Here is a 57671-nt window from a genome sequence, read left to right as displayed (position 1 = left end):
TTCAATATGAAGAATCTGTGGACAATAAAGCTTTATGGATCGTGGGTAACTATGGCTCAGGTAAATCGCATTTGATGTCAGTCATATCTGCAGTTGCAGAGTTTCCTGATCTTGCCAGTCATATTACTAACCCAACTGTGCAGAAAGCAGCAGACAAGATAGCAGGTAAGTTCAAGGTTATTCGATTTGAAATTGGAGCGTCTCAAATGGCGTTAACCGATATTATTACTAAAAACTTAACCGATGGCTTAGCTGCGATGGGAGTCGATTATGAATTCCCACCAATGACGCAAATCACTTCGAATCATAAGCCGTATTTCGAAGAAATGATGGCTGTGTTTGACCAGAAATACCCACAGATGGGACTATTACTGGTGTGTGATGAGATGCTCGACTACTTCAGATCTCGCAATGAACAACAATTACCATTAGATATCGCCATCTTGCGAGTCATAGGTGAAGTGATAGACGGAACCCGCTTTAGATTTATTGCCGGTGTTCAGGAAGCGATATTTGACAGCACCCAACTTGAGTTTTTGTCTAAAGAAGTTAAGCGTATTCGTGACCGAGCAGAGCAAGTCGTAATCGCTCGTGAAGATATCAAGTTTGTAGTACAAGAGCGTCTATTAAGAAAAAGTGCTCAGCAACAAGCTTGGATACGTGAATATTTACAAAAATTCACTCCTTATTATGACAAAATGAACGAACGATTAGACGAGTTCGTGCGCATGTTTCCGGTTCATCCTGATTATATTAATACCTTTGAACGTGTTCGAATGGCTGGTTTAGAAAATCGTCAAGTGCTAAAAAGTCTTTCTCGTCAGATGAAAGAGCTAATGGATAAAGAGATCCCTATGGATCTACCAGGAGTATTTTCATACGACACATACTGGGAAGAGCTAAGTAGCGAGCCCAGCATGAAAACCAATCCAGAAGTCGGTCAGGTAATCGAAACCGGTGAAACATTGCTTGAGCGTATAGAACAAGCATACCCTACAGCTAGCGAAAAAGACTTTGCTAAACGCCTCGTAGCAGGCCTGGCGATTCATCGTATGGCTGTGGGTGACATTTATGCTGAAATGGGGGCTACAGCCGCAGAATTAAGAGACTCCTTATGTCTGTATCTTACAAACATTGAGTCCATGCCGGGTGAAAAGAGCAAAAACCTCGAAACACATATAGTCACTGTTCTAGGTAAAATTCGCCGTACTGTAAATGGGCAGTTTTTTTCTAAAAATAAAACCAATGATCAGTTCTATATAGATTTAAAAAAGACTGAAGACTTTGATGCGCATATTGAAGCCAGGGCATTAACCCTGTCTGAAGACAGTATTAACAGTGCCTATCGCGCCGCTATGTTGGAAATTTTAGAACAAACCGACACTCAACAATCCCATACTGCAATGTGGCAGCACGAGCTTAAATGGCTAGATAAAAATGTTAGTCGTCCTGGTTGGCTATTTTTAGGATCGCCAAACCAACGTGAAACGGCTAAACCACAGCTTGATTACTATATGTACTTTGTGCAGCCAGAAAACCCACCGAAACAGAAAAAGGAATTTATCCGAGAGGATGAGGTTCAATTCATATTAAAAAATCGCAGTGAAGAATTTAACCGCTATCTTAAATATTATGCCGCTTCGATTTCTCTTCGCGGTCAAGCTACTGGTGGGGCTAAAACGACCTACAAGCTTAAAGCAGACGCCTATTTACTGGACATGATCAAATGGATTAAAGCCAATTTAAAAGATGCTTATGAGGTCCATTACAACGGCCAAGGAAAGCCTATGATGGATTGGATTAAAGGCTCAAGTGTTCGCGATATATCGGGCATTGCAGATAGTGATCACGGCAGTGTAAAGGATATCTTTGAAGCGATAGCCAGTTTTATATTCAAGAGCTACTTTCATTCTTTGGCCCCTGAGTACCCCAAGTTTTCGCAACGTATTACTGGTGATACCATTGCTGTCGCCGCTAAAGATGTACTCAGCTACCTTGCTGGTGGCGCAGCAACTAAGCGCGCCATAGCGGTGCTCGATGCCTTAGAGTTATTAGAGGGCGACAAATTAAAGCCTACGCAATCGCGTTATGCTAAAGCCATTATGGCAATATTAGCTGCCAAAGGTCATGGTCAAGTCGTAAATCAAAGTGAATTACTAGAACAAATTCATGCACGGCTTTATTTCAAACCCTATAGCTATCGCTTAGAACCTGAATGGTTACTGGTTATTTTAGCCAGTTTAGTCCATGCCGGTGAACTAGAGCTCTCTGTCGTGGGTAAGGTTATCACCGCCAGCGATGTCGATGCTTTTAAGGGCATAGATTTTAATACCTTGGTTGAGTTTAAACATATCCAAGCACCTAAAGACTTTAATATGTCAGCCATTAAAGCTGTATTGCAGCTCTTAGACATGAACGAAGGTTTGGCGACTTCTATTCAGCAGGGTGATGACAATGTCGTTCGTGACATGGGGCAAAAGATTGAAGCGACGGTTAAAGCCTTAGTTCAAGGACAGCAAGTGATTAAACAAAGATTATCACTCTGGGGCCAGTTTGTTTTATCTGAAGCTGAAGCACAAACCTTAGCGGATAATCTCAATCAAGCGAAAATATTTTTAGAGTCGTTGCAGCGTTTTAATACGCCAGGTAAGCTTAAAAACTTTAAGTCAACTACAGCGGAAATTGCTGAGCAAGCACAACACTTAATGGCTTGGGAGTCGTTTAATAAATTGGCTGCTACGGTTGGCTACTTCTCTGATATAACCCAATATCTTAGCCAAGCTCAGTTAGTGCTACCAGAAACTGACCCATGGCAACTAGAGGTTAAAGCGGCTTCACTAGCTTTACGACAAGGGTTTGAAGATGAGCAATTACGTTTAGAACCTAGCTTTAAGCAATTACATCTAGCGACGTTACAAACCCTAAAGCAAGGCTATGGTAAGCGTTTTGTAGAGCTATACCAAAAGTCACGTTTGACACTGGTTGAAGATAAGCAAAAGGCCAAACTGATAAGTGATGATAGGCTACAAACTTTAGAAGCCTTGTCTGGTATAAGTTTATTGCCAGCAGAGCAAGTGAAAACTTGGCGAACAGAATGGGCAGAGCTCTTAGTGGCCGATTCTATTGATCCTAAACAGTTAGAGGTCAATCCTAGGCCTGTAACGTTTAACCCAAGAGCCGAGGCGATAAAAGCACCAGCCAATCAAAGATTAACAAAACTGGATGACCAGTTGGATTCCATGCTGACAGATTGGACCCTTAGTTTAAAAGCGACTTTAGAAGATCCCTTTATTCAGCTTGACTTGCTGCACCTTGAGCAAAAAACTGAAATTGATTTTTTTGTAAAAACAGGTGAATTACCTGTGCCATTAGACAAGTCTTTTATTGAAGCAGTAAATCAAGTGTTATCAGGATTAGAAGAAGTCCGGATCAGCACTGTTGAATTGGTCGCAAGTCTAGGTCAAGGTACGCCACAAACCTTAGCTGAAATAAAACGCCGTTTTGAGCAATTACTAAAAGAGTATTGCCAGGGTAAGGATACCGATAAAGTTCGTATTGTTATTGATTAGGTAAACTATGCCTGTTGTTAAAGCGAGTGACTTATCAGTCACTCGCTTTGTGACCTTTTTAAGTGCAGAGCTCCTTTTTAAATAGATTGAACATGAGCCGCTGTAAGTACCGGCTAATTGAGAAAATAATGAAACAAGAAAGCTTATTAAAAGACGAAAGCCCAAAAGTGGCAGTTGGTCCAGTAGAGTGTTTAGGTCAAACCTTCACTAACGATGAAGCTCGTCGAGCACATTTTACCGAGTTATTGCGCCAAAAGTTGCAAGATCCAGAATTTAGAGCAATTGAGGGTTTTCCTATCGGTACAGATGAGGCTATTTTAGAGCTTTCGGACCCACCTTATTATACTTCTTGCCCTAATCCTTGGTTAAATGATTTTGTTGAGCTGTGGGAATCGCAGAAAGTAGATTTAGATGACGAATATCATCGAGAACCGTTCGCAGCTGACGTAAGTGAAGGGAAAAGTGATCCTATCTATAATGCCCACTCTTATCATACAAAAGTGCCTCATAAGGCGATTATGCGATACATCCTTCATTACACGAATCCAGGAGATATTATTTTTGATGGTTTTTGTGGTTCAGGTATGACAGGTGTTGCGAGCCAATTATGTGGCGATATAAATGTGATTGAATCCCTTGGCTTTTTTGTGGATAAAGATGGGGGAATATTTGATTCACCATCATTTAATCCAAGTAATAAAATTGGAAAATTAGGTGTAAGAAAAACGATATTGAATGATCTTTCTCCATCAGCAACATTTATCTCATCTAATAATGTTCAAAGCGTTAATATCAATGAACTAAATAGTAGAATAAAGTCTGTTATAGAACTCGCGTCTACAAAGTTCAGTTTTATGTATCAAACAAACCATAATAATTCCGGTTTAAAAGGCAATATTAATTATACTATTTGGAGTGATGTATATTGCTGCCCAGAGTGTACAGAAGAAGTGATTTTTTGGAGTTCAGCTATTGATGTTAAAAATGCTGTAGTTCTAGATAGTTTTCATTGTCAACATTGTGATTCCATTTTGACTAAGAGAAATGCAGAGAGAGTTTGGATAACTGGCTATTGTGATAAAAATAAAGTCAGTACTAAAATTGCCAAGCAGGTTCCTGTTTTAATTATATACTCAGTTGATGGGGAGTCTGGAAGGTTTAGCAAAATTCCTGATGAAGATGATATAAAGTTAATTTCACAGATAGATCTTATGGATGTGAACACATGGTATCCATCAATGAAGATACAAGATGGATATAACACACGTCAACCAGTAAGATCACATGGTTTAAGTTATGTTTCAGACTTTTATACTAAAAGAAATCTGATAGCTTTAAGTTATATCTACTCATTATTATCAAATAATCGCGAAAAATTTTTGTTTACAGGATTTGTAAATGGTGCGACCAAGCTTAATCAATTCCATTTAAAAAATTACGTTTTTGGTGGCGGTGGTTTTAGTCCAGGACCAAGAAAAGGAACGTTATACGCACCGTCAATTTCAATGGAGGCATCTCCATTCGCCCTTATAAAAGACCGTTTAAGAACACAAAATAGAGCTTATAAAAAATATTCAAATTTTAAAAAGTCTGATGTTGTAATAGGCTGTAGTTCTACCACTGAGGTTTTAAGTGAAAAGCTAGAAAATTCAGTTGATTACATCTTTATTGACCCTCCGTTTGGCGCAAATCTAAATTATTCTGAACTTAGTTTGTTTTGGGAGGGATGGCTATCTGTCGTTACAGATAATAAACCAGAAGCTATTGAAAACAGTGTGCAAAAAAAAGGTGGTTTCGAGTATAGAGGTATAATGACCGAATGTTTTAAGGCGGCTTATAAAGTGTTAAAGCCAGATCATTGGATGACTATTGAGTTTTCTAATACAAAAGCTTCAGTATGGAATAATATTCAGTCTTCTCTAACCGATGCAGGCTTTATTATCGCTAACGTATCTGCTTTAGATAAAAAACAAGGTGGAATAAATTCTAATGTTAGTAAAACCGCTGTTAGACAAGATCTAGCTATCTCTGCTTATAAACCTACTCATGAATTGGACAGAAATGAACTAAATTCTATTGGGGTAAATGGTGTTTGGAAATTTATTGATAATTATTTAGCGCATTTGACAGTCGTCAGAATGGCAGAAAATAAAATTTTACCTGTGAGAGAAAGAGATCCTAGAATATTATTTGATAAAGTTATTACTTATTTTGTTCGGAATAACATTAGTATTCCAATATCTAGTAATGAGTTTCTGAAAGGTTTGGAAAGTAAATATATCTATAGGGATGGGATGTATTTTTTACCTGAGCAAGTTACTGAATATGATAAGCAAAGAGCTATGTCTGCTCAAATTCAACAATTATCAATATTCGTAGATGATGAAGCATCTGCAATTGAGTGGATGAGACAAGAACTCAAAACCAAACCAAGAACTTACTCAGAGATTCACCCTTTGTTCCTCAACGAGCTATCAGGTTGGAAAAAGAGTGAATTATCACTAGAGCTCTCAACACTGCTAGAACAAAATTTCATTAAATATGCTGGCGAAGATGATGTGCCTTCGCAAATCCATACTTACTTATCTACAAATTTTAAAGATATGCGCGGTTTGGATAAAGATGATGTCCGCTTAGTTGCTAAAGCCAAAGATCGTTGGTATGTGCCCGATCCAAACAAGGCTGAAGATTTAGATAAGGTGCGGTTACGAGCGCTGCTGCGTGAGTTTGAAACATATAAAACCCAAAAGAAAGTCAAATTACCTCGTGCAGAAGCACTGCGCGCAGGTTTTAAAACAGCTTGGGAAATACAAGACTTTCAAACCATTTTAGATATAGCGGAAAAAATCCCGACAGACGTCTTACAAGAAGATGAAAAGCTGTTGATGTTCTATGACAATGCTCTGACATTAACGTCTACCGAAGAAGACGAGTGGTAATGGCATCGAGTGCATCTCTAAATGTTGGCGAATGGGCTTGGAGTTTGGCTCATCAACAGCATGTTAAAGTGATCGAAAACTCTGGTCTTTGGGGCCAGAATTTTTATCGCGTATGGCTGCAACAGCAAGATAGCGTGGTTAAAGTGCCAGGCGATGATTTGCTCTCATCGCGTTATGGCCGAAATGTCGATGCCCATTTTATTTCTTATATGGCTGTAGCAGCAAAAATTGCCAATGCACAGCAAGACGATGTATTACTGGCGCCAATCGAGTCCAATGTTATTCCGCTGCCTCACCAATTAAAAGCCCTTGATAAAGCCATGTCGCGCAAGCAGATCAGGTATTTATTTGCCGATGAAGTTGGACTTGGTAAAACCATTGAAGCAGGGCTTGTTATCCGTGAGTTAAAGCTTAGGGGTATGGCTAAAAGGATATTGGTGTGCGCCCCTAAAGGGTTAGTGAGTCAGTGGGTGAGTGAAATGAGTACTCATTTTAATGAGAGCTTTCACCTTTTTTTACCTAGTGAGCAAAAACCGCTGGATGATAACGAGAATGTCTGGCTGCGCCATGACCAAGTAATATGCCCTGTTGATAGTATTAAGCCCATTGAAAGCCGTAAAGGCTGGTCACTCAAACAAATTCATGAATATAACAAGCACAGATATGATGACTTACTTGCTGCTGGTTGGGATTTAATTGTAGTTGACGAGGCCCATCGTTTAGGTGGCAGTACAGAGTTTGTTGCGAGATATAAATTAGGACAAGGTTTAGCTGAAGCATCACCTTATTTATTGTTGTTATCGGCTACGCCTCATCAGGGTAAAAGTGATGCCTTTCATCGATTAATGGCGTTACTTGATAGAGAAGCTTTTCCCGATTTAAGCAGTGTGACTAAAGAGCGAGTTCAGCCTTTTGTTGTGCGGACCGAAAAACGCATTTCGATTAATGGTGAAGGAAAGCCGTTATTTAAGCCCCGAAAAACTGAGTTAGTGCCTGTGGCTTGGCAGACAAAGCATGCACTTCAACGCCATCTCTATGAAGAAGTGACGGAATACATTAAAGAAGGCTACAACCAAGCTAAAGCTAAAAAACAAAATGCTATTGGTTTTTTGATGATTTTAATGCAGCGCTTAGTCAGTTCAAGCAGTGCCGCAATTGCGACTACATTAGCGCGCCGCTTGGTGGCGCTTAACAATACGATTGTAGAAGAAGAGTTACCGTTAGCCTTTGCCGAGGATTGGGCTGAATTAGATGGTCAGACCCAGTTGGATCAGTTAATTTCAAACTGTCAGCAAGCCTTAGCCAATGAAAAGGCTGAAGTCCAACGTTTACTTGATATTGCTGAAAAGTGTGTTGCTAATGAGTGTGATACTAAAGCGGAAGCCCTAGTTGACTGGCTTTATAAACTGCAGCAAGAAGAGCAAGATCCTAATTTAAAAATGCTGGTTTTTACAGAGTTTGTTCCCACGCAAAAGATGCTGAGTAAATTTTTCACGGACCGAGGGATCAGTGTTGTTTGCTTGAATGGTTCGATGGATATGCATGAGCGAAAAAAAGTACAAGCTGCATTTGCGGGCGATAGTAGGCTACTTATTTCAACTGATGCTGGTGGTGAAGGTCTCAATCTGCAGTTTTGTCATCTTATCGTTAATTATGATATTCCATGGAATCCTATGCGAATGGAGCAGAGAATTGGTAGAGTAGATCGTATTGGCCAGCCTCATGTTGTTCGCGCGCTAAACCTTGTGCTTGAGGATACTGTAGAACATAGGGTTCGTGATGTGTTGGAAAGTAAACTGCAAATTATTCTTGAAGAATTTGGCGTTGATAAAACCAGCGATGTTTTAGATTCTGCAGACGCAAATCACTTATTTGATGAGTTGTTTATTGAGTCGTTGACTAATCCAGATATGATGGACCAAGAACTCGCTAAAGCGCTGCAAACAATTCGCGAAGGTGCCAGTGATAAAAAAGCTCAAGATAGTTTATTTGCGTCAGGTGAAGAATTAGATTCAGAAGCCTTTGACAAAATAGCCAACCATCCGTTACCGCATTGGGTTGGTTTTATGGTTGAACAATATCTCAAGTGGCAGAAGAATTTAGGATATAAAGCGGAATTCTCTAAGTTGGCGAATGGTGGTCATTCGGTTAACTGGCCTGATGGTGCTAGCTGGAAAAATATTACGTTTATTGGAAAAGATGCACAATTGAATGCTGACTTAACCCACATAACATTGGAAAACCCTAAAATTCGTGGTTTATGCAGCCAACTTCCTATTTGGAGTGAAGCGCAAAAAATACCTGCAGTGACAATTAATTCATTACCTAGTGGTGCCACAGGTTATTGGTCGCTATGGAGCATCCGTTTTACAGGTGCTGATGAACGGCAAATGAAGTATCTACCGATTTATATTAGTACTAGTGGCCAGTATTTTGGTCCGTCATCGAATCGCATTTGGGATGCAATTAGTGCAGGTGACATCAACATGAGTGCCATTTCTACTCTCGTGACAGATGAAAAAATGCAGAGTGTATATAGCCAATTACGAGTTGTGGCCGAGAGCCAAAGTAAACAGATATTTGATGGTATGTTGTCCAATTATCTTGATAGCCTAGCGACAGATACTGAAAAAGGGGAGTTCTCATTTGCTGCTAGGAAAAGGGCAATCGAACGAATTGGCTTACCTGAAGTGAAACAGTATAGATTGAAGCAAATCGATGAAGAGTATCATCACTGGGAACGACAACTTGCAGCTAAACACTGTGTTTATCCTGAACTTAATCTACACGCAATATTTGAGATAAAGGGGTAAGTGGTGCGTTGGCAGGATAGACTACTTAATAAATTAGTGCTTGATAGTCATTTTTGCTATGTCATTAATGACCCTGATAACTTATGTTTCGAACCATACATAGCACAGCATTTTGAGCGTACTGGTACAGTGATTGTCAGTGAAGATGATCCTATTGTATTACGTTTGATTTATGAACAATGGCTTGAAGAGCAAGAAACGATTCCGTTGGTTATTCGCTTGTCTCAAGATAGTGGCTTGATTATTCCTCATGATATTGAAGTTCACGCAAAATCGTTAGACTTTCACATTAATGAAGTGATCCCAGAACTTGATTCTGCTGTACTGCGTTATATTGACCCAAGTTGCTATCAGTTGCTTATAAGCGCTGTGAGTAATTATAAGGTTGGTAAGTTAAGCAAGGTAGACAGTTTAGATTTTGTGCTACGACATGTTTACAAAATTGCTCCTGAGATCATTCAGACTGAAGTAGATTTGGTGCGTTTACTTATTAGGAAGCACTATATTAACCCTGATATGCCAACACTCGTTGAGCAAAGGTTAATCCAATTACTATCGTTTAATCCTGTCTTTTCTGCCTGGAAGTTTGAGCAAATTATCCCAAATAAAAACGAATTTTTTGCTTTCTTACAGTCACAGTGGGATATGTATTTAGAAAGTCAGGTAGCGATCAATCAAGTTAAAGAAAATGCTTGGCCAGTTGCTAGTTTGATTGTGCCATTTAATGATCAAGACATTAAAGTATACATAGACAATTTATTTGCTGATGGGTTACTGCAACCTGTTCATTTTGAAGGGTTAGAGAAAGATCATTGGGCTTGGATTGGTATTCAGACAGAAGGTAGCGAAACTGAACTCATTCGATATACACGTTTATTGGAATCATTAACACAAAAGTTTGCAGAGATTGAAGATAGTAAATTTACGATTGATTTTTGGGGAGATGTAGCCCATAACCTCGGAAGATTAAATGCGTATACATTTCAACTTGGCGATGTAATTACCAAGAGTGATAAAAGTAGACATAAAGCGCTCAATATTAAAATTGATCAGCTCTTTGAGGGCTGGTTAGTTAATAATTACGGCAGCCTTATCACCCAACCCTCTATTCGTTATCCCAATATGCTGCATAAAATTCCAGATTGGTTAGATAACACGGCATTGAATCAAGATAAAAAAGTGTGTTTGCTGGTCATGGATGGTATGGGGTTTCAGCAATGGTCGGTTATACGAGATAAGCTGCTTACGTGCAGTAATCTTGTTATAGATGAACATTATTGCTTTGCTTGGGTTCCGACTATTACCTCAATATCCCGACAAGCTCTTTTTTCTGGAAAGAGACCTCAGTTATTTGCAGACTCTTTGCTTTCGACGTCTAAAGAAGAAGCACTTTGGAGAGCGTATTGGGAAGATAAAGGGTTACAACGCAACCAAGTATTATTTAAGAAAAAGATCGAAAATATTAAAGTTCGAGAAGAATTTGTTGATCTATTCTATCCTCCGTCATTAAAAGTTGCTGGTCTGGTGGTGAATTTTATCGACGAGCAGATGCACGGAATGGTTGCTGGTATGGCGGGATTAAACGCTGTTGTACAAGTATGGTTAGATGAATGGCAGTTCACAGACAAAATTGCAACCATACTCGATGCAGGCTTCGAAATTGTAATCACTGCGGATCATGGTAATCAAGAAGGTGTTGGATGCGGATGGCCTAATGAAGGTGTAAAGGCTGAAACTAAAGGGGAGCGAGTGCGTATGTACAAAAGCTCTGAGTCGGCCTCAAGTTCAGCTGAGATTTCTGATGATGAAGTGGTAGAATGGCCCGCTAAGAAATTTGGTTTACCAGCAGATTTTTATCCACTAGTAAGTAAAGGAACACATGCCTTTGTTCAGAAAGGCAAAAAGATTGTTGGCCATGGAGGGATCAGCTTACATGAAGTGGTTGTTCCGCTGGTAACAATTAAGAGAAGTTATTAATAATGTCAAAGAAAGTGAGTTTTAGCCGTCATCTAGAAAAACATTGGCTTGATCAAACCGCTTTGTGGGTAGCTCAAGATTTAGATGCTAAAGCACTGTCTGAAAAGATTGATCGATTGGTGTCATCTAGCATTAATTGTAAAGTTAATCTTGGTAAAACGAGAAATATGCTTACTAATGTCTGGTGTGTTAAGCCAAAGCATGTGAGCGAACAATTTCAACGGTTTGCTGTGGATCAGGTGACGCATGACTGTGACATCCCCCTTTCACTCCATTGGGGGGTGTTGATAGCAAAGAATAAGTTTTTTGCTGATGTAGCAAGATTTATTGGACGAAATTCCAAGTTAAATGCATCTTTTACGTATGGGCAAGCTCAGAAACGAATTGTTGAATTATACGGCGATACAGAAACAGTTAAGCGTCATTTACGTTCGGTATTAAAGACGTTAGTTGAGTTTGGAGTGATTGTTCGAGGAAATAAACGGGATTATTCAGTTGTTAACGAAAAATTAACCATACCAACAACAATGAATAACTGGTTGCTTACCGCATTGTTAAATAGTGAGGATGTAAATAGTCGCTCATTATCTGATTTGCTTGATGATGCAGTTTGGTTTCCTTTCCATTTTAATGTTCAATTTAATGATATTAGTACCCAGTGGTTCGAATTACATCAACAGGGTAATGATCTTATTCTATTTAAAAAACAAAGAGAATAATGTGAAAGTATCGATAGGGTTTAATCGTCATTTAGAGCCGGATTGGCTTGCACAAACGGCTTCTTGGGTAGCAAATGGAATTATTGGTGATGAACTGAAATCAAGAATCGATTCCATGTTATCTCCTGTGTTTGATAGCCAAGTTGCCAAGGATAAAACCCGTAATCTTTTGTTTGGTATTTGGGCTAAATTGCCTAAACGCATTCCTGGTCAATTCCAGGCTGATGGTGCTCGTCTCATGATGGAATATAGTGAGTATCATTTGGCATTTCATTGGGGAATGATGTTAGCCAAGTATCCTTTTTTTGTTTTTGTCGTGTCTCAAATTGGCCGATTAACAAAGTTGAATGATACATTTATGTATTCTCAGCTAGAGCAAAGGGTTACTGAAAATTATGGTGATACATCAACGATTAAAAGAAGCATGCAATTTGTAGTTCGAACATTGATGAATTTGGGCGTTTTAGCTAACCCTAAACAAGGTGTTTATCAGCTTCAAAAACCGATAAAAATAGATGTTCCGAATGTAAAAGCATGGCTGGTAGAAGCAAATGTGTTATCTGAGCAACTCTCTAGTAGAAGTCTAAATGTGATTAATGACGATCCTGTGTGGTTCCCATTTGAACTAAGTTTTCAAGCCCATGAACTCACTAGTAATCAACGCCTAGAACTTTATCATCAGTCATCTGGTGTGGTTGTTTTTTTATAATGCTATAGCCAATGTTCCGGTATTTCGAGCTCAAACATGGGCGCGACATACTTGAGCATGGTGATAATTTCCTGATGTTTGTCTGCATCATATGTTTGACCATTTTTCCGCATTTCCACAATCTGCTGTAGTAATGGCAAGTTAAACATACCCAGTCGAAAGAAATTCCCCCAGGTCGGTTGACCAAAAAGATTGTAGATCACCTCAGTGCTATCACGCTCACTAGCCAAGCGTTTCTCGCCTGTTATCTTGGTTAAAGCAACTTCCGCTTCATCACGGTCTTCATAGGTGTTGAGTAGTTTCATCGTTTGAGTCTTCTGTTTTTCATATTAGCGTTAGCGATCTTACCTTATGTGGTATGACTATTACAGTTAGTAGCTATTTTGTAATTTCATTTTAAGTGAAAAACGACGAAAAATTAATGAATTATAGGTTTATCACTCACAATCACAGATTTTCACAAAACAATCACAGCCCTATCACTTCCTACTTTTTGAAGCTCAATTTATGCTTTATCTCGAATTAATCAATGGAGATAAACATGAGTAATAACAATCATAAAGCTAACCAATCAAATAGTAATAAAGGGACTTCAGGTACTAATCCTGCTTATCAGCAAACTCAGAATAATCGCAGTAATCAACTGAATCCTAACAATCCTAGTTACCAAGGTAAAAAATAAAGGAGAACATTGTTATGCCTAATAGTTCAGACATGTCACAAGATGAGTTAGATGTTTGGTCAGATATCAATAACCCGAATAATGATGCAGATATGGATTATTGGTCTGACGCCCATAATCCGAACAATGATGATTATTTAGGGGATGACTAATCTTTAAAGCTGGTGGACAATAAACCCACCAGCATCGATTTAAAGTAACTGTTATGACCGAAAAGCAAGTTGATAGGAAGTATAAATACACCAAGCAATTGGTTCGTATGGCTATTGAGCATGGAATGACTAACAAGGAAATTGCTAAGAAAGCAGGGCTAAGTGATAAGTCTGTAGCTCAGGTTACTAGATGGAGAAATGGCGATAGTCTTGCGACAGAGCGTCAAATGCGATTCTTCATTAATGAATTTGGTGATTTGTTGAAACGGAAGATGGAGCATTTGTTTTGTTATAAAGACGACGGTGTTATTAAGCATTTTAAGCTTTCAGGAGATATTATCCTGAGGCATGCGTATAAAGAAAAAGTACGTATTGATAGAAAAGATCTTTATGTTGGGATATTAAGGATCGTAATGATTAAGCATAGTGAAAAATTCACATTGCTTAGTCAATATCGAATGGGTTTAGAAGAGCGAGACCGCGGACAAAGTTTATCTGGTTCAGACATTGGGAAATTAGTTCAAAGCAGTTCAGAAGGTGCAAATTGGATTTGCTATAAAGCTGATAAGTTTCTCAACGCTAAAGAAATGGTAGAAGCTACCGATGCATATGCAAAAAGCTTCCTAGATGGTAGTAACTATATGCGTATTAAAGAGCATTCTAACCATTCTGAAATCATGTTTTTAGTGCGAGAGAAGATGATGAAAAATGGCTTTATAGCTGAAGATATTTTTGACTTAGATGCTCAAGATGAGATAATCAACGAACCCAAAAAGCCCAAGGAGAGATAGTCTCCTAACCGAGTTGGATGCACAACTCAATTTCAAATGTTAACGCTTATGCGGTGCCACCAGGAGCCATAATTGCTCTTTGGTCGTATTAAAACATTTCCGGTGCTATGTGATTTGCCATTGGCTAGGTGAACGGTACGCCAAGTAGCTGAATAGATCGTTAGCAATATGGGATAGGGGTGGGTAAGGCCGAACCATTTTTCTTCGTGAAGAATCGTTCGGCCTTTATTTTTAGTTTGCTGTATATGTCATTTCTTGTACCATCGTTTCTCTAACGTTATTGATTAGCTCTGCACTTACATCAAGATCTTTGCATAGAATTCGAATCAAGCGAGTTACATGGCGACTGAACTTATTATCAGGGTTAAATTTGTTGTACAGGCTTAACCAAGCAGCCACCAGTTTCTGTTCGTTATAGCCTGCATGTTCCAGCTGATAGAGTATTTCAATAATAGCGTCGTCTTCCCCTAGTTTATCAATATCAAAGATATCGAACTTACTCATGCCCATGTCGTTATCTGGGGTGAACTCACTGTTGAGCGATTCAGCTAATGAGGGATGCTCATCTGCATGAGAGGGTGATAGATGTTCTTTGATGAATTTAGGCATATGGAGGTCGTGAGGCGATAAGTTATCCTCTTCTATTGGTGTATTATCAGCTTGTTTTCTTAAAAATTGTGGTATCTCTAAGTAATTATTAGATGATGCTAAATACACAGGTGCACTTTGGTGTCTTACGTTACCAAAACCACTTTGCCCAGCAGGTAATTGGTGAGGTACTGTGCGTAATTGTGGTAGGCCTAGTTCATTTTTTTGTTCATTAATTTTTACCAGAATGTAGCTGGTGGATTCAGTGACCAATTGGTATTTTTCAGCTAAATCTAGTGCTTCAGTTATATTTACCTCTGCTAACCTAGAGTACGCAGCGAGGCGCGCTAATGTGTGGTTATCGGTATGGGTTAATGTAATCTTCTGCGTATGCTCTAAATTGATATCTTTATCGCTCTTACAAACAAATTTCAGTTCAGCTTGACTGTCAAATTTATCCTGGCTGGCTAGCCAAGAGAATACATTGATGGTGTCACCAGCAAAGAGGGGACTCAGCTGTTGTGGTGATTGCTGTATCGCTTCATTGTTTCTCGGCCATAATATCTTACTTTTGTGCAGCCTTGGCTGGTTGATGCGCTCAAAGTGTCGCACGATACGACTGCTCATATTTTCATTAGGTGTGACAAATTCGCTCGCTCCACCTGTTTCTCTCGCGAGTTTAGACAGGAAAGCTTCACTCACTGCGTTGCCAACACCAACTACAAAATGACGATGCTCAGAAGCTTGTGCGTTCGTCAGTAGGTTGTTTTCATCCCATATTTGCCCATCGGTGATCAACAATATGTCCGTGGGAATATTTTTTGGTGTTTTTGAAGAATAAGCAGCTTGTAACGCGCTATCCATTTCGGTGCCGCCTAAGTCAGCTCGAAGATTTTGTAGTGTATTTTCTACACGCTGTAAATTCTTTGGGGTTGCTTGTACTGACTTATTAAAGGTGAGTTTGTGGTGACTACCAAATAAGATAATGTTGAACCAGTCGTCATCTTCAAGTTGTTCTACTATCGCTTGTAGCGCAATACTCGCCTGGTTAATTGAGTCGCCAGCCATAGACCCCGAGCAATCTACTACCATTTTGATACAACGCTGCTGAAGTTTAGGCTGTATGTCTACTTGAGGATAGAAAGAGGTTAGAGCAACAGTTTGCTCCCCATCGTTTGTCCATAAGCCTTCTCCAACATATTGATTAGGTTTGGCTATTTCTATTATTAAATCTCGGTCCATGGGTTGTGTTGTAGCAAATAAACCTAGATGTAAGCCTTGGGAATCTAACGCTTGGGTTATGGAATGAGTTGGACTGGTTATAGTGGCGTCAGCTAGTTCGCCTTCTATGTCTGCTCGGAAATCAAACTGGTAGCCTGCGTTTATGGAGTGGCAAGGCACTTCATGTTCTGCGAGGCCTGCAATACGAGGGTAGCCGTATTTAGGCGCAAGTGTTGTAGGAATATAAAACCTTAATTTGTTTCCTTGCCATTCATTAAGCTGAGCATATTTAAAGTGGATAACCGCGCTTTCACCGGCGAGCAAGTTGCCCAAATTAATAGAGTACAACCCGTCTGTTATCTTTTTAAGCATGACAGCGGTATCACCACTGGTAACCGCTTCCTCGTATTCTTCTTCTGCAATTGAATTTACTTTGACTTGCCCTTCGAGTGTTTGGCCGTTGATCTCGACATTTAGTTGAAGTAGGACTGCATCAATAGGAAGAGGGAAGGTATACACGGTTTCAATGTTGGTGTTTTCGTTATTTTTGTATTGCTGCTTAACATCAATTTCGGCAAGTAAGCCATTTAATGTTGCCTTGATGCTGACTGCTTTTAATGCAATAGCTTCACCAAATAGTGTTGTTAATCCTATTTCACTGTTCATTTCTCTTCCTTATCACTTGATGCGTTGATACAACGAGATGATTTCTAGTGTTAGTTGTTTGGCTTGTTCTGGTGTTAACCCTGCTTTACTTGGGTTTAGTGTGAGTGATATCCCTTCGTCTATGTGTACGTGACTGCAAACCTCTATATCACCAGGCTTTAATCGTTTAAGTGGGGGCAGAGGCTTACGGTCACTTTCATCGAAAAGAAGTTCGCTAATGCGCTCAAGAGACAAGCCAGCATCCTGCCACTTTTTAATTTCAAGCAATCGCTCAATATGCATTTGGGTGTAGTAAGCACCGCGCCCACTGCCTTCTGGTGCAGGCAACAGTGACTTCTGTATATAGAAACGCACAGTGCGAGGTGTCAGCTCTATTAGCTGGCTAAGATCATTTAAGGTATAGCGGCTTATATTTTTCATGACACCAATACTAGACAGTGATACTGTTTAGATCAAGTGTTTCGTGAGATTTAATTAATTACAGATAAACCAGACACTATCAATATACAGGTGGGCTTACATCAAATAAGTCAGAAGGATTATATTGGAATGACTCTACAATTGTGGCCAATAATTGTTGACCAATACACATCTGGCAAAGTACCTTATTTAAGCAGATCAGGTATGCAGGTTTTACTGCTATCACTCGACTCAATAGCCACAATCGCAAGTGTTAAAACAAATGCTAACGACACAGATGTCTTACGTCGTGAGGTGATTAATAATCTCTCACCAATCCATCGATGAAAATTCCTATGTGCTTTAAGCCTAACAGCCAGCAGGCTCACAAATTGAGATTAACAAAATGACAATGAAGTCCCCTGAAATTCTACTTAAAGAGCTTAACAACGCATTACGTCGACTACGTGGTGCTTGTGCAGATCTTGGTAACGAAGAAATTGATGAAAAACTACTTGCAGTTATACGTCGTCTTCTATTGGCTGAGGTTCTCGGAAATACCTGGATTTTAGCGGTTGGTGGTTCTCAAGGAGCAGGTAAGACTACTTTGATGGCAAGTCTTTATAACTGCGCACTATGGCTGCAAAGCAACGAAGGGCGTGGAGAGAAAATGCCTGTATTGATTATTGAACAGAACGATATTACGGAACCACAAGGATATGTTCGCAGATTGGTTGCTAATGAATCTAATCGTGGCTTCAAACTAGATGATATTAAGGTTGATTCTGTCGAGTTTCAACGCGCTATATGCGATCCCAACGCTGAAGATCTCTTACCCGTATTACAAGTGCCACGACGTTATTTTAAACGTGAAAACCAAGCCTGGTTACTTCTTCCAGGTTATGAGAAGCAAGATCGGGCAAATAGGGCATGGCAGGAGTTGATGCGACAGGCGATGATTGCTGCTGGTGGCTGCATTGTGGTGACTGACGAGACAAGAATGGCTAACCAACAACAACTTGAAATTGTCAGAGATATGCTGGAGAACGAGCTCAAACATTGTAAGCCGTATATTGTTATCTCTAAGACTGAAACACACCGACACGACCCCGTGCGCCTAGCTGAACTGAAAAATAGTGCTCAAGTGACATTTCAGATAGAACCTGAGTTTGCGGATAATAATATTATTTTGACTGGTACTGATGATCCTGATTACATTAGTGAATGGATGCCTCACTTGCATAGCGCAATTGATGCTCTCAATTTCACTGGCCAATCGGAGCGTTACTCTCAGATGAGTCATCTATCAGATGTGATCGGTCAAGATTTAAATCGAGTTATGAATAGCATACGCAGTAAGTCGCGACTTTATTTTAGTAATAATGATGAAAGTGATGGTGCGCAAGTACTGGAAAATATTCTTGATGGATTCGATGAAGCCGCAGAAGTACTTCGGATTCAACATAATGAATATGTGGCCAAGCTAGCAAGCGAGGCTCACACTAGGGCAACAACAGAACTTGATAATAGGTTGAAAAATGATCACGAGGGTTTTAGTAATTGGTTATCAGATGCTTTTGATACCAATACTGAAACTAAATTAAAAATGCAGATGCTGGTAAGGAGGGCATGGTCGGAAGCTACGCCAACATTTTTTATGGACTACTCAAATTCCTTATCATCGTTAACCTTAGGCAAGCTAGGACCATTAGCTGAAAGCGATACAACAGATGATACCCAAAGAAAACTACCTATTGAGAAATCCAAGAAGCTGATTCAGATGGGGTATGTGCATGAGTCAGGACAACCAGTGCGATTTTCAGAGCTGAATATAGAGAAAGTTAACGACATTAAAATTCTTCTTGGCAACGGTAGTAATGAAGAACACAAGCTCCAAGAGACTAGTAAAGAACTTAGAGCTAGTGTGGGATTGATCCCTGCCATGTCATTGGAATATTCACGACTTTTCTATGCAATGCCTGAGGTTACGGGGCTTAAACAAGGTTTCACTTCGAACGATGACCCATTCAGTATCAACATAGTAGAAGATGGTGTTGAAAGCTTAAAGAAAGGTTCCGAACTTGGGAAAACAGCTATTAAATCAGTCGCTACAGTTATGGCTGTGGATGTGCTTAGTGATGGTGATTCGGATATATTGGGAGCTATTTTGGGAAGTACACAACCTATTGATGGGATCCCTACGTCTCCAACTCCTGTACCGGTTATGGCTCACCCGGCTGTTATTGCTGCTACTGCGGTGGTCGCGGCGGCATATCTCACCACTTTAGCCGTTACAAGACTTCGCACTTTTGAAAAGAAAGCAAGTTCGCAAGCTCACAGTATGCTTGCTAATGTTCATGATCATCATGTGGAGCATTTACGTAAGAATTTCGACAAAACGATGAGTGCGGCACGGGAGCGAATCAAGGAAAAAATACGTGAGCGATACCATATGGATGAAGCATTGATGCGCAAGGATAGGCTAATCAAAGCAATTACCGACGTTACATCCATTACCAGCGATCTTAAATATGAACTTGACTCTTCAATTTGTGGATTGCAATTATTAATCGCAGATCGTGCCGTTTGACATGGCTAATGACGTTTTATTAGATTATTGGCACCAACTACAATCACAGCGATCCGATTGGGCATTTCGTGCCTATGATCGTTTGGTTAGAACACTGAGCCAAGATGTGCAGGAAAAGTTACAACTCAAAAAGGATGTGGTTGAACCTTATATAGTGATTTTTGGAAAGACTCAAGTTGGTAAAACGACGTTATTGCTTGATCTCATGGGCATAGATCTAGATCAGATGGCTCTGATATCCCAAGTCTTGCGTGGTGGGCGTGAAACTGGGAGATCAGCTACAGCCACAGCTATGGAGTATTGCTGCTCAGTAAGCGAACATTGGGGATTAACCTTACAATCAAAAACGCTTTGGTTTGATACAAATGAGGAGGTAACACATGCCTTAGGGCGACTAAGAGAACAGATGGAAAGCGGTCGCCTGATTGTCAATTCACCTTGTGTGGTACATATCCCTAGGAGTTTTTTCGCTAGCACTACTGGGGCTAACAATGTTCGTATCTTGGATCTTCCTGGAGACAACCCTGCTAATGCAGCAGAGCAAAAGCATGTGTACCAGATGGCGAAAACCTATCTGCCTTTTGCTGATCTGGTTCTTCTTGTTGGTAGAGGGGACGATCTCAGTTTCTTGCGTCCTGAGGTTCTAACTCTCCCAGGAATCGAAGACTGGCAAGCTATGCCTCATCGTTTCCGGATAGTGACTACCTATTCATATTCAGCAAAATCGATAAAGGATTTACTTCGTAATGACGCAAATTTAGATATTACCCAGATTCGCCAGCGCCTCATGAAGCAAATCGAACTTTTTGGCAGTTTAAGTGATGCAGCTAAAGATGAAAATCTGTACTTCCCACTGGAGTTTGGAACAAGTTGGAAAGGTATAGAAAAGAATGAACCAAAGCTTTATGTGAAAGTTGCTCCTATCATCAAAAATTTGCGTAAGGAATTACTTGAGCAAATTTCTAACTCCACAAGCCCTGTTGGTCGTTTACGCAGCACTTTGGACACACATCTCAGCGTTAAATATATACGGAAAAAAAAAGAAGAGACTATCAGTAGAGAAATTTCTAAACTTGTTAAAATAGAAAAGACCATTTTAAGTGAGCTGGTTGTTTGGAATAAATCTATCGAAAGATCACGTAAAAAATTATCTAAAACATTGGATATGATGAGTAAAAACTCTCTGAAACGTGGCACTCAACTCATCCATAAAGTTGCTAAAAATCCGAAGTTTAGTCATCCTGATAAATATCCACCGTCAGGAGGAAAGAAAAATGACAGTGCGACATTAAGAACGATGATAAGTGATTATTATCGCTTACTCAAAGGCATGCGTCTGGTTGTAAGTGCAGACCAAAAAAAATCATCATTTAAATACTGGAATATGGTTTGTGTGCACGTTGATGAGCCGGAACTGCACCTCATTCAAAATATCCTTGATGATGCGTTTGGAGGTATTCGTAGTAAGATTGATAGCTATGTTATTGATACTTATTGGATTCCATCTAACTATGAAAATGATAGAGTGGAGGTCCATAATGCCGGCGAAGAAGCTAAAATTAATTTAGTTCTGCAATGGAAAGAAGCTTGGATTAAAGGACTGACAGAAGTTGAAAAAAATCTTAAATATGAATGCAAAATACTGAAGTCGCAATTAAATACAAGTATCGAAGAGAAGAATAAAGCTCTTAAACAAGTAAAGTCTATTGAGTTGGATCGTGAATTCAATCATGGTGAACTGAATCGCATTAAATGTGCATCAGAGGAAGACTTAGATCGTTGCGATCGATTTATCCATTTACTCGATGAAGAGTATCTTATAACGCTCACTAGGAGCATAGATATGGCTTATCAGGAAGATGACGCTTGCGATGCACTTCTTCAAATACTCTCATGTGCAGAATTGATAAGTCATCGTGATGAATTGATGAGTTTAAGTGGAAATAAAACGGATTAATAAAAATGAATACAACATCAGAAATCAGGAATAAAGAAACGAGTCTTGCAGAATTGATGGTGAAAATCCTCAAGGAGCCACTCAATCCACTTGAAAGCTCATTGCATGAATTGAAAGATGGACTTTCTGATACGAAGGACTTAATCGAAGAAATCAACGATACATTAGGTGCTTCTGCGATTGATACCGAAAAGATGGGGAAAACACTAAGGAAAATTCGAGAAGAAGATTTTCCCGCTCTGACGTCAGGTATTCACAAGTATATTGTAAACCAGTTTGAAAACGAATCACAAAAGATTGCTAATATGCTCGACGCGAATTCGAATAGCCATGATGAGAAATTGAAATCGTTTTCAGATGCTTTGACTGAAATAATCATAAAAATAGTTATTCAACAAAGTGAATTAAAGCAGTTCATCGAAGAATTGACAATGGGTCTCGATCTCAAAAGTGAAAGTATGATGGTTGCAGTACAATCAACCTCAAATGAAATCCAACTCAGTCGAGAGCGTAGTGAAAGATCCTATTCAGAACTCATTGCTAAACTAGACATAAGCCATAATGAAGCATTAATTGGGTTGAAGAAGCTGTCCATCGAGCTTCAAGATGTGATTGCTCATAATCTAAGTATTGGAAAAAAAGCCATTGATTGCAACCAAATGGTACTGATAGACGTTCTGAACCAACAACATACTGCTTTAATTAATGAAGTCACCTCTAGCCAAACCAAATTTAAGAGCTACATAATTATTTCCAGCATTTTTTTTGCATTGATGTTGAGCTATGTTGGTTATGACATCTGGAGTAAATTGTATTGACTTTTCTTGGTGCTACAAAGTGATTATGGGTGGCTGTGAAAGATATTTTTGGCTTTAGCTTAAAAGTAAGAAAATTAATTCATGGATAGAGCTGGATTATGAGATAGGAATGCCTGTGTCGGAAAAGTGATGGCGCTGGGTAAATCCAGGGACAGTCTAAAATCCTCGGAGGAGTTACTTGTGACAAGAGAGCAAACTAGTGAAATCATTGATAGATGACAGGCAAACTCAATGTCCATTTTGAATGCAAGGGCCGATGCATTCAGCTGCAAGTAAAGTGTTTTTATGTATGTGTTTTAATTACACAATAAATTTTTGGAGTTATGTTTTTCATCATCCCCTCTTTCAACTCATTTGTACTTAATGCAACTGGAGCAAAGTTGTGGCGACCAAGATGGATGGGTGAACATGGTGATTGCCTAACAAGTGCTCTGAGTGTGGGTAGTCTGAGCTTAAGTGCGAAAAACTCTCGGCTTTTGATAGAGTATTTGCAGAATTAACAAGGAATTTTAGCAACAAAAATTGCTATTTAACTCATTAGAATAAGTTTTGAGTATTAGTTCACAATTTTATGTTCATCCAATAAAAGTAACAATTTACCGCTGAAATCAGACATCGTAGGCTCAGTAAAATCTCTTTTAACAGAGTTGAATTTAAATAGTTATTTGAATAATTTCATTTAGTTTATAGAGACTTGTTGATCATATATTCCAATTGTTGTGATAGTTTATGTAATGCCTCTTTCCGCTCTTCAAAATAATCATGCTGGTTATAAATCCCCTCAACGCCCTTAAGCTTATGATTCAGGCAACGCTCTGCTACATGCCCGAGTGTACCTTGCTTGGCCAATAGTGTTCGGCAAGTGCGGCGCAAGTCGTGAAAGGTAAAGTTGGCCATATCACCCATTACGTTGGGTGGTTGCTTCTTTTTACCAGCTTCATTCAATGACCAAAGAGTTTGGTGATGGTGCGATCTAGGGGGTCTTGACCACATCAGATCCAGCACTCATTTACATCTAGTGTCTTGAAAAACACCGGTCTGCTGTATATGTAACCTAATATTATAAAATGGGATAATATAGTTAGGCTGACTCAACACAGTTAGTCTTTGACATCAGGTAAAATATTGCACCGTGCAATAAATGTGATCAATTATCTTCTTTAATCTCTAGTAATTCACCGATCTCTACATCTAAATACCTACAAAGTGTTTCAATCATTTCTAGTTCAATTCTAGTCGCAGTTTCATTATAAAGGCGATGTAAAGTATTTTTATTTATACCTGTATCCCTCGCAACCTCAGAAACTTTTAGCTTCTTGTCCCCAATGATTCTTGAAAAATGGCACTTTATCATAATGTTCACCGGTAAAAATTACCTGTAGAGGGTATTTTATACTTGCATTTGGTTTAAATGGTGTTATTGTACCTGCTGTGAGTACAAAAACTTCGTTTAAGTGATTTAATCTTTTTAAGGAGTATATTATGTCTAATACTTATTTAACAGCAGAAGAGCTTTCTGTGCGCATTAAATATGATGCAAGAACGATTCGTGATCAGCTAAAGGACGCAATTTTGCTTGAAGGTGTGCATTACATACGACCTTTTGGTGGCCGCAAAATTTTATTTATTTGGGAAAGTGTAGAGCAGTTAATGCTATTTGGTTACTCCGACATTTTACCGACCAAATAAAGGAGGGCTAGTTTATGGGTAGTGTAAATGTCCGTAATAATAAGTTGTTACTCGATTTTCGGTATAAAGGGATTCGCTGTCGTGAAATGACAATGTTGGAAGATAGTGTTGCAAATCGGAAGAGAGCTGGTGCCGTGTTGAAGCGAATTGAGGCTGAAATTCATCTAAATCAATTCGAATATGTTAAGCATTTTCCTAACAGTAATAATGTTAAAAAATTTACTGAGTACGATCGGATGACAATATTAAAAGAGTCTACCGAGTCATTGAAGGTCATTGAGTTCATTGAACAATGGCTAACTGAGAAAAAAGCTGAATGGCGTCCTTCACAACTTCGAACCATTGAAGATATTTTGAATCTTTATATTTTGCCCCGATTTGGTGAGATGCAAATTAGTTTGATCACTAAATCGGACATTATGACTTTTAGAGCAGATCTAGTGGAGGGTAAATCTTTTGCGAAGGATTTATCTGCTTCTCGCATCAATCAAATATTGTCACCTTTACGTGTGGTGTTAAATGATGCCTCGGAACGATATGAATTTGTCAGCCCTTGGAAGTCGATCAAGCCTTTACCTGTTAATCGTAAGCCAGTTCATCCATTTACGCTGGATGAAGTGCTTAAGATTTTGAGCTTTGTTCGCAAGGATTTCCGTTGCTATTTCTTAGTGCGATTTTTTAGTGGGTTACGTACGGGTGAGATTGATGGTTTGCAATGGGAAAATGTGGATTTTGAACGACGTCAAATCCTTGTTCGTCAGTCTTGGGTACGAAATAAGCTGGGCCCAGTGAAGACAAAAACGTCATTGCGTGAAATTGATATGAATGACCTTGTTTATGAGGCGCTAACTCAGCATTTCAAACTCTCGAATGGCCGTGGTTTTGTCTTTCAAACATCTGGGGGCCATCCGATGAACAACAAAAATATGTCTTATCGTGTTTGGTATCCCACATTGGATATCTTAAAAATACCAAGACGTAACCCATATCAAACTAGACACACCGCAGCGACCTTATGGCTAGCATCAGGGGAGTCTCCTGAGTGGATAGCTAAACAAATGGGACATGCGAATACCAATATGCTTTTTACTGTGTATTCGCGTTATGTACCCAATTTAACCCGTCGAGATGGCAGTGCTTTTGAAGCATTTTTAAATCAAAAAATGAAAGGGGAATAACCATGAACCATGATACTCGTATTAACCTTGCGTATTACTTATGCCAACGATTCTATTGTCAACCAACAGGAAGAGAGCTGAGCTGTATTTTGGATGTACCACGTTCTTCTAACAATTTATCAGCATTGGTTGAATGGATTAACCAATTGTATTTTAAAGAAAGAGGTAATGATTTGTTGTGGTGGGAGAGGCGGTTGCAAAGACAACTGGAGTCTAAGGGCTATCAACTTTGAAATACCGTTATGATTAATTTTAATTGACTCTAATAACCAAAATACACCTTCATTTTTGATAGGTGTATTTTGGTTATTAATGTTAGTGAGATATACCGGTAATCAATTCGCTTTCAGGCATATAATTTGACGACAGTTAGCTTGAAGAACACAATAAACCTAAGTCGTGCAATACTTATTATAATAATGGTAACGAGGTGCATATGAGTCAAGATAACCTTATAGATGAAAATGCGGCAAGAGCAGGGTTGAAAGCAGCTCTGATTATTTTAGATAAATGGCAATGTAATACTGCGCAGATTGAAAAATTACTTGATTTGAAGTTTGCTGATAGTGAATTGAAATCCGCACCTGATTTGACTAGAAATCAGCAATTAAGGATTAGCTATATTCTAAATATACATGCTAGTTTACGGAGCTTTTTTTCAAACACTGACAATATATACGGCTATATGACCATGATAAATCATAATGCACCATTCAATGGCTCGACGCCGCTTGATATTGCAATGGGGCATGATGGGCTGAAGAGCGTTATGGAGCATGTGGTGTCCATGGGGCAATGGTAAATTAGGGCGTTACGTTAGGCTCTCTCTGCTTTTTATCATCATTATGCCCATCATATGAAACAGAAATATTAGTGCGCTAGAAGAGTGCTTTTTCTGCTTGCCGTGGGCAATGATTTCTTTTTCGTCAGAATGCCTTAACTCTAGCCATATAGCCCCTTTGCCAGTGCGTCCATTACCTGAAGATGATTTTGACGTGAGAGCTTGAATGCCCTTGTAAGCATTTATCCAATGCTCTTTCTGTGTGCTGTGCTTCATCGAAAGTGTTAATACTCGCCATTTACTTTTCGAAATGGCAAATGAAAATGTATCAACAAAGCGTGCTAAATCTTCAGGTTTTGAAAAATATATACCTGACTTACTGTTGCTTTTGTTATGCAGCGCATAGTCTAGTGCCCACTGAATCTCCTGACGATTAATGGGGTACTCTTGTCTAACTTTTGTGATAATCGAGTCAAGCCATTTTAACTCTGATGTAGCATTTGGCTTAGAGGGCAGAAGTGATTGGAAGCTTCGCTTAGATTGCAATCGAGGTGTGTCATAGAGGGTCTTTACTGACATTAATGTTTTAGCATTACTGCGCCATTTATCAATTGTATTTGAATTAATATGGTACTTGAAAGCCAACTCAATCGGATCAATACCGCGCTCTATTTGGTTTAAAATATTATAACAAGTTTCAATATTGATAATGGGTTTCGGGGTTGAGAATTCTGGCTGAATAGCCAAGTTTTTTTTGGCTTTTGGCGATTTTATTGGGGTTGTTTTTAGTTTTTTAAGTGTGTGTTCAAGAAATCCATCTATGGACCAACAATCATCCGTATTTTTTGATTGTGCTAATTGACGTAAATTTCTTCTAGACCCTAGACCAAGGTTAACTAATTGTTTTTGAGTTAGATCAAGTTTCATTTTAAGTAAGTTAGAATAAAGTATTAAATCGCAAAAATGAAAGTAGTGATTAAAGCAAGTTTCTGGGGATGAATGGCCATCAAATGCTGCAATCGCATAATATTTATTACGTAATGTTTTGGCCGCTATGGTGTCAGTTATTTTATTGATTTGCCCTGCAGAATAAGGAACGATTTCAGCATAATTAACACTCTCTTCGGCACCTAACTCAAACATTAATTGCAATCTAGATACCGCACTATGTCTTAAGTGATGAAAAACCAAGTGCTCAAGCCCTGAAAGCGCCCTAAGAGCCGTTGATGTAAAGTTAGATATTAGAAACTTATCTATTGGTTGGTTTTTATCTTGCCCAATCGTAAAGGCTAAACGGTTCTCTGCCCCATTGATATTTTCTTGTCTTGCCAAGTTTAGTGATGCTGTAACAATCTTTTTTTCATGGTCGAGTAATGATATATAAAGCGGCACTTTTCGTAGTGAAGAAGGGCTCTTATTATTACCAAATTTGTTTTCTCTAACTTTGAGCCAGCCTTCTTGTGAATTTTCAATATCTATTAGTCTGAGCTTGATGATCTCGCTAATACGTAAGCCACATCGATAAGAGATAATTAATATGCTTTTTATAATTAATTTGTTGTTAAAGTCTAAATCAACAATTTGATCAACAGCATCTAAAAGTGCCTTAAATAGCGTTTCATCGACAAAACCGGCATTAGTATGACTTTTATGCTGAGAATCATTGGATATCGGCTCTAGTAATAATGGAAAGTCAAATTCTTGGACTGCAAAAGCATGAAAGTCACTTAATCTGGCTGCAAGTTTAGTTTTTTGTTTCTGGTAATGAGTGAGTTCTATTAATTCATCGTAAAGATCTTGAAAATCTTGTTCCTCAGCCTCTTCTAAATTGAGCCCTTCTGTTTGATAAAGCCATTTTCTTGATAAGGTCGAATGGTAAGTTCGAATTGTTGATGGTTTGCAGGTGTCTAGTTTTTGGATAAACCACTTGATGAGCACTTCTTGTGCTGTTGATAATTGATTTTCATTTACGACATTTTTAAGTTTTTTTGCCGTGGATTCAGATGTTAACTTCTTCTTAGCATTCTCCTTTAGTTCACCAGCTAACGTCTGATAAAAATTGGATAATGGCAACGTAGGCTTTAAACGAAGTCTTGCTTTGCTTTTGTTCTGTCTTAGTGGGTTATAAAAATGAAGCTTGGGATGCTCTTTAATGGCACAAGTAGCCAATCGAGCTAGATTTTCTTTAGGTAGACTATACGCTTTGTTTCTGCCCATTGAATACTCAAGAATAGATTGTGATATTCGCACATTGGGAAAAAATGTAATTAAGCTTACCGCTGATTTTACAAGTTTATTTAGCGTGTTAGGTAAAGGTATGGGGCCAACATAGTCCTGAATGATTAAAGCGTGGATGTTTTTATTTTCAGAAGGAGCTTGCCAAAGTGTATTTTGAGGGGCTTTTTTAAGTGCTAAAAAGTGGCTTATGCAGCTAATTGTAATCGGGGATAAGTAACAAGTGATTTGTGTTGTTTTTTCATCCTGATTTACAACATTTGTATTGAATCCGTTTTCATTCATTTCTAAGTTGATAAAAGGCAAATTATTGACCGTTGAAATGTCTAACGATGTATTTAATTGGTTTGATATTGCGATCAATAAATGGTGGTTTAGACAGCCTGAGTGACAAATGAATGACATAATAATAGCGCGATAAGCATCTGATATATTATTGCTTTGTCCATTGTTAGATAAGTTGTCAAACCAATGGGTATAGAGCCAATTAAATGCAAGCCCATCTTGCATTAATGTTTGAGTGTATATTGGTATTTCAGCTCTTTGAGTGACCAAAAAAGAGGGGATAGCAATATCGACTTTTTTTTCTTTGATAAGTGCGATGCAATGATTAAAGGCTCGTTTGAAGTCTATTTGGGATTTGAAAACCTCTGCGAGGTTTTCAGTTAGCTTAAGCCAAGTTGAATCAAAAATTTCTGATGATGGAAAAGTTGCCCCGCTTGGGAAATACTTTTCACTCAGCTCTTTTGCTTTTTTAAGAACATTGTTTTGATGGCGATTGCGTTGCTGTTGGCGTGCATCTTTACCAATGAGTTTAGACAAAACTTATCTCCTTACAATTGACAGAAGTTAGTTTTTGGTTGATTAAATTACTGATTTCATTCAAGTCGGCAATAGAGTAAGAACTAAATCGAGTAAATGCTGGTTCATTTAATTGAGCATGTCCCATCCATGCAGCAATCAGTTCGGGATGTATTTTTTTCTTAAAAAGTAGTGATCTCACGTAATGTCGATGCCAATTCAACGGTAATGGAAGTACGCTATCAAAATGAGCAGCCATGGTTGAAGGTGTGACTTCTTCGATTGCATCATCAGTAATGAAGAAAAACAGATGTTGTTCGCCTGTTATCGCTTGTTGGTACCGGGCTGAAATATCTAAGTTAAATCTACTGGCATCAACTGCTCCTGCTTTTAAATACTGTAAATAACGTTTTAAAATTCGTAATGCTATTTGCGGAAGAATGATGAGCCTACCTGTCTCAGATTGGAGCATTTCTTTGTCAGAGATCCAAAGGGTCAAATTCAATAGATTATAATCAGTGATTTTCCCAAGCCATCCAGTGACAGGGCGATATCCAGAAGATAGAGCGAGGGTAAATAATACATAGTAGGTGACTAAGTTATGCTGCTGCTGAGAGTAACTTCCAGATATTGCGGAAATATTTATGCCTAAGGTTTTAAAAAAAATGCTCATAACTTCATCACTCATGACTAGCGGGCTGCCAATTGGGCTTTCTTTTTTCCCGTTAACTTGACGTTTGAATTGTATTTTTTTTGATTTGCTTGAGAGTTTTTCTAAATTCCATATGAAGTGATAATACGTTTGCTGAACATCTAAATCTGATAAATGTGTATAGGATAGTTCGGGTGCAGTTTTCGCCGTTTCTCCTTTAATTAACGCAATGATTGTTGGATCAATAGGCTCTTGCTTAAGTAAGAAGCACAGATAAGATGATATTTTTGTTGTGGTTAAACTTGTCCCATGTGTTTTATTGATAAAGTTTAACAATTTTGATATTTTTTCTGAGGTTGAATCATCCAAATCATTCAGTAAGTTTGCAGTAATATCATATGGTAACTCAATACAAAATGTTGTTTTTGTAGGTGTTATCAGCTTAATGATTGGCTTGCGCTGCTTTTGTGTTGGCAGTATGTGTTCTATAACTAAGCTGTTATTTGCACTATTATAATTTAACTGGTTAATACGTTCTAATGATGACCCAAGTGTTAATGAAGCTAATAGAAATGAACGTGTTTTTTCACAAACTATGCTGGGACTCATGCAATATGAAATCAATACCCGAATTTCAAACTTTGTTGCTTGATTAATGGCACAAGCTAGACGCATATCGTTTTTCTGAATTTGATTGATTATTGCTTGAGCTTGTAATTTTTGAATGGCGTAGCCATTTCCACTTGGTTGTTTCATTGATACCAAAAAAGACTTTTTTTTTCGCTCTGATGCCGCTTCTTCACTTGCCCAAGCTTCTTGATGCATTTGGATTTCAATTAATTCTGTAACTGTATCTGGCCCTTCAAATTCAACAGGATTGGTCATGAGTGTTGTTGATGGGGCGCCAGGATCACGTAGTGCCCTTTTTCGCAAGATACCATCTTTGTTAAAATAGCTAGCATTATACGGTGTATAAATTTTTGATAGTTGATGACCTAAGCGAGATGATTTATTGACTTCAAGTGTTTTCTTTCTTTTTGAGTCTAATTCATCAAGTAATTTTCTCATGTCGATATCAATAACATCAGGTAAATTATTTGCGAGATCATTTCTTTTCCCAAGAGACCATTGGCGTATTTCATTACATACAGTTTTGATCGGTGTTTCATGATTACCCATGGCGTATAACTTTGCACAAACCAGTAGGGTTATCGCTTTATAGTGCTCAAATTGTTGATGATCATGGGAAGGTGATCGCATAACACTGACGATAAAGGCGGTGAAAAAATATTTTTCAATTTGTTCATTGTCCACGAGTGCTTGGTATATCAATGTCAGATTTTTTTTATGCTCGCATAGAGGTGTTTGCGTTTTAGATATTTTAAGTTGCGCTAAAGATACTATCGTTTCTAACTCAGGAAAGTCTAACTGATATTGATAGCTCAAAAGTTGAAATAGATTAATGATTTCATTAGCAATATAAGGATGGTGGTAGACTAATTCTTGAGGGAAAGCATTAATCAAGAAATTTTTTAGAGTCTCTATTTCGAATTTTGAAAGCTCTGACTTATTGTTCATTTATCGCTCCACTCACTTGTTGAAAAACTGAAATTGGATTTTCTTGTGATGGTTTACTTTTACGGGATTTTTGTTTTGCAATGGTGCCCTTAGATTTTCCTGCCATTTGAGCTAAGAGCTCTTGGCTTAAACGTGGGCGATTAAAGATTTGTTGTGCAATTTTGGGATCAACTTTTTTATTGATTGTTGTATGTAAAATATTGAGGTTTTTGCTTGAAATTGAACTTAAAAAGCAGTTTGTAAATACTCCAATCCACGCTTGTTGTTCTATTTCAGAATCACTGATTTCATCATCGAGAATAACAGTGCATTCAGTTGGATCAATCGTATTGATGTCAAAAAGAATTGATTCAAAACCAGAATAAATCTGTAGTTCATCACTCACTACTTTTGCACGTAAAACTAGAGCGACGGTTAATAATTTTTTATTAACTAAATCTTGTTTTATTGCACCGCAAAACGAAAAGACGAGGCTGTGAACAAACTCAAATGCTTTGTAAGCATTTGTGTGGATTTTGACCTTTCTACATGATTTTAATGTTTTGCGCGTAGCAATTCTTATCGACATAAAACCTCTCCAATACTTTGTGTTGGTTAACGTATATATCATATAAAAGTGGATGTAAATTACTTAAGTTGCTGAATATAAATAAAAAACTTATGTAGTACATGATAAGTATATTGAGGTGAGGAATTTTGTTAATCTGCCGTTTAACGTATGCGAAAGTCATTTTAACTCACGCGTAAATTTGACAAATTTATATCGTAAAATTGGTAAGGCCTAAGAAAAATATACTGCTCTTTATGGGGGCTCGTTATGGAGTTGTTTTGTTGCTAACTAAAATTGATCACATTTATAGAGTATTTCAATATGTTTTCTTATTTGAGCATTTACGGAATTCCCCAAGCGTGCACCAACAGATGATATGTCTGATTTGCTGCCGTGGAATATTGATTTAGGTGAAGCGGAATAAGCCCCTGCCAATAAGTGAGGTTTTACCCGCTGACAATTTTCAGATTGTTAGTCATTAAGCTGTTTAAGCTTTTGAAGTGGCAATACATATTTCTTAGTTCGATACGAAAATACTTTAAAATATCAGTGTTTAGACGAGTTTAGGAACAACTAAATTGACTTTAGACTTTCTGCAGCCAACCAAAACACAACAATCTTTAGGCGAAATATTCCCAGCCAAAACTCGTTCCGCATATCTCTTTTGTCGTGAAAGCTTTTCTTGTTTGATAGAGTCGAAGTCGTTTAACATGAGATTGATACCTTAGACGTTAATAGTTGAGTTATACGCTCTGTAGTGTTTATTGCAAGATTTATCACTTAAGATAATAACAACATGCTTTCGATCCAATTCTAATATCCTAGATATTAGCGCGATAAATACTGATAATGCTACATTATCAATATTCTAATAAATTTTAATTTTACGAAACAACCAACTATCATGATAAGAGCCTAATTTTTAAGCATTTAGTCGTGTCTCCAAGTATGCAGGGCAACCGAGTGAGTATTTTTTTGAACTCCACATTTGGGCTGCAAGCAAAAGAACAAGAAGTCACCCTAACTATGAATATTTAATGGACTACGGCAGATCATTAAGCGATCTAGTTTTGTTGAGTAAATGTTCACGGTTTCGTCTTGGCAATGACTCCCTAATTTCTTTTGTATTTTATGGTCAGGCTACCCGCTGCTGCGGGTTGAACTTTGTTTAACGCCTATAGCGTGTGAATGTATATTTAACGGTTAAAGCGTGTAAAGCTTGATTTACCTGTTTTAGCGTGTAAAGTAAGAGTTAAGGACAGTTTAAGGGTAAAGCTATCATGAAGGTGACCAACGCAAAGCAGCTTAGTGCGTATCTAAAAGATGCGCGACTGAACGAGCAGCTCTCGCAAAGCAAGGTGGCGAGCAAGGTGGGTATTCGCCAGGATACCGTTTCAAGCTTTGAGCTGAACCCGGATTCGACCAAATTAGAAACGCTGTTTAAAATCCTTTCTGCATTAAACCTTGAATTAGATATAAAGGTTAGGAATCAAGAGCTGGTGAATGAACGCCGCCATGATAACGCCACAGTGCCTGAGCAAGAATGGAAGGAGGAGTGGTAATGGCTGTGCTTGACGTTTATATGAATAGCTACCTGGTGGGGGAGTTTACCAAGTCATCCACAGGCTCTCATCAGTTTAACTATTCATCTCAATGGTTAGCGATACCCGGTAGTCGTCCAATTTCTTTGTCTATGCCGCTACGTAAGCAAGCCTATAAAGGTGATGAAGTTTATAACTTCTTCGACAATTTGCTGCCTGATAATCTCGAAGTGAGAAACAGGGTCGTTGCTCGTCATAATGCTGATTCAACACAAGCGTTTGACCTACTAGCTAAAATTGGTCAAGACAGTGTGGGTGCATTACAGCTTATCCCCCATGGTCAGCCTCCCTTTGATATAAAAAAGATTGAGTCTAAATCTCTACCCGATAAGCGGTTGGAAAAAGTACTCAAGGGTTATCAGTCAAATATCCCCTTAGGCATGTTAGCCGATGACGATGACTTTAGGATTTCTATTGCCGGTGCTCAAGAAAAAACAGCCTTACTTAAAATTGATGGACAGTGGAGACTGCCTATCAAATCGACACCCACTACCCATATCATTAAGCTGCCCATAGGTGAGATAAACAGCCACTCCCACAGCATAGACATGTCTGACAGCGTCGAGAATGAATACCTGTGCATGATGACAGTCAGAGAGTTTGGTTTAGATGTCCCAGAGTGCTCAATAATCGAAGTTGGTGATGTTAAAGCACTTGCAGTGGAACGATTCGATCGCAAATTATCTTCTGATGGCACATGGATTATGCGGCTACCCCAAGAAGACTTTTGTCAGACATTAAATATTCCACCAGCGAAGAAATATGAGAGCCATGGTGGTCCGGGTATTGAACAAATTATGCCTTATCTATTAGGTTCGATGAACTCAGATCGAGATAGGTATAATTTCATGAAGTCCCAAGTGCTGTTTTGGCTGCTAGCCGCAACAGATGGCCATGCTAAGAACTTCTCGCTGTTCATCGAGGCTGATGGCGGATATCGACTAACGCCTTTTTACGATATTTTATCTATGTACCCTGTCATCGGTGGTAAAGGCTTAAATATTCGCGATGCCAAGCTTGCTATGGGGCTCAATGCAACTAAAGGTAAGAAGTATCAAATCAGCCAAATTTTCCCACGGCACTTTATCCAAACAGCTAAAGCTGTGGGCTTTGATACTGCGATTATGATGGAGATGATGCGTGACATAGCTGACAAGGTAGAGGCTGTGATTATGAAGGTTAAAGCGCAGCTGCCAAATGATTTTCCAGCACACATACGGGATTCAATATTGAACGGTTTAACTGACAGAATTAAGCGCATAGTTTAAAAACGGTAATGATTAGGTGACATTCATCGCATCGACTCAAGCCGTTTCAATTTTGCTCTAGTTTTAAATCAGCTGTACGTGTCGATTAATTGCTGTTTTGTAAATATGTTTGCACTACATGTTGATTGAATCGACATCAGCCACAACTTTATTAAGTTAATTTCTTTACCCATTTTCATCTTAAAGAGGCAAACATTGTTGCTTGGACTAGGTGTCAATTTAAACCCCGACTCCATGCAAGTTGGGTGGGCAGGTATCGTATGTGTCATCACTGAACATGTGACCAATATTATTCATTTATTTGCAATGTGTACGTTTTTTCTGTAATTGCCACTGTCATGAATTCCTTTCTCTGCCGACTTTACTTGGTGAAGGTGTGGAGTTCAAACTCATCTTTTTTTATTACCCATCCATCTAAAGTCTATATGTATGTAATATCTTGCACCCACGCTTGATTAGCGCTTTGTACATCGGAATTCTGTTTAAGAAAGACCAACCAAGTGGCTTCATAGATGATTTTAACGAATGTTTTTTGCTTGATTTATCTAAAAACGGTATACTTTTTACACCAAAATTGGTGACCAAAAAATGGATAAGGGCTCCCAAAACTGGTTCAAAACGACTTAAATTGATATTGAATGAGACAAGAGCGCCTTTGTTTTAAGCTTTTGTTATTATTAGTTATATCGCTTATTGTTGAGCTGGTTCATTTGATATCGATTAACAGCATTTGGTCTTCTGACGGTCTCCAAAACCGATGGTTGCGAGTTCGAGTCTTGCCACCCCTGCCAAATTTAGAAGGCCTAGCAGAAATGCTAGGCCTTTGTCTTTTGTACTATTCACAATGTCTCTCATTTACTTTCATACAGACAATCCATATTTGTTTTTCTTCGATCAAACTAGCTACATAGTCGATTTCGTTTCTTAATGTGAAACACTCATTTTGACATCTTATGCTAGCTAGTATTTTGTCGTCATAAGTCATATTTTATAATCGAAAATGTTTGGTCTACTATTTTTCGACAATTCAAGCATTCATTAAATTCGCTATGACTGTGATTTTGTCGTTTTAAGTCTTGCGACAAATAAGGCTTAGTTTTTTTGGTTAAATTACCTTAAACCTTATTTAGTTAACTGTTATGCTTGTTGAAGTATCCTTGTTTTTGAGAGTTCGATGGATAAATCTGCTTTTTTAGATGCGATGAATATTACTCGCTGGCTCAGTGCTGATAAACCGTTAAAGCCTTACTTAGTGTTGCATGATCTCGATGCCGATTTATCTGATCAAACGTTTATCCATGATGTATTGCGTTTATTAAACGTTGATATTGAACAGTGCGAGTTTGATTGTGAAATGATTAAAGGACCACAGGTGATATGGGATATGCGTAAGACAAAAGTTCGTCCTCGTGTTGCTTGGGTTGTAAGTGCGCCGCTAACAGACCTTCATGCACTTGTGGATGAAAAACGTCATTTATGGCAGCAAATTTCTCAACATTTAGACAAAACCCAGCAATTAAGTAAAGGCCTGACCAATGAACAACACTGATGGTCACTTAATTGTCCCCCTTGGCGTTGAGCATGTTACTGCAATGGCGAGTATTGAAAATCAAGCTCATACTCATCCTTGGTCAGAAACTGGCTTAAAGGAGTGTTTTGGGCCTTTATATCGCGTTTTGGGCATTAAGCAGCAAGATGATTTGTTTGCTTTTGCGATAGTGCAGCAGATTATTGATGAGGCGACTTTACTCGATATTTGTGTTGCACCAGATAATCAAGGTTTAGGTTTTGGTTCGTTACTAATGCAGCAACTGATTCATGATGCGAAAGATGCGGGTGCAGTTGTGCTGATGTTAGAAGTTCGTCAGTCCAATGCGGCGGCAAAATACTTATATGAGAAAGTCGGTTTTATTGAATCAGGCAGGCGTAAAAACTATTACCCTACCGATGATGGTTATGAAGATGCCATTTTAATGGATTTATCGTTGAGTTAATTTTTTAGTCTGATTCGACCGAATAAAAATAAAAACAGCGCTAATAGAGCGCTGTTTTTTATTCGGGCGAAGTAAGATTACTTAACTTCTTTACCTTGAGCTTGTAAGTCTGCGTGATAGCTTGAACGAACAAGTGGGCCACAGGCTGCATGAGTGAAACCAAGTTCATCAGCTAAGGCTTTCAATTCATCAAATTCGGCAGGTGGAACATAGCGTTCAACAGGTAGGTGGAATTTAGATGGTTGTAAGTATTGACCAAGTGTGAGCATTTCCACGTTGTGGGCGCGTAAATCTCGTAATACTTCGGCTATTTCTTCGTTAGTTTCACCTAGACCCATCATTAAACCAGACTTAGTCGGGATCGTTGGGTGACGCTCTTTAAAGCGTTTAAGTAGATCTAATGACCACTGATAGTTAGCGCCTGGACGTGCTTTGCGGTAATGAGCTGGAGCCGTCTCAAGGTTGTGATTAAATACATCAGGAGGCTCGGTCGCTAAAATATCTAAAGCGGCATCGATACGACCTCGGAAATCAGGAACCAGAGTTTCAATCTTGATTTCAGGGTTTAATAAACGAATTTCGCGAATACAGTCAGCGAAATGCTGTGCACCACCATCACGTAAATCATCACGGTCAACAGAAGTAATTACCACATACTTTAACTTCATGTCTTTAATCGTTTGAGCCAGTTTTTTAGGCTCGTCAGAATCCGCTTTGAGTGGGCGACCATGGGCCACATCACAAAAAGGGCAACGACGGGTACAGATTGCACCTAAGATCATAAAGGTTGCTGTGCCGTGGTTAAAACATTCTGCTAAGTTTGGACAAGAGGCTTCTTCGCAAACTGAGTGTAATCCGTTTTTACGTAATGCCGCTTTTATCTCGAGAATACGTTGATTTGACGCGGGTAATTTTACTCGTAACCAATCCGGTTTACGCAGCATCGTTTCGCGCTCTGATGGCACGACTTTTACAGGAATTCGTGCGACTTTATCGGCATCACGTAATTTGACACCTGGTTGTAATCTTTCAGGCCTATTCATTATTCTGCTAATCCTTGATGATGTACAAGTTGTTGGTAGCCCATAATTTGGCTAAAGGTTTGGATTAATTTATCGCCAGCTTCAAGCACAGTTTGTGGACCACCTAATGCTTTACATTGCACCATTTCTAAACCCGCATATCCGCAAGGATTGATACGCTGAAACGGGGCTAAGTCCATATCGACATTTAATGCTAAGCCGTGAAAAGAGCAACCTTTACGGATGCGTAATCCTAAAGAGGCAATTTTTCGTTCTGTTACATAAACACCAGGAGCGTCAGCTTTTGCGTAAGCATTAATAGCGTAACAAGCGAGCATGTCAATAATACTTTGCTCAATATTGTTCACTAACTGACGAACGCCTAGTTTATTACGTTTGATGTCGATAAGTGGATAAACCACTAATTGTCCTGGGCCGTGATAAGTAACTTGGCCACCACGATCGACTTGAATAACCGGAATATTACCAGGGTTGAGTATATGCTCGCTTTTACCTGCTTGGCCTTGGGTAAATACTGGTTGATGCTCAACAATCCAAAGTTCATCTTGGCTGTCGCTATCGCGAGTGTCAGTATATTCCTGCATTGCATGCCATGTCGATTCATAGTCTTGCATGCCAAGATGGCGGATGTGCAGTGTTTGTGCTTGCAAGGGCAACGTCTCCCCCAGATAAATTGTGTGTGTCCATCGAGTCAATGGATGAATTCTTAGTATTATACTCAAGTTTATGAGTAAAGATGACTCTTTTGGCTCTTACAGTACGCGTTTTACACCTTCAATTGCGGCAAGATCAATATACGCTTTTTCAATATGTTCTTTGCTGGTAACAGTAATACGGATGGTCACTGAATAGTAACTGCCTTTACTTGATGCCTTCACGCTTGGAACATAATCACCGGGAGCAAGTTGTTGCGCTACAGCAACAACACGATCGGCTAAGGTATCGTCAGCATCACCAATCACTTTGAAAGGGCACGAATTAGGAAATTCCATCACTTGGTCAAACGTTGTATTTAACATTAACTTACTCGATTCTATTTTGGTGTTACTAATATGGTGGCAATTATACCCGATTCAAGCCCGGTAGATCTTAAAAAGTTAAAGCCGCTGATTAGGCGGCTTTAATTAGTTGATTCACTAATAGTTTCATTAGTGAATCATGTCAATCTGAATAATTACTCAAACCAACTGGCAAACATTTGTTTAAAGTAATCCATTAACTTACTGAACATACCGCCTTCTTGAACTTCATTCAATGTCACTAGCGGGAATTGAGCAATGTCTTTTCCATCAAGCTGGAAAAAGACGCGACCGACGGTTTCGCCTTTAGCAAGTGGGGCTGTTAGTGGCTTAGTTAATTCAAAGTTAGCTTGTAAATCTTTTGCTTTACCACGGCTAATAGTAATAGGGGTATCGGTCATAACACCAAGATCAACAGTTTCTCTATCGCCATACCAAATTTGCTGAGTCACGAAGGTATCACCCGCTTTGTAAGGTGTGATTGTTTCGAAAAAACGGAAACCATAGTTGAGCAGTTTCTTACTCTCAGCTTTACGTGCAGATTCACTCGATGTGCCCATCACAACGCTAATAAGACGCATGCCTTCGCTGGTGCCTGAAGATACTAGGTTGTAGCCTGCACCTGATGTATGACCAGTTTTAATACCATCAACGTTTAAGCTTTTATCCCATAACAAGCCATTACGGTTATATTGCTTAATGCCGTTATAGGTAAAAGACTTCTCTGAATACACTTTATACTCTTCAGGTACATCACGGATCAGCGCGGCACCTAAAATGGCCATATCATAGGCTGTCGTTTTGTGATTTTCTGAATCTAAACCATGAGAGTTTTCAAAGTAGCTGTCTTTCATGCCTAATTGCTTAGCCCATGAATTCATTAAATCAACGAATGCACCTTCTGTCCCGGCAATATGCTCAGCCATAGCAACACAGGCATCATTACCCGATTGAATAATAATACCGCGGTTTAAGTCGTGTACTTTGACGGTTTTACCCACTTCAATGAACATTTTAGATGAGTCAGGGAAATTCTTTGCCCACGCGTTCTTGGTAATGGCTACATCATCATCTAATGAAATATTACCAACGCGGATTTCATGGCCAATAACATAGCTGGTCATCATTTTTGTCAGACTTGCTGGGTTTAAACTTTCGTAGGCATTTTCTTCAGCAATAACTCTGCCAGAATTATAATCCATTAGCACGTAAGCTTTAGCTGCAACACTAGGCGCGTCTGGTGTCACCATAGGTGCGCGATTGGGGGTAGGACGTATATCTGGTTGTGGCGTTGCTGCGATTGAAGAAAAACAGACAACAGATGCAAAGAGCATCGTTGTTAATTGAGCAGTTTTGGAAGTCATCATGAAGTTAGCACGTCTCTAGTTAGTCGAAGAAAAGACAAAGATCAATTGGTATAATTTTTCGATTATACATTAGTAGGCAACCATTTCGCATTAAGGTTCATTCATCCAATGTAAATGAAGCTTAATGTTACTCTATATCACCAGTATTATTGCTTACGGTACGATAAAGCTTTGTGGATAACCATCTGTTTGCACACGATCGAGCAATTTATTGGTTAGATGAATTTGTCTGATCGGCCCCAACTGTAATCTGTGCATGCCATTTATGGATGTCACGCGAGAATTAACGGCGTATTTGGTTTCTAACTGTTTGGCTAACATATTAATACGCAGTTTATCTTGCGACGCTGCAACTTGAATAAAGTGATTATCATCATCTTTTAAATCGCTTATTACTCGCTCTTCTGGTGAGGGAATGTAAACGGTTTCAATGGCGACTTTTGCGGTTCCTCTGGCCAGCATGCCTAAGTGATAAGCCGCAGCATAAGATAGATCAATCACTCGACCATGATGAAACGGTCCGCGGTCATTTACCCTAACAATAATTTGTTTATTGTTGTCTAAATTGGTCACTTTGACATAACTGGGTAAGGGCAGGTTTTTATGCGCTGCAGACATAGTGTACATATCATAAGTTTCGCCATTAGAGGTTAAGTGGCCGTGAAACTTTGAACCATACCATGATGCATGACCTTGCTCTTTAAATCCCTTACCGCTGTCGAGCACTTGATAGCTTTTGCCTAATACCGTGTAGTCTCGATTACCTTGTCTGCTGTAAGGTTCGTATTTAGGTTGTGCATTTTTAACCAAGCTCACATCTGGTGCGTCATCAGGATATCGATCGTTAGCCATTTGATAGCGGCTTTTTTTTCCTGAAGAAGAGTTTTTAGCATCATTTGACGAGCAGCTAATGAGAAAGACACTGCTAAAAATGATTAATAAGATGAAACGGTAATTAATGACCATGTTGATTTACCGATTTATGATGAGCGTTAAGTTGTTGGCTAAACTGATAAACCGCCATGGCATATAATGGGCTGCGATTATAGCGAGTAATCACATAAAAGTTTTTAAGCCCGAGCCAGTATTCAGTGCTTTCAGCTTGATCTAGTTTAATTAACAATGCAGCTTGTGAGGCATCCATATCTTGATTATCTGCCAAGCTTAATGATGGGCTAAGAATGTCTGATACCTTATAGTGAAGCTTTTCTTTGGTCCATACCTTCGTTTTAGGGGCCGTGCTTGAGGTGTGATTTAGCAATAGCGCTACAGGTTGGCCTTTTTGCCAACCGTGTTGATGAAAATAGTTAGCTACACTGCCAATCGCATCAGCTTTGCTGGTTAATAAATCTCGTCGACCGTCACCATCAAAATCAACAGCGTAATGACGGTAGCTAGATGGAATGAATTGACCGTAACCCATTGCTCCAGCATATGAGCCTTTTAAGGTGGCATTATCGAGTTTTTCTTCTTTAATTAACGACATTAAATTGGCATATTCACTGCGAAAGAACGTTGCCCGTGGTGGGTAATGAAAGCCCAGCGTGTACAGGGCATCTTGCACACGATAATTGCCTAAGTAACCACCATAGAATGTTTCAATGCCAATGATCGCCACTATAATTTGTGGATCGACGTTAAATTGCTTGGCTGCTTTATCGATGGTTTGCTGGTTTTCTTGCCAAAACTCTAGCCCTTTTTGCAACCGTTTATCGGTTAAAAAAATAGGATAATATTGGTGCCAAGGTTTCGCTTCCCAAGGTTTTGATATCGCGTCAATAATGGTTTGGTCGAAGCTTGACGATGCTAAAAACTGCTCGACTTCTTGTTGCTTAAATCCTTGTTTTACTTGTTCGGCAATAAAGGTTTTCTGTAACGCTTGAGTATCAGTTTCGGTCACTGCATTTGCGTCAAAAACAGCACTCATAAGTAATGCTAAGCTGGCGATTTGAACGGTTATTTTTGTCATGGTTAACGTTAATCCTATCTATCGACAAATCGTCTGTGGGTGTGAATACTCATTAAAATACCAAAACCTGTCATTAAGGTCAGCATTGAGGTTCCACCATAACTGATTAGCGGTAAAGGTACACCAACCACAGGTAGAATGCCTGATACCATGCCGATGTTAACAAAAACATAGACAAAAAACGTTAGGGTGATACTTCCGGCCAATAAGCGTGCAAAACTGGTCTGTGCTCGTGAAGCGATAACCAGACCCCTGCCAATGACAAATAAATACATTGCCAGTAACACTAAACTGCCAATTAATCCGAACTCTTCTCCGATCACTGCAAAGATAAAGTCGGTATGTCGCTCAGGTAAAAATTCTAATTGTGATTGAGTCCCATCAAGCCAACCTTTACCCCAAAGTCCACCAGAACCAATGGCAATTTTCGATTGGATAATATGATAACCCGCGCCGAGAGGATCTTGTTCTGGATTAAACAAGGTTAATACTCGAGTACGCTGATAATCGTGCATCAAGAAAAACCACAATACCGGTAAAAAGATCAAAATCGCAGTAACAAAGCCGCCGACAATTAGCCAGCTCATGCCAGATAAAAACAACACAAATACTCCAGAAGCTGCGACCAAAATAGAGGTGCCTAAGTCAGGTTGTTTAGCAATGAGTAATGTTGGAATAAGTAGAATAATAACGCCACCGGCCAGATATCGCTTTTTGGGTGGTAGCGGGAACTTACTGATATACCACGCCATGGTGATGGGGAAGGCTAGTTTGATGAGTTCCGATGGTTGGAATTCCATAAATCCTAAGTTTAGCCAGCGCTGGGCACCTTTATTAATGGTGCCGAACAGTTCAACACCGATGAGTAACGCTACCCCAGCAAGATAAATAGGCAAAGCCCAACGCCTGAGTATTTCAGGATTGATTTGTGCAAAGCAAAACATGACGCCTAACGACAACGCCATACGCACAAGTTGACGCTCCATCATCGCAGGGTCTTCGCCACTGGCAGAATAAATCACAAAAAGGCCAAAGCTCATTAAGATAACGATGCCGATGAGTAATGGCACATCTAAGTGTATTTTTTGCCAAAACGATTTTTGATATGCATGATTATTCACGGTTTTACCGCCCATTCGTCTCGTAAAATATACTCATCGAGCAAGGCTCGAGCTAGCGGGCCAGCATTGGCGCCACCCCAGCCGGCGTTTTCTAATACCACAGCCAAAACAATACGAGGGTTTTCGTAAGGAGCGTAAGCAACAACTAATGCATTATCGCGTAAGTGTTCTGCGATAGTGTTGGCATTATATTTTTGATCTTTAGCTACGCTAAATACCTGTGCAGTACCCGTTTTCATTGCTGCAGTATAGGTTGCATCGGTAAAGCGAGATTTATCAGCAGTTTGGCGCATAGCTTCATTGATGATGTCCCAATTACGAGGGTCTTTAAGCTCTATTGGTACTTGCTCATCAATCGGCGAATCAATTTTAACGGTACTATTTTTAAATGATTTTAATAGATGAGGCGTAAAGCGCTTGCCTTTATTTGCCATGATAGTCACCGCATTAGCAAGCTGTAGAGGAGTAGTGGTCCAATATCCTTGGCCAATACCGACCGAAATGGTATCGCCGTTATACCAAGGTTGGTTGTAACGCATTCTTTTCCAGTCTCGAGATGGCATTACGCCATCTGATTCTTCAAAAATATCAATGCCAGTACTTTTGCCAAAACCAAAGCGATCCATAAATATGGCCATTCTATCGATGCCAACTTTATAGACGAGGTCATAAAAGAAAATATCACAAGAGTCGACAATGGCATGATAGATATCTACCCAGCCATGGCCCCATTTTTTCCAGTCGCCCCATTTGCGATCGACGCCTGGCATTTGCCAATAGCCTGGATCCCAAATCCGCGTGCGTTCGCTAATGATTTTTTCTTCTAACCCAAGTAATGCCACATGCGGTTTGATGGTTGACGCAGGAGAGTATTGCCCTTGGGTTGAACGATTTATTAATGGCCGCGACTTATCGTTTAACAGCTCATTATAAGCTTTAGAACTAATGCCGTGAACAAAGGGGTTTGGGTCATATGATGGGCTTGAAATCATGGCTAAAACACCGCCATCTCTAGGATCTATAGCCACAACGGAGCCTTTGCGGCCATCTAAAAGCTCCATGGCCTTCTGCTGTAGTTTGAGGTCTAACGTGAGATAGATATCTTGTCCTGGTGTTGGCGGAGTCACTTTAAGCGTGCGGATCACTCTGCCACGATTATTGACCTCTTCTTCGAGGTGACCAGGGGTACCATGAAGTAAACTTTCATAAAATTTTTCAATACCTTGCTTACCAATATCTTTGGTTGCAGCATAGTTTTTCCACTGACTGCTTTTTTCAAGTAAGGCTTTATCTCGGCTATTAATTTTGCCGACATAACCCAATACATGAGTCATTAGCGCATTAAAGGGATAATGACGCTTAAGACCTGCTTCAACATAAATACCAGGAAATTTATATTGATTAACACTAAAGATGGCGACTTGTTCGTCGGTTAATTTACTTTTAATGGTTAACGGCTTAAACCGGCGATGAAACTTTAAGGTTTCAGTGATGCTTTCGCGCTCATCTTCTGAGAGTTCAATGAAGGTATTAAGCTCGTCCAAAGTCGCGGTAATGTCATCGACTTTTTCTGGAATAAGTTCTAAAGAATAATAAGGTTGGTTTTCGGCTAATAGTACGCCATGACGGTCATAAATTAACCCTCTGCTAGGCGGAGTAGGAACCACACGGATACGGTTATCATTTGAACGAGTTTCATAGTCTTTGTAAGAGACAACTTGAAGATGATAAAGATTCGAAAATAAGATGCAGAGTAGAAAGAATACGCAAATAAAAGTGAATAATGCACGGCGTTTAAATAGCGCGGCCTCTGCGGCGTGATCATGCATGGTAATGCGCTTATTTGGCGACACTTATGCTATCCCCGTCTTTACCAAATGGAAGGTTGAATTATAGAAGGTCACAGTATCAGCTGATGAACATGAAAAAAAGAGTTGCATGATAATCATTATCGATAAGCTTAGTTATTCATGCGACTGAGTTTATTCTCTGTGATACGGATGATTGTTATTGACGCTCCAAGCTCGATATAGGCTTTCTGCCACAATAACCCTAACCAAAGGGTGAGGTAAGGTCAGGGCAGATAAACACCAGCTTTGGTTGGCCGCCTCTTTACAAGCAGGTGAAAGTCCTTCTGGGCCACCAATAAGTAAGCTGACATCTCTACCATCGAGTTGCCACTTTGTCATTTGCTCGGCAAGTTCTGGTGTTGTCCAGTTTTTACCGGGTAAATCTAGGCTGACAATGTGGTTACCTTTTGCTACTGCCGCTAGCATTAATTCGCCTTCCTTATGTAAAATTCGGGCGATATCAGCATTTTTCCCGCGTTTCCCTGCTGGGATTTCGATGAGTTCCAAAGCCATATCTCTAGGGAAACGGCGTTGGTATTCTTCGAAGCCTCGGGTTACCCAATCGGGCATTTTGGTGCCAACGGCAATAAGCTGTAACTTCATTAGACGCTGTGTTCAGACCAAAGTTTTTCAAGCTCGTAGTAATCACGAGTTTGTTCTTGCATCACATGCAAAATCACTGAGCCTAAATCAACTAATACCCATTCACTGCTGTCACGACCTTCGACCCCAAGAGGTTGCACGCCAGCATTTTTTGCTGACACGATTACGTGCTCACCAATAGATCGAACGTGTGTTTTTGATGTACCAGTACAAATGATCATAGTGTCGGTAATGGTTGACCGCTTAGATACATCTATAACAGTAATATTTTTTGCTTTTAAATCATCGACTTTGTCGATAACGAAATCTTTTAGTTCGGTGCCTTGCACTCGAAGTACCTCATAAGTAAAAATTAACGGAGTATTATACTCAAATTCACTGTTGATGCGCAATTAAGCATGGCTAAACAGCGATAGATTTAATTTTGTGTCTGATGCCGAGTTTACCCATAATCATAAAAATTGAGTTAATAACTGTGCGGTTTATTGTGTTAGCGATAGAGCTGATGTTGGCGAATATATTCGGTTGTTGTTTGAGATAAAACTGTGCTGATATCAATATTTTGAGCTAACTGCTGACGTATTTCAGTTGAAGAAATATCGACTAACTGGCTGTTGATAGTGAATATTCTGCCATTTTTAGCATGGGAAGGCGAGTCAAGATAGTCTGCGGTTGCTTGTCTGAATAATAATTCTTTGGTCATTTCGCTGTGGGCGTCCATTGCCCAACCTGGGCGTTGACATAGCGCAATATGGCACAGATTAAACAATGATTGCCATTGATACCACAATGGCAATTGAACAAATGAATCCATGCCCATAATGAAAAAGAATTCATCATCGGGATATTGTTGGGTAAGTAATGTGAGCGTGGTGACGCTGTAAGAAGGGGTATCACGATTGATTTCGATGTCACATAGTTTAAATTCTGGATGCTGCTGGCAAACTAACTTCACCATTTCCAGCCGATGATGAGTACTGACTACGGTAGTATTTTTATGTGGGGGTATATGATTGGGCATTAGCCAAATCTGGTCTAAATGAAGTTGCTGTTTTACATCTAGTGCAGGATTGATATGTCCTAGATGGATAGGGTCGAACGTGCCACCCAAAATACCGATACGCATTCGCTGTCCTTACTTTTTGTCTCAGTCTGTTAATTCAATATGAGCTAAACGGTTATGTGCTCGTGGATCAAATAAAATGCAAAGATGGCTGAGACCAATCCAATCTTCAAGCCCTTTTTGTTTTAGATTTAATTCTAATTTAGACGCAAACGCGAGCATATGTTCGATATGATCTAAATCTAATCGCGTTATTGCAGCTTGATAGAGTGGTTTACGCTTATCCCAAATCCGGTGCTGGCCCCACAGTTTACTGAGTTGCTCGCCATTATGAACGGCCAGTTTCAAGGTGAGCAGCAAATTTATCTCTTTGAATAAAGCCCACATTAAAATGGGCATTGCAGTGCCTTCAGCCTGCAATTGAGCCAACATATGTTGCGCATGTTTTTGATGATTACCTAGAATGGCATCACAAAGTTGAAACACACTGAAACGAGATTGGTCTTCGAAATATTCACTGAGTTGTTCTGGGGCAATATTTTGCTTAGGGCTGAGCAGTTGTAACAATTGCATCGCTTGTTCAGCCGCCAATAAGTTACCTTCAAATAGGGTAAACAACATGGCTTTGGCATCATGGTGAACTGTGAGTTCATAATGAGAAATACGACTGTCTAACCAGCGTTCAAACTGTTTACCTTCAGGCGTGGTGCAGGGTAGGTATATACCTTTGGCATCGAGTGATTTAAACCATTTGCTATTGGTTTGCTCTGCACTGGCTTTGGGGCCTTGAATAATCAATAACATATCAGGATTAGGGTGTTGCAACAGCGTTTGAAATGCTGCAGCGCCTTCCATGCCAGGTTTGCCTTGCGGCAGGGTTAACTCAATAATCCGCCTACTGGAAAATAAGCTCATTGCTTGCCATTCTTGGACTAAATCTCCCCAGTTAAAACCGGTTTCTTGGCTTAACTGTACACGCTCTTCAAAGCCTTGTTTTTTAGCGGCGTTGAGGATCAATTGTTTACTGTTTTCGATTAACCATGGGTCATCACCAAACAGTAAAAAACATTGAGGTAGTGGTTTGAGATGTTGTTTGAGTTGATCAGGATAAACCCGCATTACTCTGCCCCGATTGACGCCAGAGTTTGGATAATATAATCGGCTGCCTGTACGCGCATTTCTTTAACCAACAACTCCATTTCACGGCTTTTTGCTAATGCAGTACGAGGATCGTCTTGATAATCTCGACGGATTTCAGTATCAAAATCTTGTGGCTCTTGTCCTGGTAAAGTGACCGAATAATGCACTAAGTAGATCAGCTCATATTCTGCGACATTTCCAGTGGGATAAAGTGACAATGTGGCACGTTCCAGTGAGTCGTTAATTAACCGTAATGTCGGTGTTTTTTCTGCTGCATCGACAAGGCTTATACGGTTGATCCGTAATCTGTCACGAACTAAGCGAGTTAACTCACTGTATTCATCGCTGCTACTCAAATGTAATTCGGCTAATTCAGCTGGAATGGAATAACTGCGTTGGAGTTTGAAGCCGCATCCTGCAGTGGTCAGTAGCACCAATGTCATTATGGCTAAACAGATTTTTTTGGCTAGCATAGTGAGGGGAGGCATCCTTGTTTATTTGCATGGTTAAATAAATAACTTACCGCGGTGTAACCCGCGGTAAGTTATAACACTGAAGCGTTAACGTTATCACCCTAATTTCGGAGGCTAACTTGCCTCATCATTAAGACGACTTAGTTAGCAACTATACTTAATAGTTTGCCGGGCACGTAAATCACTTTACGAACCGTTAACCCTTCAGTGTGTTTTTGTACATGCTCATCACTCATGCCTAATGCTTCTACATCTTCTTTTGATGCATCGGCAGCAACAGTAATTTTTGCACGAACTTTTCCGTTTACTTGTACCACAATGAGCTTACTGTCTTCGACTAATGCTGACTCATCGACTTCAGGCCAACGGCTGTCTTCAATATCACCTTCGTTACCTAGCTCATTCCATAACGTAAACGTCATATGCGGAACAATAGGGTAAAGCAAACGCGTTACTGCAGACAAAGCTTCAGCAAGTAATGCTCGGTCTTGAGCCGTTTCTTGTGAGGCTTTCAGTAAATGGTTCATTAGTTCCATTACTGAGGCTACAGCGGTGTTAAACATTTGACGACGTGCAATGTCATCGCTGACTTTGGCAATGGTCTTATGTAATTCACGGCGCAATGCTTTTTGATCGGCATTTAATTTGCTGGTATCTAATGGGTCAGTTTTACCTGCAGCAACATGATCGCTAGCCAATTTCCAGAAACGTTTAATGAAGCGATGTGCTCCTTCAACGCCAGACTCTTGCCATTCCAGGGTTAATTCTGGTGGCGAGGCAAACATCATGAATAAACGTACGGTATCAGCACCGTACTTTTCAACCATAACTTGTGGATCGATACCGTTATTTTTCGATTTAGACATCTTACTCATACCAGTGTAAACCAGTTCATGACCTTGATTGTCTATCGCTTTAATAATGCGGCCTTTGTCGTCTTTTTCTACCACAGTCACTTCTAAAGGTGATACCCAAACTCGGGCACCTTTTTCGTTGGTGTAGTAATAAGCATCTGCTAATACCATGCCTTGAGTCAGTAATTGCTTTGCGGGCTCATCACTGTTGACTAAGCCAGCATCACGTAGCAACTTATGGAAAAAGCGGAAATACAATAAATGCATACAAGCGTGTTCGATACCGCCAATGTACTGATCTACTGGTAACCAGTAGTTAGCTTTAGCAGGATCTAACATTTCGTCTGCGTGAGGGCTACAGTAACGGGCGTAATACCACGATGATTCCATAAAGGTATCAAAGGTATCTGTTTCGCGCATTGCAGGCTGACCATTGACTGTGGTTTCTGCCCAAGCTTTATCAGCTTTGATCGGACTTTGAATACCGTCCATCACCACATCTTCTGGCAAAATAACTGGCAGTTGATCTTCAGGCGTTGGCACAACAGTACCATCTGCGAGGGTCACCATTGGGATAGGAGCACCCCAGTAACGCTGACGAGATACACCCCAGTCACGTAAACGGTAGTTTACTTGACGCTTGCCTTTGCCTTCTGCAGTTAATCGAGCATCAATGGCTTCAAAAGCCGCTTGAAAGTCTAAACCGTCAAGCTCTGGGAAAGTGTCTCCAGAATTAAATACGATACCTTTTTCGGTGTAGGCTTCTTTGCTGACGTCTACTTCGCCATCTACTGGCTTAATGACCGCTTCAATCGCAAGCTTATATTTAAGCGCAAATTCATAATCGCGTTGATCATGAGCAGGTACCGACATTACCGCACCCGTGCCGTAATTCATCAATACAAAGTTAGCTACCCAAATAGGTACTAACTTGCCACTAATAGGATGAATAGCTTGTAAACCGGTTGCTACGCCTTTTTTCTCCATCGAAGCCATCGCAGCTTCAGTGGTATCAGCATTTTTACATTCTTCTAAAAATGCGGCTAACTCAGGGTTATTCAATGCAGACTGTTCAGCTAAAGGATGACCTGCTGCAATAGCTACATAAGTCACGCCCATTAACGTATCTGGGCGAGTGGTGTAGATGTCAAACGAGGCATCACTGTCAGCAACGGCAAAGGTCATTTCAATACCTTCACTGCGGCCAATCCAGTTGCGTTGCATGGATTTAACCTGCTCAGGCCAGCCATCTAACGTGTCGATGTCGTTAAGTAATTCTTCTGCGTAATCGGTGATTTTAATAAACCACTGAGGAATTTCTTTCTGAATCACTTCAGTATCACAGCGCCAGCAGCAACCATCTTGTACTTGCTCGTTTGCGAGTACAGTTTCATCGTTTGGACACCAGTTTACTGATGAGGTTTTTTTGTACACTAAACCTTTGGCATACAACTGAGTGAAAAACCATTGTTCCCAACGATAGTACTCAGGGGTACAGGTAGCGATTTCACGACTCCAGTCATAACCAAAGCCTAATAGCTTAAGTTGGTTCTTCATGTAGTCGATATTTTCGTATGTCCACGGTGCCGGCGAGGTCTTATTATTGATCGCGGCATTTTCTGCAGGCAGACCAAATGAGTCCCAACCAATCGGTTGCAAAACATTTTTACCTTGCAAACGTTGATATCGTGCCACTACATCGCCTATTGTGTAGTTACGGACGTGGCCCATGTGAAGACGACCTGAAGGATACGGAAACATTGAAAGACAATAGAATTTCTCTTTGCTTTCATCTTCAGTAACTTCAAAGGTTTTATGTTCGTGCCAGTGCTTTTGCACTAAGGCTTCAATTTCTGAGGGATTATATAGCTCTTGCATCAATCTATTTCCGGCCATGCCGCCCATTGTTTGATCTAACGCTCAGCAGCGAGATTTATAACTGCATAGAATAAACCAGAAGTGATCTATTAAAAAGGTGCGTATTAAGGAGTATTACTTATGAGTGGAAAAAGTTCAGCACTATTAGCCTTATATCAGTCACTATTCGAACAGGTGAAAACCTCGTTTGAGCAAGATAACTCATTGACTGCTAAAAGTTTGTTTAAGTCAGTGACCCAGGGTAAAGAGTATTTAAAACTAAAATCTCATGCAGATGAAGAAGAGCTCGCTTTAGTAGAAGAATTTTTAAAGCGTGACATTGCAGCCTTCTTAAATGAGGAAAATGCCGATAATTTGAGTTTTAGTCCGATGGTTATTGGGATTGAGAATACATTATGGCAGTGGTTGAGCGAAATAACTGATCGTAGCCAAGTGGAGTGGCATGAACTTTTACAAGATTTTAAACATCATGGTGTTTATAAGTCTGGGGAAATTATTAACCAAGGTAAACTGACCTGCGATAAATGTGGTCATCAAATGCAAATCGATTTTCCTGGGGTCATCCCCGACTGCCCAAAATGTGATTATAATGAGTTTTCAAGGGAGCCGTTAACACCATAACCAGCTAAGTGAATACTTAAAACTCTACTCGGTAATGGTAGTGACTCGTACTGCTGTTACCGATCATTTCATCATACGCTGTCTGAATTTCTAGCATGGCATAATGAATGCCTTGTTGTTTCAATAACACTTCAGCTTGTTTGATTGAGTTGAAACTCAGCTGTTTCCCTGCTTTATTGCGAACACTGTAAAAATTTCCCAGCAGATCTTTAACACCGAGCAAATAATGATTTGAGTCGGCATAACTAATAATCGTTGGATGTTTAGTTTGTTGGGATATGGCTAATTTTATTTCAAATAGTTGCATCGTAATCTTCACCAATAGTTGTTTACTGAAGACATTACGAAGCAAGCTGAAGCTTAGTTTATATTGATAGCTTATTTTTAACATCTAAATGCATTTAAAGATGGTTGTAGATTAGCAACCACTGACTACAGTTTGATATTGGGGTGCTGTATTTGCATCTGCGGCTTGAGTGTAAGAAAAGTAACAATTGTCATTGATGACCTGGCCATTATCATCTTTATCATATCCGATATAAGTAATAGCAATTCCTTGATATTGAATGGTAAAAGCGTCATCCACAACGATCCATTTTTCGATGTCCGTGTTGTCTAAATAGCCCCATTTCAACCGAGTTTCAAATACTCCGTCGTTGTCGATATCAATATCGATTAAGTCATCGCGGTTTGTGACGGCTTGCACTCGTAAGCTCGTCATTTTTGAACGGGCATACACCAGAGTATTGGCTGTTTTAATGCTGCCCATGAGGCCCGATAGGGTGCGCTGTCTCGCTTCGGTACTCAAGCCAATAAACTTAGGTGCTGCAACCAGCGCTAGAATGCCTAAAATAATGATGACCACAATCAACTCTATTAAGGTAAATCCTTTTGAGAGAACCTGTGTTTGGAGTCGAATCGATTGTGACATCAAATTGTCCTGTTATTTACGTAAGACGTTTCTGACACCAAATAACACTAATAAACCGCACAGTATGAGTAAGGGGAATTGACCTATTTTTCTAAACCAAGTTTCACCTTGATAAAGTGCAATATTGGTTACTAACACCCCAGTTTCAAACTGCGGGATAGCATCGGTAATTCGTCCATGCGGATCAACGACTGCAGTAATGCCATTATTGGTACCACGCAGAAGAGGTTTACCCATTTCAATGGCACGCATTTGGGCTATTTCCATGTGTTGTAATGGCCCGTTAGATGCGCCAAACCAAGCGTCGTTTGATACGGTGAGTAGCATATCTGTTTCATTTGTAACGCTTGCTCTTACTTGCTCTGGAAAGGCAATTTCATAACAAATCGCCGGCGCTACATGATAACCCAGTGCAATTAAATTAGGTTGAGTGTAGTCACCACGTTGGAATGATGACATTGGTAAATTAAAAAACGGTGCAATAGGGCGTAATAAATCCCCTAATGGCACGAACTCACCAATTGGCAGTAAATGATGTTTCTTAAACTCGTTGGTGCCACCGGCAATATAGTCAGCACTTTGTTGCTGTTTCTGATGGTGATTACCTAATACGATTAATGAGTTATAAAAATCATTTTGCTGGTGGCTAATAATGCCTGTAATAATCGCAATGTTATTCATATTGGCGACTTGATTGGCATTCAATAAAAAGTCTTCCACCATGGCTTCTGGTGCAGGAATGGCAGCTTCTGGCCAAATAACGATATCGACACTAGAGGCATCATCAAATTGCTCACGGGTTAGATCCATGTATTTAAGCATGGTTGGCCACAATGCATCTGGCTCCCACTTCATACTTTGGGGAATATTACCCTGCACTAATGCCACTTTAACTGTTTTACCACTGGCTGATATTGGGTTGAGTTGCGGTGCCGCCCAAGCGCTTAATGCCAAGATAGGTAATATGATTAACACTGGGAATACTCGCTTTTGTGTTAACAGCATCAGTGAGCCTGCAACTAAAGCCACCACAAAGCTCAGTCCTAACGCACCAATAAAGCTGGCAAATTCACTAAGAGGCCCTAATGTTTGGCTGTAGCCAGCCCAAATCCAAGGGAAACCTGTCAGTACCCATCCTCTTAACCATTCAGTTAGCACCCATAATGCTGGGAATAATCCTAGATAGGTAAAGTAAGGATTTAAGGAGTGCTTAGCTGTGCGTGATAACTTGCTGAGCAAGTATCCTGTTATTGCGGGATAAATTGCCAGATACAGTGCCAGTAAAGCCATTAAGGTTATTGACACAACAATGGGCATGCCACCAAAGGTATCAATACTGACATGCACCCAACTAATGCCAATGGCAAAGCAGCCAAAACCGAAACTAAGCCAGTAATACAAACTTTGTTTGGCGGTTAATGTATGACTCTGCCATAGGGCAAAACTCAATGCTAAAGGAAATATGGCCCAAATTTCATAAGGCGCAAACGAAAGTGCCGTACTGGCGCCAGCAATAAATGCCGTCACCAGACGAACAATACTCAAAGAAGAGTGTAAAGGTTGAGTTTTTAGCACGATTTAGTTGTCGAATTCTTCACTAATATTAGGGTCAGGGAGTTTAACACGAAGTTGCACCAAGCGGCGGTTATCTGCGTTAATGACTTTGAACTCGATATTGTTGATGATAATGCTTTCATTACGTTCTGGTAAATGGCCAAATGCATGCGATACCATACCACCGACAGTATCGAACTCTTCATCACTGAAGTTGGTACCACAGGCATCGTTGAAATCTTCAATTTCAGTCAGCGCTTTTACCATGAACACTGTGTTACTGAGTTTTTTGATTTCGGTATCTTCAACTGAATTATGGTCAAATTCATCTTCAATTTCCCCGACAATTTCTTCGAGAATATCTTCAATAGTGACTAGGCCTGACACTCCACCATATTCATCGACAACAATCGCCATATGGTAGCGTTGCGAGCGGAATTCTTTGAGTAGTACATCGACTCTTTTACTTTCAGGAACGACCACGGCAGGTCGAATCACTTGGGCAAGAGTAAAAGATTCATCAGATTGTTTAAATCCGTATTTGATCAAATCTTTAGCCAGTAAAATGCCTTCAATATGATCTTTGTCTTCATTAACAACAGGGAAGCGAGAGTGACCTGAATCCATGACGATTTCTAAAAACTCATCCACGGTAGAGTCTATTTGAATGGTAACAATTTGCGATCTTGGGATCATGATGTCGCGCACACGAAGGTCGGAAACCTCTAATACACCTTTAATCATTTCGCGAGTATCTTCGGTGATGAGGTCACGCATTTCTGCACCGGCGATGACATCAACTAAATCTTCGCGATTTTGAGGTTCGCCCTGAAATAATTGGTTAATTTTATCGAACCAGCTCTTCTTGTGGGCGTTTGTACTCGGGGGGATATCGTCACTCATAATATTTACCTAAACAGGGTTATCTATAAGATATACCTTGTTTATTTATGCTTCCTTATAGGGATTGTCAAAACCTAAGCCTTCAACAAGTTGGGTCTCTAATGACTCCATCTCATCGGCTTCTTCGTCGATAATATGGTCATAACCCAGCAAATGCAAGCTACCGTGTATGACCATGTGTGCCCAGTGTGCGATTAGCGGTTTATTTTGCTCAATTGCTTCTTGTTCCACCACTGGTGCACAGATAACGAGGTCACCCAATAATGGCAATTCAACTTCAGGCGGCGCTTCAAATGGAAATGACAATACGTTAGTTGGTTTGTCTTTACCGCGATAAGTTGAATTGAGCTGCTGACTTTCGGCAATATCAACAATACGAATGGTTAACTCGACTACTGACATTGTTTGGCCAATAGCCGTTCGAACCCAAGTTTCAAACTCAGCTTGTGTCGGTAAATGTGGATTATCGACTGCAATTTGCAGGTCGAGATCTAATGATATCCCTTGCTGGCTCATTGAGCACTTTCCTCTTTATCTATTAGCTGACGTTTCTGCTCACGTTCACGATAAGCTTGTTCTTTGATGGTTTTTTGGATTTGCTCTTGTTGCTCGAATGCTTCATACGCTTCAACGATACGAGCAACAACAGGGTGGCGGACCACATCTTGGGCAATAAAGAAATTAAAGCTGATCTCAGATACTTCACTGAGAACCTCAATGGCGTGACGTAGGCCTGATTTTTGGCTACGAGGTAAATCAATTTGAGTAATATCGCCAGTGATCACCGCACGAGAATTAAACCCAATACGGGTTAAGAACATTTTCATTTGTTCAACTGTGGTGTTTTGGGCTTCATCTAAAATAATGAAAGCATCATTGAGAGTCCGGCCGCGCATGTAAGCGAGCGGGGCGACTTCAATTACGCCGCGTTCAATCAGTTTTTCAACCTTCTCAAAACCCATCATCTCAAATAAGGCATCATAAAGTGGGCGTAAATATGGATCGACTTTTTGGCTTAAATCGCCCGGTAAAAAACCGAGTTTCTCGCCGGCTTCAACCGCAGGACGAGTTAATAGAATACGACGCACTTCTTGTCGCTCATACGCATCAACCGCCGCTGCAACAGCAAGGTAAGTTTTACCTGTACCAGCAGGGCCAATACCAAAGCTGATGTCGTGACGAGTGATATTATGCATGTACACACTTTGATTTGGTGTACGAGGCTTAATCACTCCACGCTTAGTTTTTATATTGATGCTACTGTCGTCAGAGTCTTGCTGTGCTTCAAGGTTAATGGCTTCTTGAATGGCTAAATGCACTACTTCAGGTTCTAAGTCTGGCGTGCTGCCTTTTACGGTTTGGGTTTCAATGTATAACTGACGCAGCAAGTTATTGGCATTGAGCGCATTACGTGGCAGTCCAACAATAGTGAAGTGGTTATCTTTATGAACAATCTCAACACCTAATCGGCGCTCTAGCTGTTTGATGTTGTCATCAAATGGGCCACATAATGACACGAGGCGGCGAGTATCTGAAGGTTCTAGATACAAATTCATGGTAGTGACTTTAGTGGTCAAATAAGGCTCCAGGTTTTGGTATTGGACAACAAAATATATGCCATTTAGTAATAATGACAGTTTACGAGTCTCTGTATCGAATTACCATAATATGACTAATTTTAGGCAAAATTAAAGGCGGACAAGCCGCCTTTAATATCATCTTAAGCAACAAACATGAATTACGGCTTAAAGTGGGTCACACCTAATGCGTCATCTTGCTTGTGTTTAGCCATAATATCAGCTGGTTGTAAACTGCGACGTAAATCCATTTCATCTTCACCACGGACAAATTCGCCGCGTAATGAGTTGGTATAAACATCAACAATTTTCACATCAACGAAACTGCCGATATGAGTATGGGCGGCTTCAAAGTTAACGACTCGACTGTTTTCAGTACGACCGCGAAGTTCCATTGGATTCTTTACCGATGGACCTTCTACTAAAATACGTTGAACCGAGCCTAACATATGACGGCTATAACGCATTGCTTGTTGCGTAATGCGCTCTTGTAAAATCGCTAAACGCTGCTTCTTTTCTTCGTCGCTAACATCATCAGGCAAATCTGCCGCAGGCGTGCCTGGGCGAGCGCTGTAGATAAAGCTAAAGCTGTGGTCAAAACCAACATCTTCAATCAGTTTCATGGTATCAGCGAAATCTTGTTTAGATTCGCCAGGGAAACCAATAATAAAGTCTGAACTGATTTGAATATCAGGACGCGCTTTACGCAAGCGACGAATAATCGACTTGTATTCAATTGCCATGTGACCGCGTTTCATTTGGGTCAAAATACGATCAGAACCCGATTG

Annotated in this window: 48 protein-coding genes and 1 pseudogene (2 of these 49 cut by a window edge); 20 read left to right on the top strand and 29 right to left on the bottom strand. The window is 39.8% G+C overall.

All coding sequences use genetic code 11. The features are described from left to right. The 6 genes from AAEY99_RS10260 to AAEY99_RS10235 all read left to right on the top strand — a co-directional run. Window positions 1–3569: the 3' portion of a DUF6079 family protein gene (locus AAEY99_RS10260; RefSeq protein ID WP_351010395.1), read on the top strand. The gene continues 157 nt to the left of window position 1, outside the view; the window shows 3569 of its 3726 coding nt (coding positions 158–3726); its start codon lies beyond the left edge, outside the window; its stop codon occupies window positions 3567–3569. Window positions 3570–3697: 128 nt separating this feature from the next. Beyond that, window positions 3698–6508, top strand: a complete 2811-nt coding sequence (locus tag AAEY99_RS10255) for a DNA methyltransferase (RefSeq protein ID WP_351010393.1) — start codon at window positions 3698–3700, stop codon at window positions 6506–6508. After that, window positions 6508–9321, top strand: coding sequence for a DEAD/DEAH box helicase (locus AAEY99_RS10250; protein WP_351010391.1), 2814 nt, complete (start codon window positions 6508–6510; stop codon window positions 9319–9321). The genes AAEY99_RS10255 and AAEY99_RS10250 overlap by 1 nt, the downstream gene beginning before the upstream one ends. Before the next feature lie 3 nt (window positions 9322–9324). Beyond that, the gene (pglZ, locus tag AAEY99_RS10245) at window positions 9325–11298 is read left to right on the top strand and encodes a BREX-3 system phosphatase PglZ (RefSeq protein ID WP_351010389.1); all 1974 of its coding nucleotides are present in this window, start codon (window positions 9325–9327) and stop codon (window positions 11296–11298) included. Between the two features lie 2 nt (window positions 11299–11300). Then, window positions 11301–12017, top strand: a complete 717-nt coding sequence (locus AAEY99_RS10240) for a V-type ATP synthase subunit E family protein (RefSeq protein WP_351010387.1) — start codon at window positions 11301–11303, stop codon at window positions 12015–12017. A gap of 1 nt (window position 12018) precedes the next feature. Then, entirely contained in the window at window positions 12019–12726 is a 708-nt protein-coding gene (locus tag AAEY99_RS10235; protein ID WP_351010385.1) for a hypothetical protein, read from the top strand. Between the two features lie 2 nt (window positions 12727–12728). Here AAEY99_RS10235 and AAEY99_RS10230 read toward each other — a convergent pair whose 3' ends face one another. Then, window positions 12729–13031: a hypothetical protein gene (locus AAEY99_RS10230; protein ID WP_351010383.1), complete on the bottom strand. Its 303-nt coding sequence runs from the start codon at window positions 13029–13031 to the stop codon at window positions 12729–12731. 236 nt (window positions 13032–13267) lie between these two features. On the opposite strand from AAEY99_RS10230, the gene AAEY99_RS10225 reads away from it, so the two are divergent. Genes AAEY99_RS10225 through AAEY99_RS10215 form a run of 3 tightly spaced genes read left to right on the top strand, consistent with a single transcriptional unit; the run spans window position 13268 to window position 14351 of the window. Beyond that, window positions 13268–13408 (top strand): hypothetical protein, encoded by a 141-nt coding sequence (locus AAEY99_RS10225; protein ID WP_351010381.1) that lies wholly within the window; start codon window positions 13268–13270, stop codon window positions 13406–13408. A 14-nt stretch (window positions 13409–13422) separates the two neighbouring features. Further along, complete coding sequence (locus tag AAEY99_RS10220; protein WP_351010380.1) at window positions 13423–13560, top strand: hypothetical protein; 138 nt, start codon at window positions 13423–13425, stop codon at window positions 13558–13560. A gap of 53 nt (window positions 13561–13613) precedes the next feature. Continuing rightward, window positions 13614–14351: a hypothetical protein gene (locus AAEY99_RS10215; RefSeq protein WP_351010378.1), complete on the top strand. Its 738-nt coding sequence runs from the start codon at window positions 13614–13616 to the stop codon at window positions 14349–14351. Window positions 14352–14582: 231 nt separating this feature from the next. On the opposite strand, the gene AAEY99_RS10210 is transcribed toward AAEY99_RS10215, so the two are convergent. Together AAEY99_RS10210 and AAEY99_RS10205 are read right to left on the bottom strand one after the other, a co-directional pair. Beyond that, the gene (locus AAEY99_RS10210) at window positions 14583–16826 is read right to left on the bottom strand and encodes a VIT domain-containing protein (RefSeq protein WP_351010376.1); all 2244 of its coding nucleotides are present in this window, start codon (window positions 16824–16826) and stop codon (window positions 14583–14585) included. A 12-nt stretch (window positions 16827–16838) separates the two neighbouring features. Further along, window positions 16839–17246, bottom strand: a complete 408-nt coding sequence (locus tag AAEY99_RS10205) for a helix-turn-helix domain-containing protein (protein ID WP_351010374.1) — start codon at window positions 17244–17246, stop codon at window positions 16839–16841. 385 nt (window positions 17247–17631) lie between these two features. Here AAEY99_RS10205 and AAEY99_RS10200 point away from each other — a divergent pair, with 385 nt between their 5' ends. Genes AAEY99_RS10200 through AAEY99_RS10190 form a run of 3 tightly spaced genes read left to right on the top strand, consistent with a single transcriptional unit; the run spans window position 17632 to window position 22590 of the window. Then, window positions 17632–19815, top strand: coding sequence for a hypothetical protein (locus AAEY99_RS10200; protein ID WP_351010372.1), 2184 nt, complete (start codon window positions 17632–17634; stop codon window positions 19813–19815). Window position 19816: 1 nt separating this feature from the next. After that, complete coding sequence (locus AAEY99_RS10195) at window positions 19817–21772, top strand: hypothetical protein (protein WP_351010370.1); 1956 nt, start codon at window positions 19817–19819, stop codon at window positions 21770–21772. Window positions 21773–21777: 5 nt separating this feature from the next. Next, window positions 21778–22590: a hypothetical protein gene (locus AAEY99_RS10190; RefSeq protein ID WP_351010368.1), complete on the top strand. Its 813-nt coding sequence runs from the start codon at window positions 21778–21780 to the stop codon at window positions 22588–22590. Between the two features lie 684 nt (window positions 22591–23274). Here the strand turns inward: AAEY99_RS10190 and AAEY99_RS10185 are convergent. Then, a pseudogene (locus AAEY99_RS10185) lies at window positions 23275–23579 on the bottom strand (site-specific integrase); the annotation flags it as partial. A gap of 158 nt (window positions 23580–23737) precedes the next feature. Beyond that, window positions 23738–23944, bottom strand: a complete 207-nt coding sequence (locus AAEY99_RS10180) for a helix-turn-helix domain-containing protein (protein WP_351010366.1) — start codon at window positions 23942–23944, stop codon at window positions 23738–23740. 128 nt (window positions 23945–24072) lie between these two features. On the opposite strand from AAEY99_RS10180, the gene AAEY99_RS10175 reads away from it, so the two are divergent. From AAEY99_RS10175 to AAEY99_RS10165, 3 genes are all read left to right on the top strand, one after another. Further along, window positions 24073–24279: a hypothetical protein gene (locus AAEY99_RS10175; RefSeq protein ID WP_182771410.1), complete on the top strand. Its 207-nt coding sequence runs from the start codon at window positions 24073–24075 to the stop codon at window positions 24277–24279. Window positions 24280–24293: 14 nt separating this feature from the next. Continuing rightward, window positions 24294–25457, top strand: a complete 1164-nt coding sequence (locus tag AAEY99_RS10170) for an Arm DNA-binding domain-containing protein (protein WP_351010364.1) — start codon at window positions 24294–24296, stop codon at window positions 25455–25457. A gap of 436 nt (window positions 25458–25893) precedes the next feature. Further along, window positions 25894–26259 carry a hypothetical protein gene (locus tag AAEY99_RS10165; RefSeq protein WP_351010362.1) on the top strand — a complete coding sequence of 122 codons (366 nt, stop codon included), beginning with the start codon at window positions 25894–25896 and terminating at the stop codon, window positions 26257–26259. 9 nt (window positions 26260–26268) lie between these two features. Here AAEY99_RS10165 and AAEY99_RS10160 read toward each other — a convergent pair whose 3' ends face one another. Genes AAEY99_RS10160 through AAEY99_RS10150 form a run of 3 tightly spaced genes read right to left on the bottom strand, consistent with a single transcriptional unit; the run spans window position 26269 to window position 32072 of the window. After that, window positions 26269–29295: a tyrosine-type recombinase/integrase gene (locus AAEY99_RS10160; RefSeq protein WP_351010360.1), complete on the bottom strand. Its 3027-nt coding sequence runs from the start codon at window positions 29293–29295 to the stop codon at window positions 26269–26271. Continuing rightward, window positions 29288–31504, bottom strand: a complete 2217-nt coding sequence (locus tag AAEY99_RS10155; protein WP_351010358.1) for a hypothetical protein — start codon at window positions 31502–31504, stop codon at window positions 29288–29290. The genes AAEY99_RS10160 and AAEY99_RS10155 overlap by 8 nt, the downstream gene beginning before the upstream one ends. Next, entirely contained in the window at window positions 31494–32072 is a 579-nt protein-coding gene (locus AAEY99_RS10150; RefSeq protein WP_351010357.1) for a hypothetical protein, read from the bottom strand. The genes AAEY99_RS10155 and AAEY99_RS10150 overlap by 11 nt, the downstream gene beginning before the upstream one ends. 1262 nt (window positions 32073–33334) lie before the next feature. On the opposite strand from AAEY99_RS10150, the gene AAEY99_RS10145 reads away from it, so the two are divergent. The 4 genes from AAEY99_RS10145 (at window position 33335) to rimI (ending at window position 36917) form a co-directional block, all read left to right on the top strand. Further along, window positions 33335–33616, top strand: coding sequence for a helix-turn-helix domain-containing protein (locus AAEY99_RS10145; RefSeq protein ID WP_351010355.1), 282 nt, complete (start codon window positions 33335–33337; stop codon window positions 33614–33616). Continuing rightward, a complete protein-coding gene (locus tag AAEY99_RS10140) occupies window positions 33616–34923 on the top strand; it encodes a type II toxin-antitoxin system HipA family toxin (RefSeq protein ID WP_351010353.1) in 1308 nt (435 codons plus the stop codon). The genes AAEY99_RS10145 and AAEY99_RS10140 overlap by 1 nt, the downstream gene beginning before the upstream one ends. A gap of 1174 nt (window positions 34924–36097) precedes the next feature. Then, window positions 36098–36472 (top strand): hypothetical protein, encoded by a 375-nt coding sequence (locus AAEY99_RS10135; protein ID WP_101088692.1) that lies wholly within the window; start codon window positions 36098–36100, stop codon window positions 36470–36472. Beyond that, entirely contained in the window at window positions 36459–36917 is a 459-nt protein-coding gene (gene rimI / locus AAEY99_RS10130) for a ribosomal protein S18-alanine N-acetyltransferase (RefSeq protein ID WP_351010351.1), read from the top strand. The genes AAEY99_RS10135 and rimI overlap by 14 nt, the downstream gene beginning before the upstream one ends. A 77-nt stretch (window positions 36918–36994) precedes the next feature. On the opposite strand, the gene lipA is transcribed toward rimI, so the two are convergent. The 14 genes from lipA to leuS all read right to left on the bottom strand — a co-directional run bounded on the left by lipA (window position 36995) and on the right by leuS (window position 51297). Then, window positions 36995–37960, bottom strand: coding sequence for a lipoyl synthase (gene lipA, locus AAEY99_RS10125; protein ID WP_101088694.1), 966 nt, complete (start codon window positions 37958–37960; stop codon window positions 36995–36997). After that, entirely contained in the window at window positions 37960–38610 is a 651-nt protein-coding gene (gene lipB, locus AAEY99_RS10120) for a lipoyl(octanoyl) transferase LipB (RefSeq protein ID WP_101088695.1), read from the bottom strand. The genes lipA and lipB overlap by 1 nt, the downstream gene beginning before the upstream one ends. A 102-nt stretch (window positions 38611–38712) precedes the next feature. Next, window positions 38713–38979, bottom strand: coding sequence for a DUF493 family protein YbeD (gene ybeD, locus AAEY99_RS10115; RefSeq protein ID WP_011636177.1), 267 nt, complete (start codon window positions 38977–38979; stop codon window positions 38713–38715). Window positions 38980–39134: 155 nt separating this feature from the next. Next, window positions 39135–40343, bottom strand: coding sequence for a serine hydrolase (locus AAEY99_RS10110; RefSeq protein WP_392341435.1), 1209 nt, complete (start codon window positions 40341–40343; stop codon window positions 39135–39137). A 156-nt stretch (window positions 40344–40499) separates the two neighbouring features. Further along, a complete protein-coding gene (locus AAEY99_RS10105) occupies window positions 40500–41312 on the bottom strand; it encodes a septal ring lytic transglycosylase RlpA family protein (protein WP_192114327.1) in 813 nt (270 codons plus the stop codon). Then, complete coding sequence (gene mltB / locus AAEY99_RS10100) at window positions 41302–42315, bottom strand: lytic murein transglycosylase B (RefSeq protein WP_392341390.1); 1014 nt, start codon at window positions 42313–42315, stop codon at window positions 41302–41304. The genes AAEY99_RS10105 and mltB overlap by 11 nt, the downstream gene beginning before the upstream one ends. Before the next feature lie 14 nt (window positions 42316–42329). Next, complete coding sequence (gene rodA, locus AAEY99_RS10095) at window positions 42330–43451, bottom strand: rod shape-determining protein RodA (protein WP_011636181.1); 1122 nt, start codon at window positions 43449–43451, stop codon at window positions 42330–42332. Beyond that, on the bottom strand, window positions 43433–45289 hold the full coding sequence (gene mrdA, locus AAEY99_RS10090; protein WP_101088698.1) for a penicillin-binding protein 2: 1857 nt from the start codon (window positions 45287–45289) through the stop codon (window positions 43433–43435). Before mrdA ends, rodA begins: the two co-directional genes overlap by 19 nt. A gap of 129 nt (window positions 45290–45418) precedes the next feature. Continuing rightward, entirely contained in the window at window positions 45419–45889 is a 471-nt protein-coding gene (gene rlmH / locus AAEY99_RS10085; RefSeq protein ID WP_101088699.1) for a 23S rRNA (pseudouridine(1915)-N(3))-methyltransferase RlmH, read from the bottom strand. Further along, window positions 45889–46218, bottom strand: coding sequence for a ribosome silencing factor (gene rsfS, locus AAEY99_RS10080; RefSeq protein ID WP_011636184.1), 330 nt, complete (start codon window positions 46216–46218; stop codon window positions 45889–45891). The genes rlmH and rsfS overlap by 1 nt, the downstream gene beginning before the upstream one ends. A 161-nt stretch (window positions 46219–46379) precedes the next feature. Next, window positions 46380–47015: a nicotinate-nucleotide adenylyltransferase gene (gene nadD / locus AAEY99_RS10075; RefSeq protein WP_335692419.1), complete on the bottom strand. Its 636-nt coding sequence runs from the start codon at window positions 47013–47015 to the stop codon at window positions 46380–46382. Between the two features lie 21 nt (window positions 47016–47036). Continuing rightward, window positions 47037–48071, bottom strand: a complete 1035-nt coding sequence (holA, locus tag AAEY99_RS10070) for a DNA polymerase III subunit delta (RefSeq protein ID WP_162023779.1) — start codon at window positions 48069–48071, stop codon at window positions 47037–47039. Then, window positions 48071–48565 (bottom strand): LPS-assembly lipoprotein LptE, encoded by a 495-nt coding sequence (locus tag AAEY99_RS10065; RefSeq protein ID WP_059744816.1) that lies wholly within the window; start codon window positions 48563–48565, stop codon window positions 48071–48073. Before AAEY99_RS10065 ends, holA begins: the two co-directional genes overlap by 1 nt. 140 nt (window positions 48566–48705) lie before the next feature. Beyond that, on the bottom strand, window positions 48706–51297 hold the full coding sequence (gene leuS, locus AAEY99_RS10060; RefSeq protein WP_101088859.1) for a leucine--tRNA ligase: 2592 nt from the start codon (window positions 51295–51297) through the stop codon (window positions 48706–48708). Between the two features lie 120 nt (window positions 51298–51417). On the opposite strand from leuS, the gene AAEY99_RS10055 reads away from it, so the two are divergent. Then, window positions 51418–51918 (top strand): zinc ribbon-containing protein, encoded by a 501-nt coding sequence (locus tag AAEY99_RS10055; protein ID WP_101088702.1) that lies wholly within the window; start codon window positions 51418–51420, stop codon window positions 51916–51918. A gap of 16 nt (window positions 51919–51934) precedes the next feature. Here AAEY99_RS10055 and AAEY99_RS10050 read toward each other — a convergent pair whose 3' ends face one another. From AAEY99_RS10050 to miaB, 7 genes are all read right to left on the bottom strand, one after another. After that, window positions 51935–52225, bottom strand: coding sequence for a DUF6482 family protein (locus AAEY99_RS10050; protein WP_174839650.1), 291 nt, complete (start codon window positions 52223–52225; stop codon window positions 51935–51937). A 111-nt stretch (window positions 52226–52336) separates the two neighbouring features. After that, window positions 52337–52849 (bottom strand): prepilin-type N-terminal cleavage/methylation domain-containing protein, encoded by a 513-nt coding sequence (locus AAEY99_RS10045; protein ID WP_101088703.1) that lies wholly within the window; start codon window positions 52847–52849, stop codon window positions 52337–52339. A 12-nt stretch (window positions 52850–52861) separates the two neighbouring features. After that, window positions 52862–54424, bottom strand: a complete 1563-nt coding sequence (gene lnt, locus AAEY99_RS10040) for an apolipoprotein N-acyltransferase (RefSeq protein ID WP_101088704.1) — start codon at window positions 54422–54424, stop codon at window positions 52862–52864. 3 nt (window positions 54425–54427) lie between these two features. Continuing rightward, on the bottom strand, window positions 54428–55306 hold the full coding sequence (corC, locus tag AAEY99_RS10035) for a CNNM family magnesium/cobalt transport protein CorC (RefSeq protein WP_351010347.1): 879 nt from the start codon (window positions 55304–55306) through the stop codon (window positions 54428–54430). Window positions 55307–55351: 45 nt separating this feature from the next. Next, window positions 55352–55822 carry an rRNA maturation RNase YbeY gene (ybeY, locus tag AAEY99_RS10030; RefSeq protein WP_351010345.1) on the bottom strand — a complete coding sequence of 157 codons (471 nt, stop codon included), beginning with the start codon at window positions 55820–55822 and terminating at the stop codon, window positions 55352–55354. After that, entirely contained in the window at window positions 55819–56883 is a 1065-nt protein-coding gene (locus AAEY99_RS10025) for a PhoH family protein (protein ID WP_351010343.1), read from the bottom strand. The genes ybeY and AAEY99_RS10025 overlap by 4 nt, the downstream gene beginning before the upstream one ends. A gap of 161 nt (window positions 56884–57044) precedes the next feature. Next, window positions 57045–57671, bottom strand: partial view of a tRNA (N6-isopentenyl adenosine(37)-C2)-methylthiotransferase MiaB gene (gene miaB, locus AAEY99_RS10020; RefSeq protein WP_101088708.1) — the 3' portion only. Its footprint extends 798 nt past the window's final position; 627 of the gene's 1425 nt are visible here — the last part of the coding sequence; its start codon lies beyond the right edge, outside the window; the stop codon is at window positions 57045–57047.

This window comes from Shewanella sp. S1-58-MNA-CIBAN-0166, from assembly GCF_040310085.1.
Taxonomy (GTDB): domain Bacteria; phylum Pseudomonadota; class Gammaproteobacteria; order Enterobacterales; family Shewanellaceae; genus Shewanella.
Note: the sequence above shows the minus strand (reverse complement) of the source record. Positions and strands in the feature narration are given on the sequence as shown.

Bases quoted from the DNA above. Each gene is read 5' to 3' on its own strand.
- AAEY99_RS10255 (WP_351010393.1), top strand. From the start codon at position 3,698: ATGAAACAAGAAAGCTTATTAAAAGACGAAAGCCCAAAAGTGGCAGTT.
- AAEY99_RS10250 (WP_351010391.1), top strand. From the start codon at position 6,508: ATGGCATCGAGTGCATCTCTAAATGTTGGCGAATGGGCTTGGAGTTTG.
- AAEY99_RS10240 (WP_351010387.1), top strand. From the start codon at position 11,301: ATGTCAAAGAAAGTGAGTTTTAGCCGTCATCTAGAAAAACATTGGCTT.
- AAEY99_RS10230 (WP_351010383.1), bottom strand. From the start codon at position 13,031: ATGAAACTACTCAACACCTATGAAGACCGTGATGAAGCGGAAGTTGCT.
- AAEY99_RS10225 (WP_351010381.1), top strand. From the start codon at position 13,268: ATGAGTAATAACAATCATAAAGCTAACCAATCAAATAGTAATAAAGGG.
- AAEY99_RS10220 (WP_351010380.1), top strand. From the start codon at position 13,423: ATGCCTAATAGTTCAGACATGTCACAAGATGAGTTAGATGTTTGGTCA.
- AAEY99_RS10215 (WP_351010378.1), top strand. From the start codon at position 13,614: ATGACCGAAAAGCAAGTTGATAGGAAGTATAAATACACCAAGCAATTG.
- AAEY99_RS10210 (WP_351010376.1), bottom strand. From the start codon at position 16,826: ATGAACAGTGAAATAGGATTAACAACACTATTTGGTGAAGCTATTGCA.
- AAEY99_RS10205 (WP_351010374.1), bottom strand. From the start codon at position 17,246: ATGAAAAATATAAGCCGCTATACCTTAAATGATCTTAGCCAGCTAATA.
- AAEY99_RS10200 (WP_351010372.1), top strand. From the start codon at position 17,632: ATGACAATGAAGTCCCCTGAAATTCTACTTAAAGAGCTTAACAACGCA.
- AAEY99_RS10195 (WP_351010370.1), top strand. From the start codon at position 19,817: ATGGCTAATGACGTTTTATTAGATTATTGGCACCAACTACAATCACAG.
- AAEY99_RS10190 (WP_351010368.1), top strand. From the start codon at position 21,778: ATGAATACAACATCAGAAATCAGGAATAAAGAAACGAGTCTTGCAGAA.
- AAEY99_RS10180 (WP_351010366.1), bottom strand. From the start codon at position 23,944: ATGATAAAGTGCCATTTTTCAAGAATCATTGGGGACAAGAAGCTAAAA.
- AAEY99_RS10175 (WP_182771410.1), top strand. From the start codon at position 24,073: ATGTCTAATACTTATTTAACAGCAGAAGAGCTTTCTGTGCGCATTAAA.
- AAEY99_RS10170 (WP_351010364.1), top strand. From the start codon at position 24,294: ATGGGTAGTGTAAATGTCCGTAATAATAAGTTGTTACTCGATTTTCGG.
- AAEY99_RS10165 (WP_351010362.1), top strand. From the start codon at position 25,894: ATGAGTCAAGATAACCTTATAGATGAAAATGCGGCAAGAGCAGGGTTG.
- AAEY99_RS10155 (WP_351010358.1), bottom strand. From the start codon at position 31,504: ATGAACAATAAGTCAGAGCTTTCAAAATTCGAAATAGAGACTCTAAAA.
- AAEY99_RS10150 (WP_351010357.1), bottom strand. From the start codon at position 32,072: ATGTCGATAAGAATTGCTACGCGCAAAACATTAAAATCATGTAGAAAG.
- AAEY99_RS10145 (WP_351010355.1), top strand. From the start codon at position 33,335: ATGAAGGTGACCAACGCAAAGCAGCTTAGTGCGTATCTAAAAGATGCG.
- AAEY99_RS10140 (WP_351010353.1), top strand. From the start codon at position 33,616: ATGGCTGTGCTTGACGTTTATATGAATAGCTACCTGGTGGGGGAGTTT.
- AAEY99_RS10135 (WP_101088692.1), top strand. From the start codon at position 36,098: ATGGATAAATCTGCTTTTTTAGATGCGATGAATATTACTCGCTGGCTC.
- rimI (WP_351010351.1), top strand. From the start codon at position 36,459: ATGAACAACACTGATGGTCACTTAATTGTCCCCCTTGGCGTTGAGCAT.
- lipA (WP_101088694.1), bottom strand. From the start codon at position 37,960: ATGAATAGGCCTGAAAGATTACAACCAGGTGTCAAATTACGTGATGCC.
- ybeD (WP_011636177.1), bottom strand. From the start codon at position 38,979: ATGTTAAATACAACGTTTGACCAAGTGATGGAATTTCCTAATTCGTGC.
- AAEY99_RS10110 (WP_392341435.1), bottom strand. From the start codon at position 40,343: ATGACTTCCAAAACTGCTCAATTAACAACGATGCTCTTTGCATCTGTT.
- AAEY99_RS10105 (WP_192114327.1), bottom strand. From the start codon at position 41,312: ATGGTCATTAATTACCGTTTCATCTTATTAATCATTTTTAGCAGTGTC.
- mltB (WP_392341390.1), bottom strand. From the start codon at position 42,315: ATGACAAAAATAACCGTTCAAATCGCCAGCTTAGCATTACTTATGAGT.
- rodA (WP_011636181.1), bottom strand. From the start codon at position 43,451: ATGGGCGGTAAAACCGTGAATAATCATGCATATCAAAAATCGTTTTGG.
- rlmH (WP_101088699.1), bottom strand. From the start codon at position 45,889: ATGAAGTTACAGCTTATTGCCGTTGGCACCAAAATGCCCGATTGGGTA.
- nadD (WP_335692419.1), bottom strand. From the start codon at position 47,015: ATGCGTATCGGTATTTTGGGTGGCACGTTCGACCCTATCCATCTAGGA.
- holA (WP_162023779.1), bottom strand. From the start codon at position 48,071: ATGCGGGTTTATCCTGATCAACTCAAACAACATCTCAAACCACTACCT.
- AAEY99_RS10065 (WP_059744816.1), bottom strand. From the start codon at position 48,565: ATGCTAGCCAAAAAAATCTGTTTAGCCATAATGACATTGGTGCTACTG.
- leuS (WP_101088859.1), bottom strand. From the start codon at position 51,297: ATGCAAGAGCTATATAATCCCTCAGAAATTGAAGCCTTAGTGCAAAAG.
- AAEY99_RS10055 (WP_101088702.1), top strand. From the start codon at position 51,418: ATGAGTGGAAAAAGTTCAGCACTATTAGCCTTATATCAGTCACTATTC.
- AAEY99_RS10050 (WP_174839650.1), bottom strand. From the start codon at position 52,225: ATGCAACTATTTGAAATAAAATTAGCCATATCCCAACAAACTAAACAT.
- AAEY99_RS10045 (WP_101088703.1), bottom strand. From the start codon at position 52,849: ATGTCACAATCGATTCGACTCCAAACACAGGTTCTCTCAAAAGGATTT.
- corC (WP_351010347.1), bottom strand. From the start codon at position 55,306: ATGAGTGACGATATCCCCCCGAGTACAAACGCCCACAAGAAGAGCTGG.
- ybeY (WP_351010345.1), bottom strand. From the start codon at position 55,822: ATGAGCCAGCAAGGGATATCATTAGATCTCGACCTGCAAATTGCAGTC.